We start from the raw sequence: 57,671 nt of genomic DNA, 5'->3' as shown, positions 1-57,671 counted from the left end.
TACCCTACTGGATGCGCTGGCGTGAGCAGATTCAACGGGTGGATGTGGTCAATGCCGAGGGGCTAGTGCATTTACTCCGAGCCTTTGGCGCGAAGGAAACGCGGCTGTTACTGGCCTTTCGCCATCCCAGCCCGCTCGATTCTTACTGTTTGGCCCATTTGATGTGGTACGCGGTGCCCCAACGAGCGAGGGAACTGGGGATTTATCTCAACCGCCCGGTGCATGCTCACTTTATCTACGATCGCGGTATTCCGCTCTGGGCGGGCGACTGGGTCGGGTGGATCTACAGTCGCCTAGGGGGCACTCCAATTCAGCGGGGTAAAGTCGATCGCCAGGGGTTGCGATCGGCTCGTAACCTATTGGCCAATGCTGCTTTGCCCTTGGCCGCGGCCCCCGAGGGGGGGAATAACGGCCACACCGAGATTGTTAGCCCCCTAGAGCCAGGGGTGGCCCAGATGGGGTTTTGGTGCGTGGAAGACATACTCAACCAAGGGCGTCAGGAGCGAATGGCGATCGCGCCCTTGGGCATTACCTACCGCTATATCACGCCGCCCTGGAAAGCCCTCGATCGCTGGCTAGATCGCCTAGAAGCCGATCACAATCTGGCGGCCCCCGCCCCTGGTTACGCCCCCGGCGATACCTCGGAGGTGACGATGGAGCAACGCTATCGCCGACTCTACAGCCTGGGTGAGCACCTGTTGACCCTGATGGAGGGCTACTACAACCGGGTCTACGGAGCGGCGCTGGCTGAGTCTACCCTGAGCGATGATCGGGGGCTTTCGACCAATGCCCTAGGCGATCGCCTGGCCGCCTTGATGGATGCTGCGCTTCAGGTGGCCGAAACCTACTTTAAGCTGCCGCCCAAGGGCAGCACTATTGACCGCTGCCGCCGCATTGAGCAGGCGGGGTGGGAGCGCATCTTTCGCCAAGACCTGGCCGCCGCTCAACCCCTCTCTGCCGTCGGGCGGGGCCTAGCCGACCGCGAGGCCGAAGAAGCCTCCCTGCGGATGTGGCACATGCGCCTAGTGGAGAGTTTTGTCGCTGTTACCGGGCAGTACGTGCGCCAGCGCCCCTCTGCCGAACGCTTTGCCGAAACGGTAATGATTTTGCGCGATACGGTGTGTTTGATTCAGGGGCAGAACCCGTTTCCGCGACCTAAGCTCGGGCGACAGCAGGCACAGGTCACCGTAGGAGAGCCGATCTGGGTGAGCGATCGCTGGCCTGACTACAAAGCCAACCGCAAGCAGGCCGTGGCCCAGCTGACCGCCGATCTGCAAACGGCCCTCGAAGCGATGATTATCCCTACGCCACCATTACCGGAGTCACCCCAGGCAGATGCGCCAAAATAGCCTCGACTTGCTGCTGGTACTCTGCCTCTGTTAGCGCGGGGGTACTGTTTTCTACTCCTACCTCCTGGCCAACCTCAACCCAAGAGCGGCAGCCACTGTAGCCCTTGTGGCGCGGCAGTAGCAGTGGCGGCTGCAAGCGATAGGCCCGCAGCAGCAGACCGTAGAGGGGGCGATCGGGTTGCCAGTTCAGCCGTTCGGCCACAAATTGATCGTTCCACACCAGGTAAGGCCGCAGGGGCTCTACTTCGGTCTGGGCGTTGAGGGGCAGGGCGTGGGTAATGGTGGCCCAGCCCTCAACGCGCACCTGGTCAGGGTCAGGAGCTGTTTCCGCCGCCGCCAATGACTGAAACTCATCCTTTAGCAGGGTGAGTTTTTGATGCTCTTGAGTGGGTAGCAACAGCACCTCGCGCGCCGCCAGCGAAAACTGGCCCTTAGCTTCGCGAATGCCGCCCTTGCGCAGCAGCAAGATAGTTTCCCCTTGCAGCAAAGCCGCGATCGCCGCCTGCCATTCTTTTAAAGCCCAAGCCACCATAGCTCTTGCCCTCCGTTGCGCTATGTCAAGGCATTGTAAGCGGTTTAAACTCTGGAGAACTTGACCTCACTACTACTAAATCATCCCAACTGCCCAGTATCAGGCTGGCCCCCGGCACCGGCGATCGCCCCCAGGGTTCTGAGACTGACACAAACCCTGCTGCCCCGGCCTGTTCTGCCAGGGCACAGTCGGCCCAACTGTCGCCCACGACCAGGGTGTGGCGCACGGCAACCTGGAGGCGATCGCAGACCTCAACCAACAACGTTGGATCTGGCTTAGGCGGCTCCCCTGGCCCCGTACCCCGCCACTCGTGTACCCAGGGCATCAGGTCGTAGTAGCTGAGAAATTCTTTGACGTAGGCGGGGCTGTCTGACGATAGCACCCCAATTTTGACGGGGCTGTTATAGAGCCGCTCCAGCATGGCCACTGTGCCCGCAAAGGGGGGCGTGTCGGCAGCCTTGCTGTTGCGCTGGGCATTCACTGCCGCAAAACACTCGGCCACTAGCGGCTTAGCCCGATCAGCCGGATACCCCGCCTGGGTTAACACCGCTACCGCGCCCTGTCTATTGGCCTCGCGGGTGCCCGCAGCCATCAGGCCATCGGGGTCAATGCCTTGGGCAGACACCCCAAAGCAATCTAGCAGGGCTTGAATGAGCCCGTCGCCTGCCCCTACGGCGGCAGCACAGGCCTCTGCCCGCGCCAGGGCTGTGCGCTGCAACAGCCCCCGAGAGTCGGCCAGGGTGCCGTCTTTGTCAAAGACGATCGCCTCTACATCGGCAACGAGATGCTGCCCGCAGCGGATCTGCACCATAAAAAATAAATACTCAACAACGATAGGAATTCTGCCGTACCAACTTCGATTTCCCCAGGCTCATGCTGTCTCAGACTCATCAGGTACCCCCCTTTGCAGGTGGGGGCAGGGGGGATCCCTCGCCTGTCGACACACACCACACTACTACTCGCAGGGCACTATTCCCTGACAAACGGCATCGGGATCGCGGCTCTCAAAATTTTCGTTTCAAGCTCAGCCACTATCCTAGATAATGGGAAGGTTTTGAAAAATAAGCTAAGTTCACTATGCGCACCCACTACTGCGGCACCCTGCGGGCCAGCGACATTGGCAGCACCGTTACCCTGTTCGGCTGGGTCGATCGCCGCCGCGACCATGGGGGCGTGATTTTTATTGACCTGCGCGATCGCACCGGCGTGGTGCAAATCGTCAGCGACCCCGAGCGCACCCCGGCATCCTATCCCCAGGCCGACCCGCTGCGCAACGAGTACGTCGTCAAAATCGAGGGCCGGGTGAGCCAGCGCCTGGAGGGTTCCCTCAACCCCAAGCTGCCGACGGGCGAGATCGAGATCTACGCCGACACCATTGAGCTGCTAAACGCGGTACGTAAGCCCCTGCCCTTTCAGGTCTCTACCGCCGACTCAGAAACCGTGCGCGAAGATCTGCGCCTGCGCTATCGGTATTTAGATCTGCGGCGAGAGCGGATGGCCAACAACATGCGTATTCGCCATGAGGTGATTAAAGCAATCCGCCGATTCCTGGAAGATCAAGAGGGGTTCTACGAGGTCGAAACCCCCATTCTCACCCGCTCTACCCCCGAGGGCGCACGTGATTACCTGGTGCCGTCGCGGGTCAACCCCGGTGAGTTTTATGCCCTGCCCCAGTCGCCCCAGCTCTTCAAGCAACTGCTGATGGTGTCAGGGCTAGACCGCTACTACCAGATCGCCCGCTGCTTTCGCGACGAAGACCTGCGGGCCGATCGCCAGCCAGAATTTACCCAGCTAGACATGGAAATGAGTTTCATGACCCAGGACGAGATTCTGGCGCTCAACGAAGCTCTAGTGGCCCATATCTTTAAAGCGGTCAAGGGCATTGACATTCCCCGCCCCTTCCCCCGGCTGACCTACGCCGAGGCGATGGATCGCTATGGCTGCGATAAGCCTGACACCCGCTACGGCCTAGAGCTGGTGGATGTGTCTGACTTAGTAAAAGACTGCGGCTTCAAAGTATTCTCGGGCGCGGTGGCCGACGGCGGCATCGTCAAGGTGCTGCCCATCCCCAACGGCAACGACCAGATCTCCAATGTGCGGATCAAGCCCGGCGGCGATGTGTTTAAGATTGCTGCCGAAGCCGGAGCCAAGGGCCTGGCCTACGTGCGGGTGCGGGCCGACGGCGCGGTAGACACCATCGGGGCGATTAAAGATAACCTCGGCCCCGAGCAAATGGCGGAACTGCTGCGCCGTACCAACGCCACCGAGGGCACCCTGCTGCTGTTTGGGGCGGGGCCAACCCCAATTGTGAATGCCACGCTGGATCGGGTGCGCCAGGCGATCGCCCGCGAAATGAATTTGATCCCCCCCGACAGCCTAAATCTGCTGTGGGTGACCGACTTCCCCATGTTTGAGTGGAACGCCGACGAGCAGCGGCTTGAGGCCTTGCACCACCCCTTTACCGCCCCCCACCCCGAGGATGTGGCCGACCTCAAAACCGCCCGCGCCGTGGCCTACGATATTGTGCTCAACGGCTACGAAATTGGCGGCGGCAGCCTGCGCATCTATCAGCCCGAGGTGCAGAGCCAGGTGTTTTCTACCATCGGCCTGTCTGAACAAGAGGCCCGCGATAAGTTTGGCTTCTTGCTCGAAGCCTTTGAGTACGGCACCCCGCCCCACGGCGGCATCGCCTACGGCATCGACCGCATTGTGATGCTGATGGCGGGCGAAGAGTCGATTCGAGATGCGATCGCCTTCCCCAAAACCCAGCAGGCTCGCTGTTTGCTCACCCAGGCTCCCTCTTCGGTTGACCCAGCCCAGCTCACCGAGCTGCATGTGGCCTCAACCTATGAACCCGAGGATGAGGACTAGAGTCGGTAACGCAGCAATTTTCATCTTCTGTGGGAAGGAAAACTTGCACCATTGGTGATAATTCATGCCAACCTATGGGGTTACATAGACTAACCGCTTGGGAGACACGCTGTGACCATACTGCAAACTGAGGGCAAGTCCCTCTCCCCTCTGCTACACCCCTTGGGCAAACCAGGCGGTCGATGGCGTTACGTGCCCTGGGTCAGCCTAGGTAGTCTGGCGATCTTTTGCCCCGCTGCCCTAGCCCAGAGTGCCAATGGGGCCGATCTACAAGTGGCCCTCGATACGCTATGGGTGCTGGTGGCCGGGTTCTTGGTGTTCTTTATGAATGCCGGGTTCTGCATGCTCGAAACTGGGTTTTGCCGCAGCAAAAACGCTGTCAACCTACTGGCCAAAAATCTGATTGTCTTTGGCCTCTCGACGTTGGCCTTTTGGGTGGTGGGCTTTGGCCTCATGTTTGGCGATGGCAACCCTCTGTTTGGCTTCTCTGGGTTTTTGCTGCAAGGGGCCGACAACAGCCCTGCCACCAATGAAAACTATCGAGGCACCTTCAGTGCCCTGAGTTGGGCCGGGGTGCCTCTAAACGCCAAATTTTTCTTTCAGCTAGCCTTTGCGGGTACTGCTGCCACCATCGTGTCGGGGGCCGTCGCTGAGCGCATTAAGTTCTTGGCCTTTTTCATCTTTAGCCTGCTGTTGGTAGGGCTGTCATACCCGATCACTGGCCACTGGATCTGGGGTGGTGGCATGCTGGCTGGGTTGGGTTTCTATGACTTTGCCGGGTCTACGGTGGTGCATTCGGTCGGTGGTTGGGCGGCGCTGATTGGCGCAATTTTGCTAGGGCCACGCCGGGGGCGATTTCAGGCCCGTCCGGTGGCAATGCCGGGGCACAACCTGAGTATTTCGGCCCTGGGCTGCTTGATTTTGTGGCTGGGCTGGTTTGGCTTTAACCCTGGCTCGACTATGGCTGCCGACCCCTTTGCCATTAGTCACATTGTCGTGACCACCAACATTGCGGCCGCCTTAGGCGGTCTGGCTGCTACGGTCACGTCTTGGATTTACCTCAGTAAGCCTGACCTATCAATGATTATCAACGGTGTGCTGGCGGGGCTAGTGTCGGTGACCGCTTCCTGTGCCTACATCACCCTGGGCAGCGCTGCACTGATCGGCGTGGTAGCTGGGGTAATTGTGGTCTTTTCGGTCACTCTGCTCGACGCTCTCAAAATTGATGATCCGGTGGGGGCGATCTCGGTACACCTGGTGTGTGGTCTATGGGGCACCCTGGCCCTGGGGCTGTTTAGTGTTGTCCCCGGCAGCTACCCCTGGTATGACGAAACCTCTGGCCCCTTGGCGGGATTGTTGATGGGGGGCGGTATTCAGCAGCTGCTGGTGCAGCTGGTAGGAATTTTGGCCGTGGGGACGTTTACGGTCACCTTTAGCCTGGTGTGTTGGCTGGTGCTACGGGCTACAGTGGGTATTCGCGTGGCCGAAGCGGAAGAGCTTCAAGGGCTTGACCTGGGAGAACATGCCATGGAGGCCTACCCCGAATTTCAGGTGGGGCCGTAAAAGAAGTTAGGGCGTGGGGAGTAGGGAAATAGTCTAGACAAAGTGGTAGGGGGGCAGGGGTTCGCTGAGCATGATGCTCCAGTGGACAGTCTGCGATCGCAGCGTTTCAACCTGGGCTGGTAAGGTCTGGTCATCTCGATTGACCAACAGGTATAGGCGGGCTTCTCCGGCTGGGCTTTCGGCCTCTAGGTAGTCTGGGTAAAGGCTGTAGAGGTGGTCAAGCACCTGGGCGAGTTCTGTCTGCTGCTGCTCTTGGGCGGCGGCTTGGTCTTCGATGCGCTGTTTCTTAGCCAAAAAATAGTCGCGTCCGGTAAGGCCGACGGTCAAAGGCGGCATCTCAACCTCCTGGGCGATCAGCTTGATCTGATATTCGACTTTGGGAGCCAAAATGTTGAGCTTGGCTCTATAGTCTGCTCCCTGGCTAACCAAATGTGCCTTGAGATGTTCGAGGGAGGCAACCTGGGTGCCAAACCGCAGCGGCAGCAGCGGTGTGTGCTGAAACAGCTCACAGATGACGCGATCGTGGCTGAGAACAGCGTTGAGTAGTCGGGGTTCATCGGTTTGAAGGGCCGCTAGATCAACTCCGGTTTCGACCACGGCGGCCACGCCGTCAACGGCAATCAGTTGGGTGGGCTCGGCCCAACCCAACGGGAGAGCGAGGGGTTGGGAAGGTTCGGGGCAAATGCTATAGAGGTAAATCGGCCCTGAAGTCAGCTCTGGAGACACAATATCAAACGCCCTTTGGATGCGCCAAGGTTCAATTTCACTCTAGGCGATCTGCTCCCCGCTGCGAAGTGAGGGGTTATAAATGCCCCAGATCGCCATAAAACTTAGACCTTATACCAAATCCAAATTACATAACCCCGACTCCCAAACGGCCAAACTGTAGTGCCCATGGCATGCGCCCTGCTGCGGGGGTAGCCAAGTCGAATTTGGTATTAGCCCGACAGTATTGGCCCCAGGACAGTATTGCTCCCAGGGTAGAGGGGGATTCTCTAGGCCGGAGGGTCAGTCTTTAGAAGTTGGTTTGTAGGGTAAAACACCAGTCTAGGGTGAGCTGCCCTGGCTGGCAGCCTGCTTCGGCGTCGAGCCGGTGTAGGTGAATGGGGGTGCCCTGGCGCAGGGCGGCTAGGGCTGGGGTGTAGGCGGTTAAGGCTTGATCAACGAGCGTGGTGAGCTCGGCTATGGTGAGGGGTGCAACCCAAGGGGCATCAGCAATATCTACGGCGGCTTCTGGGGATAGGGCCTGGGGGCTGGTGGGCAGCAGACGCCCCCGGCTAAGGTCAACTAGCCAGCTGTGGTGGGAGGTGGAGAGCCGCATCAGTGGTCGCAGGTAAAGGCTGCCCTGTTGCCAACTGAGGCCAGGGGGCAAGACCTGGGCCGGCACACCGCCCATTAGCTGCATCACCCGTTCTGAACTTTGGGCCAGGTACCAGCGCAGTCGGGGCCACAGGTCGGCGACTAGCACTGGCTCGTGCACAAACGTATGTTTGAATAGCCCGTTGCTTCCCTGCACTAGGTCGGTAGCGACGTAGGTGATACGATTGCAGGCCACTTCGCCTAGGCGCAGGCGATCTGAGGTGGGCTCGATTTCTTTATCTGGAGTTGGCAGTAGCTGGGCCAAGTGCTGAGTTAACACCTGCTGGGCACAGGTGCTGAGGAATGTTTGAATCCAAGCCTCGTCGGTAAAGGTGAGCCAGTCGCCCAAAACCCCAGTGGTGGCGTCGTCGGGGCCTTCGATGAGGGTGCTGGCAAAGTCATCCAGGGTAAACCCAGTGGCGGTGCCCCCCGCGCTCTGCTGCCCCCCGGGCGGTAGGTACAAGGCATTGGGGATAGCGTCACCAGGGTCGTGGTAGGGCTGGGGATGCCCCTGGGGTTCCATTTCTGCCAGGTGCAGGTGCAGGCGCAATGTGCCCCGCTGCCAGGGCTGAAATGGGCGCAGAGCTTCGATCGCACAGCCTTCCTCCAAGAGAGTGGCCAAGCCTGGCTGGGTGTAGGTTAGCAGTTCAGCCACTTGCCCCAGCAGGTCGCTACAAAGCATCGGCTGGCTATCGAGATCATTCTCTAACAGGCGAATTTCAGTGGCCTGGGGCAGGTACAGAGGCGGCCCAGGGTCGGTTTGTGTGACCAGGTCGAGGGCATAGCTGGCTGCCTCCACCGTGAGGGTGAGCACCGGCACGAGGCGCACAATGTGAACTGATCCCTTTGCCTCGGGGCTGTAGATGCGGGCCTGTACCCCTTCAATCAGCCGCATAATTTCGTAGCCACCGCTGGCCAACATCCACAGCAGGTGTGGCACCAAGTCGGGGATGGCCACCAAAATGCAGGGGGCAGTGGCAGTGGCAGAGGCGGCGGCTGTATCTAAGGCGTTGAGTAAATCCCAGGTTTCTTCGCTGAGGTAAGGCGCTAGGTTCTCTGGAGTTTGGAGTAGGTCGGCGGGCCAGCCACCCGTGGGCGATCGCAGGGTCATACTCTGCCCCACCAACTGCCTCACGGCGGCGGCTACGGCTGGCACTTGCCCGAGGGCAGAACGCTCAATGGCCAAAGGAGCCATGCGGCACAGGGTGCTGCCTAGGGTTGAAGCCGTTGCGCCCGGCAGCCCGGCGGAGCCTGGTTGCAACCAGGGGGTGAGAGAACGCACAGCGGATGAAACCATAGCAAAAGCCCGCGCAAGGAACCTCCTTAGAGAATGCCTATTTTTGCGGCAAAAGCCACAGGGCGTTGCAAATTTGTGGGGATCTAGCTGTGGCGATTAATGTTTGGCAATCAATCAGCGTTGGGCTGAGTTGGGTTGAGCTGGCGCAAAGCTGGCGTTGCGTCTACCAGGTGATGTAGGGCAACTGCGCCGCTGTCGCGCGAATGGCGTCGGCATTGGCCACCAGCTGACCGCAGGCATCCCAGGTGCCCGCTAGGAAAGCCTGACGAACGCCCTCGGGCATCGTCACCGCAAACGATTCACCGTCAACGGTAACCTGCTGAGCGGTCAGATCGAGAGTGATCTCAGCCTTGGGGTTAGCCGCTAGCACCGCTTGGGCACGATTGACCACCTCAGTAGTCGCTGTCAGACAGGGGATGCCGATGGCGACACAATTGCCAAAGAAAATTTCTGCAAAGCTCTCCCCTAGCACCGCTCGAACCCCCCAACGACCGATCGCCTGGGGGGCGTGCTCGCGCGATGATCCACAGCCAAAGTTGCGGTTGACGACTAAAATCGTCGCCCCTTGGTATTGGGGTTGATCAAAGGGGTGGGCTCCTTCTAGGGCAGCCCGGTCGTCGGCAAATACCTGTTCGCCTAGGCCGTCGAAGGTGACGCACTTCAGAAACCGCGCCGGAATGATGCGATCGGTATCAATGTCGTTTCCAACGATCGGAATGCCGGTACCGGTAATCTGTTCTATCTGCGTCACTGCGATCGCTCCTTATCCTTGACGAGTAGGCTATCCCTGGGGAAGCCGCTGATGCTGATTACTTGTGCTCATTTATAGTACCGCTTGACCGGCTCCTCACCTAACGTCCCTAGCTCCTGCTCAAAGTACGCTTCAGCGGTAAATCCTGCCCGGCCGTCAGCCGCAGCACGGCTTACCCAAATCCCCTTTTTCCACCGCCGTGAGAGTGGTTGTTAACCTAATCATAAACTTTGGTATCATCCCTAGCCAATGGCAAACGAGGGGAGTATCTTAATAGATAAGGAAGTGAATCACCTAACACAAAAAACGATTTCTTCCCCAGCAGATCGAATAGTTCAGTCCTGTTAAATAGGAGGTACGTTATCGATTTAACGTCTGAATCTATCTCGTCAAATACCAGCAGCACTTTACTCGGTTGTTGATATTTCCTCTCTGTAACTGGTAGAGAGCTCTGTGAGAAATGCCCAGAGACGCTATAAACCCCATGCGATGGTTTCTTTACGACGGCATTTAAACATCTCTATTTAATCGGAACTTGCTTGAGGAAAACTCTCAAGTTAATCAGTCAAAGTGCTGCTGTCTCCGCATCGTTTTCACGGCATATTGTCTAGCAAGACTCGCTCTAAGGCAATCTGTCTCTTACAGGCAAAAAAGTTAAGTTTAGAAACCCCCGACAGATGGACTGCCGGGGGTTTCCCATTAGGCCGTTTGGGCCTGAGTTCTTGAGCGAGTCTATCTTTCCTCCGGCCTTATCCCTCGACGCGATCGCTCCCTGGGCCATGGATGAGTTCTGAAAGCTCGGGCATGACTGTCTCTGCACTGGCCGTGGGGTTTTGCCCGAGCGCTGAAACCGGTTCTTCGATGGGGGCCGGAGCCATCATGTCGTCGGGTAAAAAGATGCGGGCACTTACCGCTAGCATTGCCACCGCAAAGATGAGCACGATGATCAGGGGCGCGATGTAAGACCGAAAGAAGGACATAGGGCCAAGGCGTGTGAAGGGATGTAACCGATACTCTCATCTTACATGGAAGCGAGGGTGCCAGGGGTTAGGCCTTGAGGCAGTCTTGCCCCTGATGCGCCTCAATCATCTAACTCGGGTCTCGACAGTGGTAACCCGGTCTTACCCAGGCGTCGTAGACAGACCCAGCCCACCACGGCTACCACCAGCCAAAACCACCCGGTGAGGGGTTGATAAAGCAAAAAACCGCCGACGCCGAGCATGGCCCCGAGCAAGAGCAGCAGAGCCGATCCGGCTCTGAGCAAATCATGGCCCAGGTCTTGCACAGGCCCCAGACCAGTACGCTGGCGCTGGCGAACCCACCCGGGGCCACCGGGGCGCACCTTGCGGTAGAAGATGTCGAGAGTGTCATCGCTCTCGGGAGGCGTGAGCAGCATCGCCAGTACCCAGATCACGGTAGTAATCGCGGTGGTGACCAGCAGTCGCAGACCAAAGTCAGCGATCGTCAGAATCGGCACGACACTGGTAACTAGCCCCACCACGAACCCGGCTAGCATTGAGGCCAGCTCGGCAGCGGCGTTGATGCGCCACCAGAACCAGCGCAGGATCAGCACCAGCCCCGGCCCGGTGCCGATCGCAATCACCAGGCGAAAGACCGTCGTTACATCCTGGGAGTAGAAGGCCGCGATCGCCCCTAACCCCGTCACTACCACCGAGGCCAGTCGCCCCGCCAGTACTAGCTCGGCCTCGGTAGCACCGGGCCGCATAAAGCGAGCGTATAGGTCATTCGTCAGGTACGATGCCCCCCAGTTGATCAGGGTTGACACTGTGCTCATAAAGGCAGCAATCAGCGACGCGACCACCAGCCCTAGCAGCACTGGTGGCAAAAAGTCGAGCATGAGCATGGGGTAGCCCAGCTCTCGATCGTCTAAGTTGGGATAGATGACGACTGCGGCTAGGGCCACCACAACCCAGGGCCAGGTGCGAATCACGTAGTGCAAGATATTGAAAAACCAGGCCGCTTTCTCGGCCTCAGCCTCGTCTTTAGAGGCCGCCAGCCGCTGAATAAACTCGCCGCCGCCGTCGCTGCGCCGAAAGGCCCACCACTGTAAGGTCACATAGGCCAAAAAGGTGCTGACGGTAATGCCTGCGGTCTCACTCCACTGGTACCAGCCGCCCGGCGATCGCTCCAGGGGCACAAAGGCCAGCAAATCGGTGCCGCCCGTGGCCTTGACCTGCTCGACTAAGCTGCCCATGCCGCCCAGGTTGATTACCGCCGCCGCCGCGACGATGATCGCCCCCAGCAGCGCTAAAAAGAACTGAAAGAAATCGGTGGCTACCACCCCCCACAGGCCCGAAAAACCCGCGTAGAGCAGCACTAGCCCGCTGACCCCAATCACGCTGAGCAACTTTAGGCTTTCCCCAGGTTCAATGCCAAACGATTGCCACAGCCCCAGGGCATCGATCACCTTCACCATGGCCAGCATGGCGTAGCCAATGCCAATGCAGTTGATCGGCACCGCAAATAGAAAGGCTTTGATGCCCCGTAGCCAGGCGGCAGTGGCCCCGCCGTAGCGGAGTTCGGTCAGCTCAGCATCGGTAATAATTTCCGATCGCCGCCACAGCCGAGCAAATACATAGATCATCACCACGTGGGCAATGCCAAAGCTCCACCATTCCCAGTTGCCAGCAATGCCTCGGGTGCCCACTACCCCAGCAATGTATAGCGGGGTGTCAATGGAAAAAGTGGTGGCGGCCATACTGGTGCCCGCTAACCACCAGGGCAGCGATCGCCCCGACACAAAAAACTCTACCAGCCCGCCCGAGGCCCGGCGCGATAGATAGAGGCCCAGGGCCAGGGTAAAGACCAGGTAGACCGCCACAATGGCCCAGTCAATCCAAATCACAGAGGGTACCGTCAGACATCGATGCTATCTTGCCACAATCACTCCAGCTATCCCACAGACCAGCTATCTCACAGAATCGAATCCTTCGTCTTCGGAGATGTGCTGAACCCATAGATACCCACTTTAGAGATCGTCATTTGCAACCCACAAAAGCTGACCTATCATTAGCCCCAAGGGCGCAGTTGGGTATGCTGTCAGAACTAGGGAGCGAAACAGCACCAATCTGCTCAATCTGCAAACACTGTCGGTGGAGGGGAAGCTATGAAATTGCGCTATGTAAGTCTGCTATTGGGGCTAGGGCTGGTGATCGGTACGGTCCCTATGAGGGTTTATGCTCAAACATCTCCAGTTGAGCCCGCTGTCTTAGAGACTGAAGGCATTGAGTCTGAGATCATCGAGCTGCCCGATGCTGTGGCTGACCCCGAAGTTCCCGCTAGTGAAGCGGCTACACCGGGTCTGTCGCCCACTGCGGCCTACAATCTGGGCGTAGAGCGCTACAACAGTGGTAATTACACCGCCGCCCTTGAAGCCTTTGACTTGGCGATCGAAGCAGACCCCGGCTTTGCCAATGCCTATCTCTATCGAGGTTTAATCTACGCCGACCAGGCCGACTACAGCCGGGCCTTAGCCGATCTAAATCGAGCCATTAGCCTTGACCCCAGTAGCGCCAACGCCCTGTTTGCCCGAGGCAGTGTCTACTATCGCCAGGGCGATACAGAGCAAGCCCAAGCAGATTTCAATGCGGCGTTAGAGGTCAACCCTGACTCGGTTGGGGCCTATCTCTATCGTGGGTTAATCGACACCCAGCAGGGTCGCCATGAGCTTGCGATCGAAGACTTTTCGACGGCTATTGAGCTGAACCCCAACAACCCTTCGGCCTATGTGCTGCGTGGTTTCTCCCTGGAGCGGGTGAATAACTACAGCGATGCCATCGCTGACTTTAGCCGTGCCATTGAGCTAAATGGCGATCTGCCCAGGGCCTATATGGGCAGAGGCGTGGCTTACTATCACCTGGGTCTGTTTGATGCTGCCCTCAGCGACCTCAATGAGGCTGTTCGCCGTGACCCTACGTTGTCTAGAGCTTATCTCAATCGTAGCCACGTTTACTTTCGGCAGGGCAGACCCAATCGTGCGCTGCAAGACCTTACCCGCGCCATTGAACTCAGCCCTAATCTGGTTGAAGCGTACATGAGTCGGGGCACCATTCGTGCCAACCAGGGTGATTTGCGCGGGGCCGAGCAAGACTTTGCCCGAGTGCTACAGATTAACCCTGACTCGGCGGTGGCTTATAAGCTCAAAGGCGATGCTCGACTGCAAGCTGGTGACCCCCTAGCGGCTATCAATGACTACAGCGAAGCCGTATTTATCGATCCTAACTACGCTGAAGCCTTCCAGGCAAGAGGCGATGCCCGGATGGCGATGGGTGATATCTTTGGAGCGATCGATGACTATAGCCAGGCTTTGACCATACGCCCGAGCTACCTAGAAGCTTTCTCGGCCAGGGGGGCCGCTTACCTGCAAGCTAACCAGGCGCAAAATGCCTATCAAGACCTGACGCGGGCGATTCAAAGTGCCCCTAACACCCGTAACCCTCAGTTGTTCTACAATCGAGGCGTTGTGCGTGCCCGCCTAGGCGACGATGCTGGTGCCCGTCGTGATTTTGAGCAAGCTGCTCAGCTTTATTTGCAGCAGGGCGAAGCGGCAGGCTATCGGCAGACGCTGAATCAGATGAGTCAGCTCTAAGAAGTCGCGAGAGATAATGGGGAGGTGGCGATCGCCACCTCCCTATTGTTTTGTCTTCATCACCTTCATGCACCACCTCTGGCGCGGTCTTCGGCTTCTACTTTTAGCGATCGTTTTGGCCTGCCTGTTGATGTTGGCCTTGGCTCAGCCAGCCCTGGCGTCTGTACACACCTATCACGAACGGCCAGGGCAAACGACCTATCGCTCTCGCCAGAGCCTGCGCGATCAGACTGATTTGGCTTGGCAGGCTACCGTATTTAAGCGCTACACCGATGGCGGTTTTCAGGGCCTCTATCTGCGGTTGGTGGGGTTTCCGGGGCAGGCGACCATCGACCCTAAGGCCGATCTGGCGATCGCAACCGGTACCACGGCCCAGTGGCAAGTTCATCCCCAACTAGATGAGCAAACCCAAGCGCTGCCAGACAACGTTGCTCAGTACAACATCACTTCTGTGTTAGCCGATCTTCGGGGGCCAATTCCGCTGACGCTGCGGGTTCCCCTACAAGGCGGCAGCACGGCTCGGCTAGTGGCGGCCCCTTACGTGGTCGAGGAATGGCTACAGGTTTATACTATGGCCGAACATCAGCGCCCAGGAGACATCTAAGTCTGTTTTGGTAAAGTGAGGTCGCCTAACCGCTTGCTGGTGGTTTTAAAGAATAAAAAGCCAGGTAAGGCGCTATCACTGAGGAGCGAACCTCCACAATGTCCTGTGGCCCTACCCGGTCTTAGCTTTGGAGCACACGCGAGTCTACAGGATGTCTAAATAATCGGTCATAGGCCAGAAAACGCCAATACATGAAAGTTCTGAAAAGTTCAGGACCTTGTTCAGGTGATGGGGAAACTGGGTCATTTTGGTCGAAAACTAAGGCAAAAGACGTTCTTTTTGGGCGTCGCTCGATCAATTGTTAGAATCTGATTCGCATTCGGGAACTTTCTTTCCGTTTGTTTCGTCGGCTTTGAGACTTCGTTTGAAGCCTGGTTTCACCAGTATTGTATTTACTCTACCCACTTAGGTCTCTTGACCCCTCATGGATGCTAGTCATCGCGGCACGGCTGAGTCACTTCGTTGCGGATTTTCAGGTGCTATAGCCAGAGTCACCTGGGTTAGCACATCCAGAAACCTAAGCACGTTCGAGCGTGCTTAGGGGAAATGTCTTAACCAAACTGGCTACAGCTATATGTCTAGAGGCTAAGCAGACTCCGGCCACAACCCCTAGAGCGCAAACTCCCTGGGGCGCTTTTTTGTAGCCAGTGTTGCGAAAGACTAAGTAACACTACGGTACGTACCAATCCGCAGTGGCGGTGGGCGGGTTGGCTAATTCAGCGAGTTAGGATACTTTTGCTAGTTTCATAATCCAGCAGGTTCATGCTCATTATCTTTTTGATTTTCGTTGTCGGGCTTACTCCAGCCATCATTTCGGCGTGGATGAGTGTTCGGGCTGACCAAAACGAAAAATGCAATGAGCCCTCCATGCTGCCAACGGGGCTGGGGCAGAGCATGTTCAAGCTGCTAGATGGCAATGGTGACATGCACTATGTTGATGGCATGGGCTACATGATTGGCGACATTACCTGCGATCTAAATGCGCGATCGCCCTATTTGCGCTGTGCGATGAATCCCATGGGTCCTTGCGATGGATGTAGCGCCTATGCTCCCAAAGTATTTGACCGACAGGTTTAGGATGTTTGCTCGGTGGCTCTAAGGTCAGGCGATGACCAGACGACAAACGTGAACTAAAGCACCTGGGGCATTTCCCTGGGTGTTTTGGTTTTTGGCACCCCGGGCTCAGGGGCTAAGGCTCGGCTCCTGAGGGGGCGATCGCCCACAGCTCTGGGGGGCTGCGATACAATCATTAAGATAATCCTCTAAACTCCGACCGGAATACCGGGGTTTATGGGAAAATAGCGTGAGTGAATCCTGAGCAACGCTGTTTGCAACCTGTCAAGACGAGATCAAACGGAGATTAGATATGGCGCTTCAACTTGGTGATCAAGTACCTAACTTCACCCAGCAAACCAGCGAGGGTGAGATCGATTTTTACAGCTGGGCTGGCGATAGCTGGGTGGTGCTGTTTTCTCACCCCGCCGACTATACCCCGGTTTGCACCACTGAGCTGGGTAGTGTGGCTCGGCTTAAGCCCGAGTTCGAAAAGCGCAACGCTAAAGTGATTGCCCTCAGCGTAGATAGTGCTGATTCTCACCAGGGCTGGATTGGTGACATCAATGAGACCCAGGGTGTGACCGTCAACTACCCAATCATTGCTGACGACGACAAAAAGGTCTCTGACCTCTATGGCATGATTCACCCCAATGCCAACGCTAAAGTCACCGTGCGCAGTGTGTTTGTGATTGATCCCAGCAAAAAGCTGCGGTTGACCATCACCTATCCGCCGAGCACCGGACGCAACTTTGCCGAGATTCTGCGGGTGATTGATTCGCTGCAGCTGACCGATAACTACAGCGTAGCTACCCCCGTAGATTGGAAAGATGGTGACGATGTGGTCGTAGCCCCCACCATTCCGACCGAAGAAGCTAAGCAGCGCTTTCCTAAGGGTGTGACCGAAATTAAACCCTACCTGCGCATGACTCCTCAGCCCAACAAGTAGGTCTGAGCGGTTACCCACCACACTAGGCGCACTACGGTGCGCCTTTTTTCTGCCCAATTGAGTAGAAAAAAGGCGCGATCGCTGTATTACACTGCCTCTAGAGACGCATTCTAAGTAGGTATATTGTGCTAGACGAACAAGCTAAAAAGACGCTGTTGCGCAAAATTCCCCACGGTCTCTATATCTGTGGCGTCAAGGATGGCGATGACCTCAATGGCTTCACGGCTAGCTGGGTCATGCAGGCATCGTTTCAGCCGCCCCTGGTCGTAAACTGCGTCAAAAATGACTCCGCTTCCCACGCGATGGTCAAAGCTAGCGGGGTGTTTGCCCTCAGCTTTTTAGAGGCTGGGCAGAAAGAGCTGGCCCAAAACTTTTTTAAGCCCCTGCGTCGGGTCGGCAACAAGTTTGAAGACATTGAGTTTTACCCTGGTCCTGAAACGGGTTGCCCCGTGATTAAAGACACCCTAGGCTATGTGGAATGCCGGGTGGTGGGTGCTGTAGAACATGGTGACCACACGGTCTTTGTGGGCGAAGTGGTCGGTGCCGCTATCCACCGCGATGGCGAACCGCTGTTGCTCGAAAGCACTGGGTGGAACTACGGTGGCTAAGGCTGAACTGAACTGAACGACGAACTGCACCACCCGGTATGATGCTGGCTAAAAGAACCCGCTTATCTCGGTTGAGGGAGGGTATGGCCGTGCCTCTACTATTGGTGCTGCTCGGCACTACGGCCTGGGCTCTGCTGACCTCTTACTACGGTTGGCCCATCTATCTGGAGCTGTTTTCCCACTTTCAGCTGCAATATTTTGTCGCTAGCCTAGGATTGCTGGGGCTGTTGTTGCTAACCGGTCGCCAATGGCTAGCCTGGATAGGGCTGGGCTGTTGCGCCATTCTGGCCGTAGTGCAAATCTTGCCCTGGTATTGGCCGGTGGCCACGTTGAGTTCTCAGCCTCAGCCAGCGCTGCGAGTGTTGATGCTGAACCTGCACGTTATGAACGAGCAGGTTGACGAGGTTGTGGCCCTAGTTCGTCAAGAACAGCCCGATGTGGCCTTCTTTATGGAGGTGACCGATACCTGGGCCGATCGGCTAACTGTTCTACAGGATCGGTTGCCCTATAGCTCCAGGGGGGCAAGGGTCGAAAATTCTGAGCTTTTGTTGCTTAGCCGCTTGGAGCTGAACGATCTGGAGGTTGTGCAGTTTTCTCGCTATGCGGCCCCTAGTCTAATCACGACTCTTGATGTGGCGGGGCGATCGCTGACGCTGTTGGCCACCCACCTTAAGGTTCCTGTGCGTCGTCAGTCGTTTCAGTGGCGCAACCAGCAGCTAGAGGCTATGGCTACCTACCTTCAAACGGTCTCCTCACCGGTCTTGACCATTGGTGACTTTAATCTTTCTATGTGGTCGCCCTACTACAGACGGTTTGTGCAACACACGGGGCTGATCAACGCCCGCCGAGGATTTGGGATTTTGCCCTCTTGGCCGACTCCGGGGCCTTACCCTCAACGGCCCAAGGCAGCGGCCCTGCTGCTGGCAATTCCGATCGATCAGTGTTTGGTGAGCCCAGGGGTGCAGACGGTCAATATCCGCACTGGCCCTGCGGTGGGCTCAGATCATCGTCCGGTGGTGGTCGATTTAGCCTTGGAGCAGGCAGCAAACCCCTAAAATAGGGTTGGTGCCTTTTGACGCTGCGATCGCTATGCCCCTGCTTAAAATTCAAACCTCTATACCTTCCCCCGATCCTGCCCAGGTAGAAGGGCTGTTGAAAGAACTGTCCGCCAGCCTCGCCAGCCATCTGGGTAAGCCCGAATCTTACGTGATGACGGCGTTTGAGGCCAATGTGCCCATGACTTTTGGCGGCACCACCGACCCCGTGTGTTATGTCGAAATCAAAAGTGTTGGCACCATGGGTGAGGCTAAGACCCGCGCCATGAGCCAAGCGTTTTGTGCTCAGCTCGAAACTGCTCTCGGAGTGCCCAAAAACCGTATTTATATTGAGTTTGCCGATGCCGCCGGGGCGATGTGGGGCTGGAACGGCGGTACCTTTGGCTAATGGTCTTTCAGATCGGCTGCTGTCAGTCCTTAGGGCCGCCCCTTAAAAGGGAACATCCCGATCAGGATGAGATGGCTGTTTAGCGGCTGCATCGGAAGGTTTTAGCGGAATCTTGTCTATACCTAAGCTGGGATCATCGTCTACATCAACGACCTGGCCATTGAAAAAATGGGCAAAGTTTTTCACAGCTCGGTCAAAATCGCTGGCGATCGCGGGTAGACCAGACGGCTCGGCTGGAGCAGGCGGCGGCGGGCTGATCGGCACGACTGAATCCGTTTCCAACGGTTTAGGGGTAGGGCTGACAACTGATGGCGCGATCGGCGGTGCGATCGGTGGCGGGGCAGGGCGATACTCGGTAACCTGGCTCGTTGCCTGGGAAATATTTGGGGCTGGTGCCTCAGGCTTTGGGTCGGGCAGTACCTCTAGCGAGACCTGCACTTTCTGCCCTAGCACTTGCTGAAAGGCCGCTTCAATGTTTTCGACGCGGCCCTGGGCCATCTTAAATAAGGGTTTAGAACTAATGCCCACGCGGGCTACCACCCCGTCAAAAAACAGCAAACTGCCCTGTTGCTGCATCAGGGCGCGCGTGCCAAGGGGCTCTAGGGTGGCAATCACCCGCAACCAAAGACCGGCCAAATCACCAGCATCTGGAGGAGCGAGTTCGCTGGGTGGCGGCGGTGCTGGAGGTTCTGCTGGGGTGGGGGGAACCCCATGGCTAGCTGGAGATGAGGGTTGATCGACCGGCGGGGCCGCCGATGGTGGTGGTTGGGGAATTCCCTGGGGCGGCGGGGCTGTTGGGGGGGCTGGTTGAGGCAGAATTTGGGAGAGGGGGGCCGGAGCGATCGCCCCGGCTTGCCCTGCTAAGGTTGAAGGCAACAACCCTAGCAGCGTTACCTCTAGCCACAGCCGGGGCTGAGTGGTGTTTTTGACCTGTACCTCGGCACTACGCAGGTGCTGCTGCCCCAACAGCAAAATTTTGGTCTCTAGGCTCGCCACTAGGGTTTGCATCTCGGCCCAGGTGGGGGGCGTAATGGCGACTAAATCGTGGCGATCGCCTGCCATTTGGGCAATCAGCAGATCCCGATAAAACCCCGCCAAATTTTGCAGCACAATCAGCGGCTCTCGGCCCCGATCCATCAGCTTGCGGGCTACATCCAGCACCGCCGTGCTGTTGTCGCTGAGAATGGCTTGTACCAAGGCCAGCAGATCGCGCTCGGGCACCGCCCCCACCAGATCCCATACGGCGTCAGCGGCAATGGGTGGTTCCAGCAAACTGAGCTGATCGAGCAAACTCTGGGCATCGCGCAGCCCCCCCTGGGAAACCTGGGCTACTAACCGCAGAGCTTCGTCATTGATGGCGATCGCTTCTTTGTCAGCAATGGTTCGCAGATGGGCAATCATCGGCTCTAGGGGAATGCGCCGATAGTCAAATTTTTGGCAGCGAGAAATAATCGTCGGCAGCACCCGCTGGGGGTCGGTGGTGGCGAGGATGAACACCACATTGCTGGGCGGCTCCTCCAAAGTTTTTAGCAGCGCATTAAAGGCCGCAGTGCTCAACATGTGGCACTCGTCGATCACGTAGACTTTGTACCGGCACTGCACTGGGGCAAACTGAGCGCGTTCGATCAACTCGCGAATGTTATCGACGCCCGTGTTGCTGGCGGCGTCGATTTCAATAAAGTCGAGGGCCGAACCGTTAGTAATCGAGCGACAGGTCTCGCAGATGCCGCAAGGTTCTGGGGTGGGATGATCTTGGGCAATGCAGTTGAGCGACTTGGCCAAAATGCGGGCGCTAGACGTTTTGCCCGTACCCCGAGGGCCACAGAACAGGTAGGCGGGGGCAATGCGCCGCTGGGTGAGGGCATTGGCCAGGGTAGTGGCGATCGCCGCTTGCCCCACCAGAGCGCTAAAGGTCTGGGGGCGATACTTGTGGTGCAAGGGTTCGTAGGCCATAGTACTAAGATACCGCGCCCAAACCCCTCTCTGGTCCTCTGCTCGGGTCTTCTTCTCAGGTCGCCTAGGAGATGACTCACCTCTAGGTCATCCCCAGGTCAGGTCAACTGGCGGGGTGCCAGTGCTCTGGAAAATCAATGATGAGGGTTTCCCTCTCAGAGATAGGGCATTGGGCCGTTTTGCCGCGATTCGGACACAGGGTGGCCTGGCTTTTCTGGGCTAGTACCTTGACCTGGTCGATAGCCGTTGCAATATCCTGGCGGCGCTGGCGATCGCTGCGGGGATAAGGGAGCTGAGGCGGCACGCAGTTTAACAACTCTGGCTCGTCCAGGTCTGGATGGGGGGAATATCCCTGAAAATAAGCCATTGCCAGCTGTCGAAAGAGCCCCTTCAAGTGCTGGGGCAACTCTTGTTCGACCTGGGTTGGTTTCTCAAGTAAGTCGACGAGTTGCCCCATAGCGTGGGCAATCAGCCGGTTGTCTTGACTGCTCGTGGGGTAAATATCTTTAAGATCTAGCCAACAGGCCTCAAAGGCTTTCAGTTCTCGTAGCATCATGGGGTTAACTCACCGTTAGGGTAGCCGTGACGACGAGTAGGTGCACCCTGCCCATGACCATATCTATAACGTCCGTAGAGGACAGTCTGGTCTTATGGTTAGAATGCCCCCTTGGAGCAATAAACCCTCCATGGCTAAATCCGCGCTTTAAAGGATTTCTCACAGTAAATGGCAATCATCGAAAAAATTTACACCGATGGCGCTTGCTCCGGTAACCCTGGCCCTGGAGGTTGGGGAACGGTGCTTTACCTGACCGATGGCACCGTGCACGAACTGGGCGGCGGCGAGGCCCAGACCACCAACAACCGTATGGAAATGCAGGCGGCGATCGCCGGGCTTACCCTACTGCGCGATCGCGGCCAAACCGAAGCAGTCACCATTCATACCGATAGTGAATACGTTCTGAAGGGCATTACCCAATGGATTGCCGGTTGGAAGCGTCGAGGCTGGGTCAATTCAGCTAAAAAGCCGGTACTCAACCGCGATCTGTGGGAAGCGCTAGACGCCGTTACCACCGAGGTCAACCAGAGTCTCGATCGGCCCTTAAAGTGGGTGTACGTGCGCGGCCATTCTGGCGATGTGGGCAACGAGCGCTGTGACACTATTGCCCGAGCCTTTGCAGCGAAACGGGCGATCGCTCTGGCGACGGCGTTACCCTAACGACCAGTCTCCCCCATGCCTTTTAGCCGCTGGGGGCACAGGTCGATAGTATGAGTACAGAATTGATTGACTCAATATATATAGAGTGCTGTCTTCAGCGAGGAATGCCGTGCTGCTGTCCAAAGGGTTTGAAATTGAGATCTATACCGGCACTCCGGCAGGAGAGATTATTGGTCTCTCCGATCGCATTGTGGCCGACTTAAATGGCTTTGTGCGTGAGCCCGACAGCCGTAACGTCGAATACACCACCCCGCCCCTGTGCCAGTACGAGAAACTCCTGTGCGAACTGGTGCGCCCGCGCCATGCCCTGCGTCAATATCTGAAGGGGCTGGGCGACTATACCCTAATCCCCGGCAGCACCTTAGCCCTAGGCGAAACCGATCGCTTCTTTCGCTCGGATCCCAGTAACCCCTACCACACCTACATCGAACAGACCTACGGCACCACCGTGGTCACCGCCAGCGTACATATCAACATTGGCATTTCAGACCCAGAGTTGCTGATGCGAGCCTGCCGTCTAGTGCGGGTCGAAGCCCCTCTGTACCTAGCGCTGACCGCCGCCTCGCCGTTTTTGGGTGGTCACATCACCGGTTCCCATTCCAGTCGTTGGCAGGTGTTTCCCAAAACCCCCGCCTACGTTCCCCTATTTGCCAGCCATGCCCACCACATTCAGTGGATGGAAGAGCAGCTAGCGACCGGCACCATGCAAAATGTGCGCCACCTGTGGTCGTCGGTACGGCCCAACGGCGATCGTCGTCCCTACAATCTCAATCGTCTAGAGTTGCGCATCTGTGATCTGATCAGCGACCCGGTGGCGCTGCTTGCCGTCACCGCTCTGCTCGAAGCCCGGCTGATTCAACTCATCCAAAACCCAGATCTCGATCCCCTGATTCTGAGCGATTTTCCGACCAACAGCCGAAACCACGATCTGGCGGCCCTGAGCGATGCTAACGAAAGTGCGGTGGCCAAACACAGCCTCGATGCCGAACTGCACCACTGGCAAGACAATCGCTCTATCTTGGCGCGAGAATGGATCCAACAGCTCTATGATGAGGTATGGCCCTACGCCAAAGCTAACGGCCTGAGCTGCTTTCTTAGCCCCGTCAAAAAGATTTTACGGGAAGGCAACGAGGCCCAGCGCTGGCTGCGTCAGTACGAAGCCGGGCAATCGGTGCAGCAGGTGGTCGAGAAGGCGATCGCAGAGGTCGCTGCTAGCGAGGCCATACTCACCCGTGAGCTGTGCGAACCCTGTGCTGCTTAGGCCAATTTAGCCGGCTGCTCAGGGCCAAGATGGTACGTTTTTTCTTATAGGGGCAATAAGAAAAGCTTCTTGTATAAGCCGTGATTTCCGCTCTACGATTATTTTTTGTCGAGGGTAGAACTACGGAAGGAAGTATTAATAAAATCTATATCCCCTAGACATTTCTGCCATTGTTCCGGATCGGTGTTGTAGCACCCCCGCTGAGTCCACTGTTCTGACCCTGATTCCTATGCCTGCTATTGTTCTTGTCAATCCCCAAATCCCTCCCAATACGGGGAATATAGCTCGTACCTGTGCCGCCACGGCAACCCCTCTGCACCTGGTTGCCCCGATAGGGTTTGACCTCAGCGATCGCGCCCTGAAGCGGGCTGGTTTAGACTACTGGCCCCATGTTGATCTCACCCTGCACCCCGATTGGGAAACTTTTCACCACCAGCAGCGTCTAAGCGGTGGGCGCACCATCGGCTTTAGTACCTCTGGGCGATGTAGCTATACAGATTTGACCTATCACCCCAATGATTGGCTACTGTTTGGCAGCGAAACCGAGGGGTTACCCAAAGCCGTGCTTGCGGCCTGTGATGAAACGGCTTATATCCCCATGAATCGCACTGTTGTTCGCAGTCTCAATCTTTCTGTGAGTGCTGCCATTGGGCTGTTTGAGGCCCTACGTCAACTGGGTACACTCAACTAGCCATAACCTCCAAGGCTTAAGCCAAACGGGCTAGGCACATTTTATGGCGATGGAGTAATGGGTTCACCTACCTGAGCCTCCTCAGATTGTCCTGCTGCCCGGGGTGTAGTCTCCTAGATGTCTGTATTGAAATCGTGAAATTTAGTCTGATCCAGAGAATATTTAGCTAGAAAAGTCCGCATTCAAAATAAGTAGTTGTCGAGGATACAAAATTTAGTCAGACCCGATAAGAAATTCATATGGCATTACCTAAAGTCTCCATCCTAGGGTCTTAGCTGCCATCAAGGGGCTTAATTGAGACCCGCTGCTAAAGCCGCGATCGAGTTGATAGAGAAAGGTTTTGCGGCTATTCGAAGCTCAGATTTCTACCTTCGGCCGCAGGTTGATGCACATCCTAGGGGGCTAGACGAGATGAAAGTTATACGCTTGCCAAATACTTTTTTTTAAGGTTAAACGTTTATGTTGTGCTCACTTAGTTCCCGACCACGAGCCTAGTGTTCAGGGAAGTGACAGAGAACCGCTAAGTATTGCTTTCCGTGTTAACTCATGTAAACTTGCTTAGGTTGCCAAAGCGGGGTATTGTTACCTAGCCAAGGCGTGATTCTGTCGATCCGTTGTTGTTCTGTTGCTGACAGCTTGCTCTACGGCTTTAGTGAACTGGTTTTGATATCCGCTCCTAGTGGTATCGCCAGGGCTTGAGTCCAAAGAGATTTTCATGTTGTTAAGCGCTGGTTTACAGGAGGTCGTTCCTTGAAACGCGTAGTTCCCAAAGAGTCTGAAGTTGATTGCCAAGTTTCTGATTTGAATGGCTCTCAGCCTGAGACTTCAGGAGGTTATCGTCGAGTTCAAACCTCGGCAGCCATGTTGGGTCTAGCCCTAACATTTGGTGCTTCCGCTCCATTGCTCACTGAGCCCGAGCTTGCCCTCGCTGCCGATGGCTCTACCCTGACTGTTTTGCCCGCCGCAAGCCGTAAAGAGGCTGACACCCTAAAAACAGCACCCTCTCCAGCTGTTGGCTCGTCTGCTTACCACACCGTTGAGCCGGGTGAGAGTCTTTGGCAAATTGCCGCTCAGCACGAAGCCGATGTTCAAGCGATTAAAGCTGCCAACGGTATTGCTAGCGATGAAGTTTTACGGGCAGGTCAGGTAATTCGGGTGCCTGCAGTGGGCCTGGCTAACCTGGTTATTGAGTCTGATAGTCCTCGATTGGCGCTCAAGGGTACTGCGACTGGCGGAGTTGGCGGTGATATGGTGGCAGCCGCTGGCTTGCTGCCCAACCGAGGATTTCGATCTGTTGATGATCTCAAAGCAATTGGTGAATTGGAGGCTCCGCTTACTGCTGAGGAGCTGGAAGCGCTAGCTGAGGCTGAACTGGCTGAGGCCGAACTGGCTGAGGCTGAATTGGCCGAAGCGGCGTCCGAGAGCTTGGACATTGAGGCGAATGCGGTGACTGGGGCTGAGGTTCAGCCTGCCGTAACTCAACTGGCTGCTGTGCCAACGACTAAGGTCTCTGACCCGGTAGATTGGTCAGTTTCTGAGGTCGAGAACGCCAAAGTTGACACTCAAGCGGTTGCTCGGACTCAGGATGAGGTAGCTGCCACCGCTCCGGCATCGGAAGCATCTGTTGTTCTCGCCAATAGTTTGCCTCTACACACCGAAAGAGAGCGTCCTGTGGCGGCAGTGGTTCCAACCCCGGTGCCTGCGGTAGACTCGCCCGCAGCAGAGATTTCTCCGGTAGAAGCCACTGAAACCTCTAGCAGTAAAAAAGATTTGGTAGCAGCGGCCTTACCCCTGCGGCCAGTTACTCCCAGCACCAGCCTTGAAGCAGAGATGGTCACGTCTTATCAGGTCAAGCCTGGTGACACCCTCTGGTCCATCGCTTCTCGCAATGGCGTAACTCTAGAAGACCTACTCAGCCACAATGGCGGTGTGACCCGGCCTGAGTCTCTAGCGGTGGGCGATCGCCTAGCTTTGCCGGTAGCTTCAGCAGCAGTCGATGTCTCTGAAGTGAGTGAGCCAACCGCGTTGCCCACAAGCAGCTTGGCTACGGCTTCCCCAACTCGAGAAGAGGTGATTCAAAACCATCTGGCCCGCATTCGTGAATCTAACAGCGCCTTAGTCGATCGCGAGCAACTCAATGCCCGGATTCGAGAAGCGCGGCTTGAACTCGAGCGCAGCCGGAATGGTGAGGCTGGTGAGTCGGTGGATGCTGCTCCAGTGTCTTTGGAGTACTACACCCCTGAGCCGCCTGAATTGGCAACTACTGGTCTAGGTGGTTCTGAACCTACTAGCGAAACTGCACTTATGGTACGGGAAGGAGCTCAGACTGCCACCACCCAGTGGACAGTTACTGATGCGGCACCCGTCGCTGAATTGGCCCAGAGTGAGCCTCAGCAGGTGGCGACGCTGAATTCTGAAGCTGAACGGGCGGCTGAGGCGTCGGCACAGCTAGAAACAGTAACGCCTTCAAGTCAGCTGTTAGCTGCGGCTCCGTTAGGAGCTGATGCCTACCAGGTGTTACCCAATTTGCCTGTGGGGCAGACCGTCTCTCCCAACATGCCGATGCTACCGGGAGCGAACGAGTTCCTACCCGAAGCGCCGACTCTGTCGAATGGCTTTATTTGGCCTACTCAAGGTACGTTTACATCGGGTTATGGATGGCGCTGGGGCCGCATGCACCGAGGTATTGATATTGCTGGTCCGGTGGGTACGCCCATCGTGGCATCGGCCGCTGGTACCGTGGTGCGTTCTGGCTGGAACTCCGGCGGCTACGGTAACCTAGTGGATATTCGCCACCCCGATGGCAGCATGACCCGCTACGCTCACAACAGCCGTCTACTGGTGCGCCAGGGCGAACAGGTGCGCCAAGGTCAGCAAATTGCTGAGATGGGCAGCACGGGCTACAGCACCGGCCCCCACCTACACTTTGAGGTACACCTGCCCAGCAGTGGCACCGTCAACCCCATGGCCTTCCTGCCTGGGCGCTAGGCGCTGTTCATGAGTTAGCAAGGTGATGAGTTAGCTTAGGAAGGCGACCACTTGGTCGCCTTCTTTGTTTTGCCGTCTCGCGTTTGCGGTGTCTAGCCTGGTTGGGGTTAACGCTGCTGGAGAAAGCTTTAATTTATTGTTTCTGACTTGGTATGTGCTCGGTTCTGTGATAAATTTATTAACCGTTGGTTGATTGATCAAGCACTGATTTGTCTGCCAATATTTACCTGTGGCTCAGTAGCTCAGTGGTAGAGCAGGGGACTCATAAGCCCTTGGTCGCGTGTTCAAATCACGCCTGAGCCATTTTTAATCGCTTTGGATTGTGGGTGACTCATCGCAGGCTTAGGCTGTGATGTTGATTCTGTTGAAGCGATCGCATCCTCATCCCCGGTCGAACCTAGGTACTATGATGGTATTGCGCGCCATGGGGCAAATCCTTGAGGGAGTAAGGGCATGACTGATACGAGGGAAGGCTGTTTACGGGTAGGCCAAAATGCCCCTGACTTTAGCGCTACCGCCGTTGTCGATCAAAACTTCAAAATCGTTAAGCTATCGGACTACCGGGGAAAGTATGTAGTCCTATTTTTTTATCCCCTCGATTTCACGTTTGTTTGCCCGACTGAGATTGCCGCTTTTAGCGATCGCTACAGTGAGTTCGAAGCTCTCAATGCTGAGATCCTTGGCATTTCGGTAGACAGTGAGTTTGCCCACCTAGCCTGGATTCAAACCGAGCGTAAGCTGGGCGGGGTGGGGGATCTGAACTATCCCCTGGTATCGGATATTAAAAAAGACATCAGCGCTGCCTACAATGTGCTTGATCCTGAAAGCGGCGTAGCCCTGCGTGGGTTGTTTATCATTGACCGTGATGGGGTGTTGCAACACGCCACGATCAACAACCTAGCCTTTGGTCGCAAGGTTGATGAGACCTTGAGGGTGCTGCAGGCTATTCAGCATGTGCAAGAAAACCCTGATGAGGTTTGCCCGGTAGACTGGCAGCCCGGCAGTAAAACCATGACCCCCGACCCAGTCAAAGCGCGGGAATTCTTTGCCCAGGTTTAGGCTGCCTGGGGGCCTCTGTAAATAGACGTTGCTCAGCCTTCGCTTTGCTCCCCGATGACCTTGACTTCCCCACCGCTGCCCCCTGCTCCCTACTGGCGCTATTGGGTGCCTCGACCACCGCGCTTTGCCCTGCCCCTAGGGCAGATTCCCCCTGACTTTGCCCTGTGGGATGTCACCCACCAGCGAACGGTGCGTCTGGCTAACTGGCGCGGCAAGCAGCCTGTAGTTCTGATTTTTGGTCGCATCCTAGCTGAGCTAGCCTATAGCCCTCAGCGCTACTTAGATCTGGTGGCCATCAACCAGGCCTACCCTCAGTTCCGCAACGCTGGAGCCGAGGTCTTGGTGATTACCGCCACGGTCCGACGCCAAGGCCAGGCCGTCGTTGATGATCTAAAGCTGACCCTACCCCTGCTGAGCAACGAGACTGGGGCAACCTTTCGCGCTTACCACACGGGCCAGGCTCTTGGGGCACCGCTACCCGCTCAGTTTGTGATCGATGCCCAGGGCCGTCTGCGTTACAGCCATCTCTGCTCGCTGCTGCATCCCAATGCCTCGCCAGAACGATTGCTGACGGTCTTAGAGACGCTCTAGGGTTTAGTCTAACTATGGGCTGTGGCCGGGGCAGGCAGGGGCTGCTCGACGGCGATCCGGGGTAGACGATGTTTAAAGCCACAGAGAATTTCCCAGCTGATGGTGTGAGCCATGGCGGCCCAGTCATCGGGGCTAATGGTGTGTTGGCCATCGTGGCCCAGTAGAGTCACCACATCTCCCTCCTGGAGGTTGGGGATATGGGTGACATCGAGCATGAGCTGATCCATGGTGATGGTGCCGATTTGGGGAGCGAGTTGGCCCTTCACGATGACCTGAAGTTGGTTGGAGAGCACGCGCGGTACGCCGTCGGCATAGCCAATGCCCACTACGGCTAAACGCAGGGGGCGATCGCAGCGATACTGGTGGCCGTAGCTGACCCCGGTGCCCGCTGGCACCTGCTTGAGGTGGGTAATGCGAGCTTTGATTTGCATGGCGGGCTGGAGGTTGACCCGATGCCGCAGGTGGGGGGCAGGGTAGAGCCCGTAGATACCCAGGCCCACTCGCACTAGGTCGTAGTGCAGGGCCGGGTTGGCTAAGGTGGCGGCAGTATTAGCCAGGTGCAGCCGGGGGGGGAGCAGGTGTTGCTGGCGTAGATTGGCGATCGCGGTGGTGAAGCGCTGGTGCTGCTGCGCCATGATCGTCGTGTCTGGCTCGTCAGCGGTGGCCAGGTGCGAGTAAAGGCTGTCGATTTTGAGGTGGGGAAGCTGGTGTACAAAGCGAACAAAGTCTACCGCCTCAGCCCAGGGAAACCCCAGTCGAGCCATACCGGTGTCCAGCTTGAGGTGTACGCCGACGGGGCGGGCATCTAACTGGGCCAGGGTTTCAGAAAAGACCAGGGCCTGCTTAGGGTTCACCAGGGTGGGTTGGAGTCGCCAGTGGGCGATCGCCTGCATTTCTTCGGGGCTGTTAACCGCTCCCATCACCAAAATGGGGGCTTGAACGCCCGCCGCCCGCAGCTCAATGCCTTCAGGCACAGTGGCCACCCCTAGCCAGGTCGCTCCGGCATGAAGGGCAGCCTGGGCCACGATCACGGCTCCGTGACCGTAGGCATCGGCTTTGACCACGGCCATGAGCTGGGTGGAGGCGGGCAAAATGCCCTTGAACTGCTGCACGTTGTGGCGCAGGGCCGCCAGATTAATTTCGACCCAGGCGCGGCAACAGCGCATTGGCTCTAGACTCGGAGTTTGTTCCCAACTGAGCATGGTTTTCGTCCTCCTTACACCGGGTTGTAGCCCCTGGGGGCTAGCGACTCATCATAGCGCCAGAGCTAGCCGAGGCCTACAGGGCACTGGTTTCAGGGCAGTGTACCAGGGGCCAAAACCCTCAATTTAGCTTCTGTGCTACCATCGGGCTAATATTCTTTAGCCACACAGAGGAATGAGTAAGGTTCTGGTGCTTAATGCCTCCTATGAACCGCTCAACATCACGAGCTGGCGTCGGGCTGTCGTCCTCATCATCAAGGGTAAGGCAGAGCGGGTTGAGCACAACGGCAAGTTTGTCTATGCCGACTTTCCGTTGCCGTCGGTAATTCGTCTGCGTCACTATGTGCGGGTGCCCTACAAAGATATTCCCCTCACTCGGCGCAACCTGCTACAGCGAGACAATCACACCTGTCAGTATTGCCGCTACAGCGGTGATGGGTTAACCCTTGACCATGTGTTGCCGCGATCGCGCGGCGGCGGCGATACATGGGAAAATATGGTTGCGGCCTGTGTACGCTGCAACGTTAAAAAAGGTAACCGCACCCCGCGCGAGGCCAATATGCCGCTGTCTAGTCAGCCTCGTAAGCCCCACAGCAGTCTTTACTTTGAAGTTACTCGGCAAATTCATAGCGGCTTGCACCAAGAGTGGAAGAAGTATGTGATTGGTATTTCCTGACGTTTTTATCCCATCCGATGGATTTTTCTAACGGGCCTGTGGCAATTTGCAATAATAGGTAAGCAGGGTATATGGCGTGTAGCTGGTGGCCTGTGTGCCCCCTTAGATAGCGCTCAACAGTGCCCCCTCGTGTAGCAATCTAAGGGTCCGAATAGCTGAGCTAAGTAGCCCCTGTACAGTGGTTCTCCTCTGCCTAGGGGCCACCCTCAGCGCTCAACGTTTGGTTAAGCCGGTTAAACACACAGTCGCAGAAAGAAGAACATTAATGATGACGTTTAACTCAGGCTCTGAAGCCCTCGAAGCCTCCTCCGCCAACGGCAAAGGGGTTATCTCTCTGGTGCCCAACTCTACTGACCATAGCGACGCTGACGACCCTGTTCAATCCGTACGTCAACTGCTAGAGGCCCACCGCAACGATAAACAGCTGGTGCTGCTGCAAGATTTTCCTGATCCCGACGCGCTGTCGGCGGCTTGGGCCTACAAGTTAATTGCGGCAAACTACAAAATCGAGTGCGATATTGTCTATGCTGGCACCCTTAGCCACCAAGAAAATATTGCCCTAGTGCGGCTGACGGGGTTGCCGGCTCGCCGCTGGCTCAATGCAGCCGATGCGTCTCATGTGGCCGATTATCAGGGGTTGGTGCTAATCGACAACCAGGGCACCACGAGCCAGCTCTATGAGCAATTGAGGGGAGCTGGGTTGCCCCTGACGTTAGTGATTGACCACCATGCCCCCCAGTCTAAGCTCGATGCCGAGTATGTTGACCTGCGGCCTCACATTCGGGCTACGGCCACCATTCTCACGCAGTATCTACAGCAGGGGTTGCTCGATCTCGATCGCAACAACAGCAAGCACACCAAATGCGCTACAGCCTTAATGCACGGCCTGCGGGCTGATACCAATCAGCTGATGCACGCCGGAGCCAGCGACTTTATGGCGGCAGCTTACCTGAGCCAGTTTTATGATGGCCAGCTACTGAGTGCGGTGCTGCAAGCCTCGCGCTCTAAGCGGGTGATGGATGTGATTGAGCGATCGCTGCGCAACCGCAAGGTGCAAAACAACGTGTCGATCGCGGGCGTAGGCTACCTGCGCTACGACGATCGCGACGCCATTCCCCAGGCTGCCGATTTTCTCGTCACCGAAGACAATGTGCACACCGCCGTGGTCTACGGCATTGTGCATGACGAAGACGAAGAGCGGGAAGTGGTGATTGGCTCGCTGCGCACCAGCAAAATTACCCTTGACCCCGACGAATTTATCAAAGAAGCCTTTGGCCAGGACAGCGAGGGCCGCTTCTTTGGCGGGGGGCGATCGATGGCGGGGGGCTTCGAAATTCCGGTCGGGTTTTTGTCGGGCTTCTACGAAAACTCTGAGTACAATCGCCTTAAGTGGGACGTGTTTGATATCCAGATTAAGCAAAAGCTTTGGCGGCTAGTGGATCCTGAGGAGGGCATTATCAACACCGATTGATAGGCCGCTTTGGGTGCTCCAGCCCTAGTAGTCTGCTAAGCCAAAGACAACAAGTTCGTGAGGGTTCAAGGTTCAAGGTTCACGACCAGCCTTAACCCTTGAACCTCTAGCCCCAGGCCATTGAGCCTGTCACAAACCAGATTATTGACATCCTCCCCGACCTAAAGGCACGGAGATTCGCCGGACATGGCATCAAGCCACACCCGGACAGGTAGACGGTTCATCAGGGTGGGCACTGCCCACCATTAGGGAGAAAGTTTTCCAGAAGTCGCCTAATATCAACTCCGCTTCAATGCTCCTAATCTGTCGTTCCCACGGCAGTAGGAATCCATTATGGATAAGTTACTCCAGGGTGGGTTCTTGCAGAGGCGGAAATGACAGTCAAGCCGTTGTCTGTTGGTCAATGAACCGGACTTCATGTAAGTCATGCCTGGAGGAGACGCTTTGCCACGTCAAGGCTGGCTATGGTGAGCTTAGGCAGGCTGGTGGTGCTCATGCCAGTGGCGAGCGATATCGACCCGGCGGCACACCCAGACGCGATCGTGTCCCTGGATGTAATCTAGAAACCGCGCCAGTGCTGCCGTACGACCGGGCTTGCCCGCCAGGCGGCAGTGCAGACCAATGCTCATCATTTTAGGGGCCTCATCGCCCTCGGCGTAGAGGGTGTCAAAGGCATCGCGCAGGTAGGCAAAAAACTGATCCCCTGAATTAAACCCAGCGTAGGTAGCGAAACGCATGTCGTTGTTGTCAAGGGTGTAGGGGATGATCAAATGAGGTTTACCGTACTCGAAGCTCCAGTAGGGTAGGTCGTCGGCATAGCTGTCAGCATCGTAGAGAAAGCCGCCTTCCTCAACCACCAGGGCACGGGTATTGGGGCTGTTACGGCCCTGGTAGAAACCCAGGGGGCGGCTGCCTGCCACCTGCGTGTGAATCTCTACGGCCTGGCGAATATGCTCGCGCTCGGCGTCTAGGCCAAAGTACTGATAGTCAATCCAGCGGTAGCCGTGGCTGGCAATCTCCCAATTGGCCTCGGTCATAGCGGCAACGGCCTCGGGGTGACGCGCCATGGCCATGGCCACGGCATAGACCGTCAGGGGCAGACCCCGGCTGGTAAACAGTCGGTGCAGCCGCCAAAACCCGGCTCGGCTGCCGTATTCGTACATCGACTCCATATTCATATTGCGCACCCCAGCCAGAGGCGCAGCCCCTACGCTTTCTGACAGAAAGGCTTCTGAGGCCGCGTCGCCGTGGAGAATGCAATTCTCACCGCCTTCTTCATAGTTAATTACAAACTGCACTGCAATTCTGGCGTTGTCAGGCCACTGGGCGTGGGGCGGCGTGCGGCCATAGCCAACCAGGTCACGGGGGTATGAGGAGGGTGCTGCCATAGGAATTGTGCAGATTATGGGAATTTATCAGCGGATATCGATGAATTCTAAGAGGAAACAGCGGCTTGGTCTACCTACTGCAAAAGACTCAAGCGGTAAGACGGATCCACTAAAGTCGGTTTTCCGCAAAAAACCGTCCTTTGACCACAAAATAGTTGATTAACTGTCGTTTATGATCAGTTAGATAGGCTAATGTCGAAAGGTAATCTGGGGTTAACCAGCGTCAATTTGGCTGAGTTATTTAAGGGTGCGGCAGCAAACCTTGTATCCTGAAGACTTCACTGACGACTTAGCTTGGCTAACACTATAACCACCACAGACTTGTGGCATTGGAGCTACAACTTTGTTGAACGGAAGGAGTAAACCCATGTCAGATGCCGCGCTCTTGCCGAGCAAGATGCAGGCCGCCCCCGTTCTGGACTTAAACGCCATTAACCGGGAGTGGGAAGATGCTGACGCCACCAGTTTGGTGCAGTGGGGCCACGACACCTTTAAGGATGGCTTAGTGATGAGTACCAGTTTTGGTATTCAGTCGGCGGTGATGCTGCATTTAGTCACCCAGGTAGTGCCCGCAATTCCGGTCATTTGGGTCGATACGGGCTACTTGCCGGTAGAAACCTACCGCTTTGCCGATGAGTTATCGCAGCGCCTCAACCTCAATCTTCAGGTCTACCAGTCGCCTCTGAGCCCTGCCCGCATGGAGGCGCTCCACGGTCGCCTGTGGGAACAGCATGACGTAGACGCGCTCAATCGTTACGACAAGATTCGTAAGGTAGAGCCTATGCAGCGGGCGTTAGCCGATCTAAAGGCTACCGCTTGGCTAACGGGTTTGCGCTCTGACCAGACCGACCACCGTAAGTCGTTGGGTCGGGTGGGGCAGCAGGGAGGGCGTTACAAGCTGCTGCCGATTCTCAAATGGACGTCTAAAGACATCTACCAGTACCTGGTGGCCCATGACCTGCCCTACCACCCCCTATTTGACAAGGGCTATGTGACGGTGGGGGACTGGCACTCTAGTCGCCCGATCACCGATGCTGATGCCAATGAGCGCGATACTCGCTTTAGAGGGCTCAAGCAAGAGTGCGGGCTGCACTTGCCTCAATCGCCTGAGGAGGCGGCCAGTCTTGACTCTAGCTCGCTGTAGCAGGGTTGGAGGACGGAGTTGATGTATAGCCCTCGCCCACAGACGGCGGTAAAGAATGCCCTGGCCCTGGGGGCGATCGCTCTGTAGGCCGGGCTGGTTAGTGGGTGTTGCCGAATTGAAGCATGAATTTGGGTAGGGGCAAACGACCGTTTGCCCCTACGAGGAACGTTGCAGTGTGAAGGTGAGCTTGGGGCGGCTAAGGGGTTTCTGGTGGCGGAACTTCGAAGCGGGCATTTTTGGCAATCAGTTCTAAGAACTTGGCGGTGCTGCGATCGGGTTCATAGACGCCGTTTTCCCATTCGCTGACGGTTTGGCGGCGCACGCCCATTTGTTCAGCAAATTCCATTTGGGTGAGGCTCATGTGTTTGCGCAGGGCTCGAATAGCGTCTTGCTGCCAAATGATGCGGCCGTCTCTGATCTCGATGTTGTACTGAGCCTCAAATTTACGGAAAGTCACGGTTTTAGCATCTATATCGATCGCGTGGACGTGGTAACCGGCCCCGACCCAGGCCCCGGCCTGAAGGGCGGCGGGAGTGTCGCGGTTGCTCCACCAATTTTTGCGCTCAACGGCTGAGGTCGGTAGGGGGCTACCGAGTAAGGTCTCGATGTCGGCGAAGGCTAGCACGACCTCGGCCTGGCCAGAGGTCTGAAGGTGGTTGAACAGTGGATAGTATTTGCTGCCGGGTTTCATGGGTAGGCGCGATCGCGACGCAATCTCAGCGATAAACCATATGACTCTCTAATAATGACGCAAAAACCTGACTTGATGACCGCAAAAGTTGACAAGACCTGTGGAATCTTGCCCGCAGCAGTCAGCCTTGTTCTCAAACAGCCTGGCTAGAGTGGTCGAAACAGAGGGGCGATCGCTAGCCCCTATTACCCCATCAAGGCTGCCGACGGTGGCAACGCTAGGGCTGAGCCTAGGCCCCCCACAGTGGCCCACCGCCTGGGCACGAAGATCTAGGCATAACGCCCATACCCCCGTAGACTGAGGACAGCCAATTGAACCAACGGCAGGGCGATATGAAAATTCTTTTTGTGGCAGCAGAAGCAGCACCCCTCGCTAAAGTTGGCGGCATGGGCGATGTGGTGGGGTCACTCCCTAAGGTGCTGCGCAGTCTGGGGCACGATGTGCGCATTTTTATGCCCTACTACGGCTTTTTGCCCGATAAGGTAGATATTCCCGAGGAGCCAGTGTGGCAGGGCACTGCCATGTTTAACGACTTTGCGGTGTACGAAACCACGCTGCCCGAGTCTGACGTGCCGGTATATTTATTTGGCCACCCCGCCTTTGACCCTCGCAAGGTCTACGGCGGCGACGACGAAGCCTGGCGCTTCACCTTTTTTGCTAACGGTGCTGCCGAGTTTGCCTGGAACTACTGGAAGCCCCAGATCATCCATTGCCATGACTGGCACACAGGCATGATTCCGGTGTGGATGCAGCAGTCGCCCGACATTGGTACGGTGTTTACTATTCATAACCTGGCCTATCAGGGGCCGTGGCGGTGGGAGCTAGAGCGCATTACCTGGTGCCCATGGTACATGCAGGGGCACAACACCATGGCGGCGGCGGTGCAGGCTGCCGATCGCGTCAATACGGTGTCTCCCACCTATGCCCAGCAGATTCAAACCCCCGCCTATGGTGAAGAGTTAGAGGGGCTGCTGTCGTTTATTAGCGGTAAGCTGGGCGGCATTCTCAATGGCATTGATGGCGACTCTTATAACCCGGCTACCGACAAATATATTGCCAAGAACTTTACCGCCGACAGCCTCGAAAACCGCCGCGTCAACAAGGTGACCATTCAAGAGGAACTGGGGCTAGAGGTCAACTCGAAGGCCTTTTTGGTGGGCTTAGTCGGTCGTCTGGTGGAGCAGAAAGGGCTAGATTTGATTCTGCAAATTTTGGATCGGTTTTTGTCGTATACCGATGCCCAATTTATTTTGCTGGGTACGGGCGATCGCTACTATGAGACCCAGCTGTGGCAGATGGCCAGCCGCTACCGGGGCCGAATGGCCACCTACCTGCTCTACAGCGAGGGTCTGGGCCGCCGCATCTACGCCGGGGCCGATGCCTTCCTAATGCCCTCGCGGTTTGAGCCCTGCGGCATCAGCCAGATGATTGCGATGCGCTACGGCTGCATTCCGGTGGTGCGGCGCACGGGCGGGCTGGTAGATACGGTGCAGCACAACGACCCTGAAAACCATGCGGGTACCGGCTACTGCTTTGATCGCTACGAGCCGTTAGACCTGTTTACCTGTCTGATTCGCGCCTGGGAGGGGTACCGCCACAAAGACGCTTGGCGGGCGCTGCAACAGCGGGCTATGGGCCAAGACTTTAGCTGGGACAAATCGGCGGTTGATTACGTCAAGCTCTACAGCGAAATGCTCGGGCTAGACTATCAAGACCAGCTGCCCCAGCTCCAGTTGGCCAATTCTCCCGCCCAGACAGACGCTTCCCTTCCTCAGACGCCGTTGATTAAATAGATTTAGATCAACCGAGCATCCGGGAGGTTACCCTGGTCTTAGCCAATCGGCGATCGCAGTGCTGGGGGTAGGGCTGTCTGTCACCCGTGAGCTTTTCGGGGTTGGCGTCTGTGGCAAATTAGTTGTTTCTGTGACACGAGGCACCTATGAGCGACGGTAACGGTTCGGCGACGGGCAACCTGGTGCCGCCCGATCCCCTGGGTCAGGCTGAGTTATTGGCCGAGATCGATCCTGTGGCTAAGCCCGAAACGCCTAAGCGCCGCCACATCCTCCTGACTTCTCACCCTAGTCGCAGCGGGCTCAAGGGTAGCCCGGTGCAGTGGGGCCACGGTGACCCGCAGGTTCGGGGTGCGATCGTGGCCACCGTCACCGACCCCAACCATCGCAATGCGATCGGCACCCATTCGGGGTCCTACGCGGTGTATCGCGCTCTGGCAGTAGCTAGCGGGGTGCTCGACCCCGACCACAAGCCCGACTTCACCAATACAGCTCCCACCATTGCCATTGGCCCCCACCCCAGCTGGGCCGACCCTGAAAAAATTGTTTCTCTAGATCCCTTTGGGGCGCTGGTAGGCGAGGTGTACGGGCCTCTCTTGCAGGAGGGCATTGACATTCGCCCCACGATCGCCGTCACCCGCGCCCACATTCAAATGCCTGAGCTGCTCGATGCGGTGCGCCAGGGGCGTATTAAAGAAGACGGCAAAATTGTAAAACCCGGCGGTGATTTGGTGGTCACTAAGGCGGCGGTGGAGCCGGTGTGGTACTTGCCGGGGGTAGCCCAGCGCCTGGGTGTTAGCGAAGACGACCTGCGCTACGCCCTGTTTGAGCAAACTGGCGGCATGTTCCCTGAACTGGTGACCCGGTTTGATGTCAAGGTGTTTTTGCCCCCCATTGGTGGCATTACGGTGTACGTCGTTGGTGATCTAGACGCAGTTACAGACCCAAGCCGACCGCTGACAGTGCGGGTGCATGACGAGTGCAATGGCTCTGATGTGTTTGGCTCAGATATTTGCACCTGTCGCCCCTACCTGGTACACGGCCTGGAAGAATGCATCGCCACGGCCCAGCAGGGCGGGGCTGGCCTGATTGTCTATTTCCGCAAGGAGGGGCGCGCCCTGGGAGAAGTGACCAAGTTTTTGGTTTACAACGCCCGCAAGCGGCAGGAGGGGGGCGATCGCGCTGATGCCTACTTTGCCCGCACCGAGTGCGTCGCTGGGGTGCAGGATGTGCGCTTTCAAGAACTGATGCCCGATGTGCTGCACTGGCTAGGGGTGACCCGCATCGATCGCTTTGTGTCGATGAGCGACATGAAGTATAACGCCATTGTGCGATCGGGCATTGAGATTGTCGAGCGGGTGCCGATTCCCGATGATCTGGTGCCGCCCGATGCGCGGGTGGAGATCGAGGCGAAGAAGGCGGCGGGGTATTACACCGAGACGGTGGCTCCGACGGAGGAGGATTTGGCCCAGATCAAGGGGCGGGGGTTGGAGTAGCGATGGTGTTTTTAGGCGGGGATGGGGTGGTGGGCGGTGCCCACCCTACGGCGGAGGCCGCGATCGATTACCTGCAAAGTCCGCAAGCCATTCGCGATCGCACCCGTGCCCTCTTCACGTTGGCTCAGCAAGATCAGCTCCACCATTTTCGCTACCAACCCGAGGCTTTGCCCGCCACCGCCGCCTACGTTTTGGATGTGATGGGGCAGCAGTATTCCACTAGCGAGATTCCCTTTCATTCGCGGTGGCGGCACTTTGAGGTGGCGGGGCGATCGCGCCTAGAGCTTCTAGAACCAGATTTGTCGCGGCTGGATTCGCTAGAGCAGGCCCGGCTCAAAGTCGATCTGGCGATTACCAGCGTGCTGCTGGATGCGGGGGCAGGCAGTCGGTGGCGATACGTGGAGCCAGGAACGGGAATTGAGTTTTCGAGGTCGGAGGGGTTGGCGATCGCCAGCTTCTACAGTTTCACGGCTGGTCTGTTCTCTAGCCAGCTTGACCAGCCCTGGCAGGCCGATGCGATCGGACTAGCGGCACTCACCGCCAATTCCCTGGCCCAAGCCTTCCAAGTCAATGACGACAATCCACTACTGGGCCTTGAAGGTCGTGTCACTCTGCTGCAAACGCTCGGCCACGCCCTGCACCAGCAGCCCCAGCTCTTTGGCCCCGATGCCCCCCGACCCGGCAATTTGGTGGATTACTGGCTCCAACGGTCAATGGATAACCAGCTGTCAGCCACCACCATTCTGCACACCATCCTGCTTGGCCTCGGCCCGATTTGGCCGGGGCGAGTCGAGTTGGCAGGCGTCAACCTGGGCGACGTGTGGCCCCACCCTCAACTGCCCGACACCGGGCCTGGCAGCAACCTGGTGCCCTTCCACAAACTCTCCCAGTGGCTTACCTATTCGCTACTCGAACCCCTGCAAGACCTGGGTTTGATCATTATTGATCTCGACCAGCTCACCGGCCTAGCCGAATACCGCAACGGCGGCCTCTTCATCGACTGCGGCGTGCTCAGCCTTAAGGATCCTGCTGCCATCGATCAGGCCCACCCTCCTGACTCTCCCCTAATTGTTGAATGGCGCGCCCTTACCCTCTGTCTGCTCGATGACCTTGCTACCCACATTCGCCAAACCCTGGGGGTGGATGCGGCCGCCCTGCCCCTGGCCAAAATTCTTCAGGGCGGCACCTGGACGGCGGGGCGACAAATTGCGGCGGAAAAACGGGACGGCGGGGGGCCGCCGATACAGCTAGCCAGCGACGGCACGGTGTTTTGATCGTTGTCCCCTCCTGGGAGGGGTGCCCGCAGGGCAGGGTGGGTCATAGATCCTGGGCTACCCACCCCTACCCCTCCCAGGAGGGGATGCTGCTACAGTTGCCTTTGAATCTGAGTTCTCTCCACCTAGCCCAAATGCCCGAACTTCACCTGATCGACCACCCGTTGATTCAGCACAAGCTCACTCTGATGCGCCGAGCCGAGACCAGCACCGCGAAATTTCGCACCCTGCTGAAGGAGATCAGCCTGCTAATGGCCTATGAGGTGACGCGGGATCTGCCCCTCAGGCTCGAAACTATTCAAACTCCCATGGCGACGATGGCGGCGCCGGTCCTAGCTCCCGAGAAGAAGCTGGTGGTGGTTTCAATCATGCGGGCAGGGCAGGGCATTCTCGACGGTATTTTAGAACTGATGCCCTCCGCTCGGGTCGGGCACATTGGTCTCTACCGCGACCCACAAACCCTGCGGGTGATTGAGTATTTCTTTAAGGTGCCAGAGGATCTAGGCGATCGCGATGTTTTGGTCGTTGACCCCATGATCGCTACGGGCAATACGGCAGTGGCGGCGCTGTACCCGCTCAAGCAAGCCCAGCCGCGATCGCTCCGGTTTCTCTGCTTGCTAGCCGCTCCCGAAGGTGTGGCCCACTTTCACCAAGAGCACCCCGACGTGCCCCTCTACGCCGCCGCCGTCGATGAAAAGCTAGACGATCGCGGCTACATTTTGCCGGGGCTGGGAGATGCGGGCGATCGCCTATTTGGCACCAAGTAACCACCACTGCAACGACCGCCTTTGACCCCAGCAAGATTGATCTCAGAATTGAGGTCGTCTATAGGACGTTGCTACAGACAGTTTGGGTACATTCACTGGTTTCTTTGCCCCTGTAACGTTAAGGGTAAAGGCTCGATTTTCAACCAGCCTTTACCTGTCATCATTTAACATTTATTATTGAGAACTGATGACATAGCTAGTTACTCTCTTCTTCAAGTTTAAGTCGCTTTGTCAAAAAATACTTAAGATAATCTAAGCAGACTATTTAGCAAGACCTATCTTCCCCCATGAGCAGTTGCTCACCTATGTAAAGCCATTTCTTGTGACATTTACGATTCTTCATTAAGCTTTAGACATATTTGAAATGCCCTTGATAAAAGGGCTTTGGCCTAAAGTCTCGACAAAATCTATCTCTCGATGCACTAATTAACGTAAGTTAATAGTTCTAAACGACCATCTCATAATGTCGTCCTTAACATTTTCTTTAGACCAGAATATTTGCTTGCCTGGTGGCGTTTCTGGGCATTCTAGTGTGTTTCTGTTTGGGTTGGATAGCCCGATTTATAGGCTTGCTGGGGTTGATTGAGTTGCGCTTTTTCGGGCGCAGTACGGCGACCTGTTAGTTTGATGACAGAGTTTTATTCGCGGCCAGTTAAAATAGGTGTCAATCTCATTCAGGGATGGGTCAAGGTTTTGGCTCAGCTTTAGTGGGTAAACTAATCCAGGTTTGGATTTGTTGGTATACGGGTCTCCAAGGTATTGGGGATTAGGTTGTCAACGTGAATGGCTTCAGTTTGCTCTGAGGTGGGGCGATCGCCCCCTAGGGGCAGGTTTATGATCATCGCGGCATCTGTTTCGGCCTATGGGCTGCCAGCGAATTCTTGTGTGGTTACTTATTAAGGGTTCTTATGGCTAAGCAATCTATTCGTCTGCCCGAATCAAGTGCAACGACAGAAGTTCCACTGTCGCTTGATCGCGCAGTTGCTGCGCTCGACACTGAGGCGCAGGTGAGCCAAATTCAGCATGCGTTGGTAAACAACCTGTACTGGGTACAGGGTAAAGATGAACAGTTTGCCAACGCCCATGACTACTATATGGCGCTGGCCCACAGCGTCCGCAACCAGCTTTTGCAAAAGCGTATTCGCACCGCCAAAACCTACTCCCAAGTTAAGGCTAAGACGGTCTATTACATGTCCGCCGAGTTTTTGATGGGGCGTCAGCTCGGTAACGGTCTGATTAACCTGGGCCTCTACGACACGATGCGCCATGCTCTGTCTGACTGCGGCCTCGACCTCGATGAGCTGCTAGAGCGCGAGGCCGAGCCCGGCCTGGGCAATGGCGGCCTGGGTCGCCTGGCGGCCTGTTTTATGGACTCGCTTACCACCCTCAATCTGCCAGCGATCGGTTACGGCATTCGCTACGAGTTCGGCATTTTCACCCAACTCATTCGCCAAGGGCACCAGGTAGAAGCCCCCGACAAGTGGCTGAGCTACGGCAACCCCTGGGAAATTGCCCGCCCCGACTACCGGGTCGAAATCAAGTTTGGTGGCCACACAGAGGTCTACAAAGACGGCGACGATGACTATCAGGTGCGCTGGGTGCCCAGCCAGACCGTGATTGGCATCCCCCACGATGTGCCTGTCCCTGGCTATGGCACCGAAAACGTCAACCTGCTGCGGCTGTGGAAAGCAGAGGCTGGAGAAGCCTTTGACCTAGACGCCTTCAACGCTGGCGATTATTTTGGGGCTGTAGCCAACAAGATGATCTCAGAAAACATCACCAAGGTGCTCTACCCCAACGACGAGACCCGTCAGGGCAAGGAGTTGCGCTTGCAGCAGCAGTATTTCTTTGTGGCTTGTTCGTTGCAAGACATCATTCGCCTGCACCTACGCGACCACGCCAGCCTCAACGACCTGGCCGAGTTTGCGGCGATTCAGCTCAACGACACCCACCCAGCCATCGGCGTTGCCGAACTCATGCGCCTGCTGATCGACGAGTATCACTTTGAGTGGGAAGCCGCCTGGGTGATTACCCAGCGCACCTTTGGCTACACCAACCACACCCTGATGCCCGAGGCGCTGGAGAAGTGGTCGGTGGACTTGTTTGGCAAGCTGCTGCCCCGCCATCTCGAAATCATCTACGAAATCAACCATCGCTTCTTGGATCAGGTAAAGCTGCGCTACCCCAACGACCCCGATCGCCTAGAGCGCCTCTCCCTGATCGAAGAAGGTTCTGAGCGTCGGGTGCGGATGGCCAACCTGGCCTGTGTCGGCAGCCACGCCATCAATGGGGTTGCTGCCCTGCACACCGAGCTGCTTAAGCAAGAGGTGCTGCAAGACTTTTACGCCCTGTGGCCCGACAAATTTAGCAACAAGACCAACGGCATTACCCCCCGCCGCTGGCTGTTGCAGTGCAACCCCCGACTGGCCCAGCTGATTTCTGAAACCATCGGCGACAGCTGGATCACCAACCTCGACCACCTCAGGCAGCTAGAGGCTCATATCGACAACGATGGTTTTCGCCATGCCTGGCAGGCCATCAAGCAAGAAAACAAGTGGAACCTAGCCCGCTACATTCAAGACATTCTGGGTGTGGAAATCAACCCTGAATCCATGTTTGATGTGCAGATTAAGCGCATCCACGAGTATAAGCGGCAGCTGATGAGCGTGCTGCACGTGGTCACCCTATACAACCGCATGCTTCAAAATCCTGGAGATCATGTGGTGCCGCGCACGGTCATCTTTGGCGGCAAGGCTGCCCCCGGCTATGCCATGGCCAAGTTGGTCGTGAAGCTGATTAACGCCGTGGCCGATGTGGTCAACAACGACCCCATTGTGGCAGGGCGGCTGAAGGTGGTGTTTTTGCCCAACTACAACGTGTCGTCGGCCCAGCGCATCTTCCCCGCTTCTGACCTGTCGGAGCAAATCTCGACCGCTGGCATGGAAGCGTCGGGTACTGGCAACATGAAGTTTGCCCTCAACGGTGCCCTCACCATTGGCACCCTCGATGGCGCTAACGTCGAGATTCGCGAAGAGGTAGGGGCCGATAACTTCTTCCTATTTGGTCTCACCGCCGAACAGGTGGCAGCCTGCAAGGCCGTAGGCCACAACCCCTGGTTCTACTACGACACCAACCCTGAGCTGAAGCGGGTGCTCGATGTGATCGCTTCGGGCCTGTTCTCCCCTGAGAACCCTGACCTATTCTTGCCCATTCTCGATTCGCTGCTAGTCGACGACCCCTATATGGTGATGGCCGACTACGCTGCCTATGTACAGTGCCAAGAACATGTCAGCCGCACCTACGAAGACCGCGATCGCTGGGTACGCATGGCCATTCTCAACACCGCTCGCATTGGCAAATTCTCCGCCGATCGCACGATCGCCGACTATGCCCGCGAGATCTGGAAGGTGAAAGCAGTGCCGGTTGGGGAGTAGGAGCGTGGATGGGTAGATGGGTGGATGAGCACTTATGCATCTACTCTCCTACCCATCCACCCCCTACCCCTCACCCATTTACTCACTTGGGCGGCTCCCTCAGGGCCGCCACCAGCAGGCAGACAATGCCGATGTTGATGCACACGTCGGCCACATTAAAAATGGGGAAGCGAATCAGGCGAAAGTCGAGAAAATCAATCACCTCGCCAAACAGCAGGCGATCGATGCCGTTGCCTAGCGCCCCACTCAAAATTAGCCCATAGCCCAGCTGCTCCCAGCGGTTGGGCAATCTGGCTTTGAGCCCCAGGGCAATCAGACCCAAACTCACCGCCATCGACAGCCACTTGAGCCATTCGCCATTGTTGCTAAACAGGCTAAAGGCCGCGCCGCTGTTGGTCACGTAGGTAAAGTAAAACACCCCTGGCCAGATCGGCATTGAATCGGGGGGCGTAGTGAGTTCAAAAGCTTGAGCGACCCAAAACTTAGTCAGCTGATCGAGCGTCAGCCCTACCCCAGCAGCTATCCAAAACCAACGATTGCGTACTCTCATGGGCCTAGTAAAACAACAGCTGCCGTAGCACCAGCGACAGCACCGCTACCGCGCACACAACTACCAGGTGTCCCGGCATCGGCAAAATAGAATATCCCAGCAGCAGCTCCCAGTAGGAGGCTGATACGGTCTGCAACCAGCCTAGCAGGGAAGCCAGAGTGAGGTAAATAATACCCAGCCCATGAATGATGCCCAGACCACTAAGACTGCTGAGCGCCAGGGTCTCTAGCTTAGGTGGGTTGCGAAAGGCTAGATAGCCGCATACCCAACCGGCGGGCACAAAGCCAATTAAGTAGCCAAAGCCGGGCTCACGTACGTAGCTCAGCCCGCCCCCCTGGGTAAACACCGGAAATTCAAATACCCGAAACAGCGCCAGCCCCAGGACCAAGTAGGCAATCTGGGACAGTGCTGCTGCGTTTTTGCCCCCCACGCAACCGGTGAGCAACACAGCCCCCACCTGGAAGCTTACCCCTAGCGATAAGATTGCCATGCCAGACTGTCCCCAGCTCCAGGGGGCAGTGAGGGTAAATGTCTCCATCCAGGTGGCTACAATAGTGAGAACCAACCCGATTAAGGCCCACAGTAGTTCAAAGGGTGCTAGCACGAGCGCTGTCTTCACCTGTTGGCAGCAGAATTTAGACAATCACATTAGCAGGGTTTGCCAGCCTGGGCACGGGTCAAAGTAAAGAATTTTCCGCGTTTTGTAAGGCTATGGGTGATCGGGCAAACCCCTTTAGAGGCTAGAGGGTACAGACACTTCGCACAGCCTAAGTCGTACGCCTGGAGCGTTGTCGCAGCGTCTTTGCCTAGACGAGAATGCGCTATCTCTGGCTAAAGAGACTAAGCCTCATTGTAACAATTTATGTCTAAAGGCAGTTTAAAAAGCAGGAGCCTTAGCAGCACATTAAAAAGAAAAAGGTGTGTTCTATGGCTAACTCGATCGAGTTCGAGCTGTTTGCCCCTTACAACAAGGGTGTAGTTTTGACTGGCTCCTTTAGCGAGGGGAAAGACATCCCCATGGAGAAAGGAGACGATGGCTATTTTCGTACCCATGTCGAACTAGATGATGGTCAGTACGATTACAAATTTCGAGTTCAGTCGAGAAGTTTTTTTCTAGAACCCGATGAATGGATCGACGTGATCGATCCTAAGGCCATGCATGTCGACGAGAGCCATCAAACTGCTGTTATGCAGATTAAAGATGGTATGCCCATTGTCGATGATTATGTTTGGTGCCACGACGACAAATGGCTGCCGCAGAATGACGAGCTGATCATTTACGAAATTCTAGTCAGTGACTTTTCCGGTGGCGAAGACGATCCCTACGCGCGAGGGCAATTTAAGCACATTACCGAAAAACTTGATTACCTTTGTGAATTAGGGGTCAACGCCATTGAGCTTATGCCCATTCATGAGTTTCCGGGTGAGCAGAGTTGGGGATATAACACCCACCACTACTTTGCTCCGGAAGCGGCCTACGGCAGCAGCAAAGATCTGAAACGATTGATAGACGAGTGCCATGCTCGAGGTATTCGCGTCATTTTAGACATTATTCTCAACCACTCTGGCTCTGAGGCTCCACTGACCAAAATTGATTACACCTACTGGTACCACCGCGAGCCTAAAGACACTGAGCAAAACTGGGGGCCAGAATTTAACTACGACCACTATGACGAAAAGCTAGAGCTATGTCCTGCTCGGGAATTTGTCAAAGATGTCCTTCAATTTTGGATTGCGGAATACCACATTGATGGCTTTAGATTTGATGCCGTTAGCCAGATGGGTCACTTTGACTTTTTGGGCCAGCTAGCCGACGAAAATCGCCAACAAGCTCAGCCCAAGCCGTTCTACAACATTGGTGAGCTAATTCCTGAATCGCCTGATGCTACCAACTTTGATGGCCCCCTTGATGGCTGTTGGCGCGATGGCTTTTTGCATCAGATTCGGCCCCTGCTGTGGGGAGATGAGACCGATATAGAAACGGTTAAAGAACTGATTGATGCGAAGCGGGCAGGCTATTTAGGGGCGGTTAATGCTATCAACTACCTGAGTAACCACGACCACGATCGCCTCATGGTTCAGTTGGCCAACCATGAGATCTTTGACGAAGCGGCCTTTAAACGGGTCAAGCTAGGTGCCGTCTTGGTGATGACGGCGATGGGTGTGCCGTTAATTTGGATGGGGGAAGAATTTGGAGACTACCATCCCAAAACGTTGGAATCGGCCAAGATTGATTGGTCACTGTTAAGTAATGATCCTAACCATGACCTGTTAGAACACTATCGAGGGCTCATTCATCTGCGCAAAGACAATCATGCCCTGCGCACAGAAAATGTGGATTTCTTCTATGAGGACGTAGAGTCTAAGGTGCTGGCCTACATTCGTTGGAATGATGAAGGCTCTCGGATTGTCGTGGTGATCAATTTTTCTGGGCAATACCTGGCTGACTATAACGTTCGAAATTTTCCCCAAAATGGCACCTGGCATGAATGGACAAATGATTACGATGTCGAGGTTAACGATGGGGTTTTGACGACCGATTTACCAGAGTACGAAGCTAAGGTGCTGGTGGTTTAACGGCTGCTTTTCGCCTGTCCAGGTGCGCAGGCGTAGCCAAGCCATAGGCGTTACGGTTCGTCTTTACAGAGCATCCAGCCGTTACAAGTTGTTTATCCACGATCCATGTGGGTACAGTCGGGTTTTTTCTAGAGATTTTTTTCATGCAACTTAAGCCAATTAACCAACAGGTGGTCGTCGTCGTAGGAGCCTCTAGCGGCATTGGTCGCGATGCGGCCTTGGCGTTGACCCAGCGGGGTGCTCAGGTGGTTGTCGCCGCGCGCAATCAGGCTGGGTTGGAGTCGTTAGTGGAGCAGATTCGACGGGCGGGGGGTGAGGCGATCGCCGTTGTGGCCGATGTCGCTGAGTTTGAGCAGGTCAATGCGATCGCTGAGGCTGCGATCGCCACCTTTGGCCGCATTGACACCTGGGTGCACTGCGCGGCGATTGGCATGCTGGCTCCCTTTGAGGCCATGACCATCGAAGAATTTCGGCGGATCATCGATGTCACCCTGATGGGCCAGGTGTATGGGGCTAAGGTGGCCCTGCCTCACCTCAAGCAAGCGGGACAGGGCTCGCTCATTGCCATTTCGTCGATGGAGGGACGACGGGCGCTACCTTTGCAGAGTGCCTACTCCACGGCCAAGCATGGGCTAGAGGGCTTTCTGGAATCGCTGCGGGTAGAGCTAGAGCACGAGGGGCAAGCTATCAACATCACCAGCATCAAGCCAGCGGTGATCAATACCCCTTTCTACAACCACATGCGTACCAAGGTCGGCGTTAAGCCCACGGGCATTCCCCCCTACTACGACCCACGCTTAGTCACGACTGCGATTCTCTACGCCGCCGAGCACCCGATTCGCGACTACATTGTGGGTGATGTGGGCCGCCTGCTCGATGTCACCCAGCGGTTGTCGCCAGAGGTGGTCGACTTTGCCCTGGCCCACATTGGCTTTCGGGGTCAGCGTACCGATCAGCCCAAAACCTCCCAGGCCCCAGACGGCTTGTTTGAACCGATGGCTGGCTATGAGCAAGTGAAGGGAGATTTTACCCATCTCACGGTGCCGAGTTTGTCAGATTGGCTGGTGAAGCTGGTGTTGGGGCACTAATGGGGCACTGATGGGGCATTGGTGAGTATCTGCACGTTTTAACGGGAGCATGGAATGAAATATCGGCAGTTGGGAGACAGCGATCTGACCGTTTCAGAAATTGCGCTGGGGTCATGGTTAACCTATGGCGGCGGGGTGGAGCGACAGCAGGCCGAAGCCTGTGTGCACAAAGCCTTTGAGGTCGGCATCAACTTCATCGACACGGCCAATGTCTATGGGCGGGGAGCCGCCGAGTCATTTTTGGGGGAGGTGCTGCGGGGGCGCGATCGCAGTTCTTACGTGTTGGCCACCAAGGTGTTTTTCCCCATGTCGCCTAGCGATCAAGGGCTGTCAGCCGCGCAAATCTACAAGCAGATCGATGCCTCATTACAGCGTCTGGGTACCGATTATGTCGATCTCTACCAATGCCACCGCTTCGATCCAAAAACTCCCCTAGAAGAAACCATGGCCGCGCTGAGTGATATCGTGCACCAGGGCAAAGCGCGCTACATCGGCTTTAGCGAATGGCAGCCGACTCAGATTCAAGCGGCTCTAGACCTGGCCAATACCGAAAAATTTGTCTCCAGCCAGCCGCAGTATTCGATGCTGTGGCGACAGCCCCAGGCCGAGGTGTTTCCCCTCTGTGCCGCCAACGGCATTGGCCAAATCGTCTGGTCACCCCTGGCCCAGGGGGTGCTCACCGGCAAATACAAGCCCGGTGCCTCACCCCCTGCCGACTCCCGCGCCGCCAATGACCAGATGAATGGGTTTATGGATGAGGTAAGGCGCGATCGCGTCCTCAGTGCCGTTCAAAACCTCCAGCCCATAGCCCAGCGACTCAACCTCTCTATGGCCCAACTGGCTCTCGCCTGGATTTTGCAGGACGAGCGGGTCACCGCCGCCATTGTTGGGGCTAGTCGCCCTGAGCAGTTGACCGACAATGCGGCGGCTTCTGGAGTGCATCTAAGTCCTGAGGTGCTTCAGGAAATCGATCAAGTCCTATCCCCAGCTCTACCTCAGCCGACGGAGCGGTAATCTGCGATCGCCACTCATCCCCACGCCCGCCGCCGACAGGCGGTAAACCTGAAACAGTTTTGAACCCCCATTGGCACGTACGCCTCCGGGCAACTGTTAGAGCTAAACCCCAACGCTAGCTAAATGGGTGGCCGGGGTTTCTTTCGACTATTCCCGCACGTTGCCGCGCTGAGATTTGATTTGCCCTCGCTTGGTTTTGCTGTCGAGGCGTTTTTGCTTAGCGCTGTTTGAAGGTTTGGTGGGCTTGCGTTTTTTGGGGGTGAGAGTGACGCTTTGGATCAGGGCTTTAAGGCGATCGAGGGCATCAGCTTTGTTTTGTTCTTGAGTGCGGTGCTGCTGAGCTTTGATGATCACAATGCCGTCTTTGGTAATGCGGCTGTCGCTTAGGTTAAGCAGGCGCTCTTTGTATAGAGGCGACAGGGATGAGGCGTTGATATCAAAGCGCAGATGAATGGCGGTGGCGACTTTGTTGACGTTTTGGCCTCCCGCCCCCTGGGAGCGAACGGCGCTCAGCTCAATCTCGCTGAGGGGAATAGCGGTGCGTTTGGTAATTTGCAGCATGGCGCTCAGGGGAGGCTATCTATACCATAACCAAATTGAACAGGGGGTACAGCGTTGAAGCCCTCTACATGACAGGCTTTTGTCACTATATCGTTATCTCTATATTCTGGTTGATTACCGAGCCGGTAGGTTTATCTACTTTGAAGCTAGAGGATTAACCCGCAAGGGTCTTTCTCCTTTAAAGCAAGCGCTTGAGACGGGTGCATCTAGAGACTGAGCATCAGCCAACCGTTGCATACGCCCGTTTGAGACTTTCCTCCTAAAGAAATTGGGTCAATCAGGCAAACTTCCTCGTTTTGCCTGTTGGAGTAAAACTCCAGATCGAGATTTAGCGGAATACTCTCAACCAAGAAAAACAAAATCAACCCTTCAAAGGAGATTAACGATGATGAGCGAACGCAATTGTGCACTAGCCTTAGGTCTTTTATTTACAGTCTTGGGCCTAGCCGGATTTATTCCAGCGCTGGTGTCTCTTCCCTCGCCGGAGGTCGCTGGTGCGGCACCCTTGCCGATTGATCTAAGCGACACTTACACCCAGGGCTTTGGCTATCTCTTTGGCCTTTTCCCGATCAATCTAATGCATAATCTGGTTCACCTGGCAGTTGGCATCTTTGGTCTTTCGGCCTCTACCACCGTAGGCGGTGCCCGTCTGTTTAACCGATTCTTTGCAATTTCTTATCTGTTGATTGCCGTTATGGGTCTGGTGCCTGTGGCTCACACCGTGTTTGGCCGAATGCCGATTTTTGGCAATAATGTTTGGTTTAACGCTTTAACGGCTTTGATCGCAGGTTATTTTGGGTTTCTTGTACCCGAGAAAAAAGCCAGCATCAGTGTTTAGTTGGCATCATAAAACTTAATTGTAAGGAAAGCGCAGTTAGAAGAGACTAACTGCGCTTTTTTGGTAGAGAAAAATAGGTTAAGCCCTTTGACCGATGAGGATGGCCCTGAAAAGGTAAAGCATGGAGAAAAGCGTTACTGAAACAGCCTTTAATAGAGCTGACTAGGAGACATCATGACAGAGCAATATACCCATAGAGGCATCGGTTTTTTCCCTGAGGAAGAACAGGCGGAACAAGCCGTTCGAGCATTAGAATCATCTGGCTTTCCCATGGGTCAGATTTCAATTTTGGCCAAGCAGTTGGCAGAGGATGTGGTGGCGGGGGGCGCTAAGACAGGTTCTGAGGTCAAAGGGCAAGATATTAATGACTCTAAACGACTGCCGGAGAATGCTTTGACATTGGCATTCTGGGGCGGTTTGCTAGGCGGCCTGGGCGGGTTGGCAATTCCTGGGGTAGGCGCAGTGATAGCGGCGGGCTCCGTGGGTGCGGCTTTTGCTACGGTGGCTGCAGGGCAAGGGGCAGGGGCCTTAGCGACGTCACATCTCAAAGATGGGTTGCGTTCCCTGGGCGTTCCCCAAGAGCGGGCGGGGGCTTTTAGCGATCGCTTAATTGGCGAAGATTTTATGGTAATCGTCGATGGCAGCCAGGCAGAAGTGAGCCAGGCTGAGTCAGTTTTAGCGAGCCACAGCATTCAAGTTTGGGATGTCTATCCGATGCCGCAGTCTTAAGTCGGTTCTGACCCACAGAGGCGGGAATCCATCCTGGAGTAACTTATTCACAATGGATTCCCACGGAAGTGGGAATGACAGATTGGGAGCATTTAAGCGAACCCGACATCAAGATCGCAAGAGGAATTTATTCAGAGTCTTGGTGATCGACTTGACCCATGCCTACGCCGTCGTTGCGGCGATCGTCGAGCATTTGAGGGGCGACAGCGGGATTCTCAACAATTTCTCGGGGATCTTTGTCGTAGCCGCCCTTGTTAACTAAGTCACGAGGATCGAACGTTTCCTCATCAATAGTCTTATCAACGGATTGAGGATTGTCGAGATTTTTACCTTGATTCTCAGTCATAAAACCAATTCTTTTGCGTTACGTCAGCGCTTAAAAAGCATGTTTTTACTAGGCTAACGAGTAACAGCGGTCGTTTCATCTCTCATCCGCTATACATTGGAGGTGCCAATCGGATGAATTGAGCGGGCTGTGGCATTGATTTTGCTTCACCTAAAAGAAGCGGTTAATTATAGCTGTCTTCCCAATGGTTAGGACGTTTTTGATGGCAACCTGTTGATGAGGCTATACACCAGGCCACTGCCCAGTTTTGCGGTTGGTAATTGCGGCTATGGGTGGAATAGTCATACACTGAGGTGTGTTTAAAATCTGCCATTGCTAGGCATGCTGATCGCCCCTCAATTGCAGGTGCCCCCCAATTACAGGTTTACAGCAAAACCACACCGGTCTTAATGGATGAAGGACAATGCCCCATGGATATAACTCGCAGCAGCAAAATACCGGAGATCCTGAAAATTCATGAGGCAGAACTGCTGTCGGAGTGGAATCAAGAACTGATTGCGACCAACACTCGCAAAGGGTTAATTAAAGAGGTAGAGCTACAGGTCGAGTGCCGAGAATTTCTCAAGCTGCTCCGCGTCGCGGCTCAATCGGGTAACTTGAGCAATGTTCAAGCAACGGAATGGCGAGAGGTGCGGGACATGCTGACTAGCATTTCGCGATCGCGCTCCCAAAAAGGCTTTACCCCCACTGAAACGGCTACCTTTGTCTTTTCATTCAAGCGACCGCTGTTTGACCGCCTGCGGCAGCAGCTGCACGACCCTGTTGAGCTAGGCGAAGAGGTGTGGCAAGCCACCGACCTGCTCGATCGCCTCGGGCTGCTGGTAATAGAAGCCTACCAAAAATCGCGAGAAGAAGTGATTTTGCGGCAGCAGGAAGAAATGATGGAACTGTCTACCCCAGTGGTCAAACTCTGGGAAGGCATTTTGGCACTGCCGATTATTGGCACCCTCGACAGTGCCCGGACTCAGGTGGTGATGGAGTCACTGTTGCAAAAGATTGTTGAAACCGGCTCAGAAGTCGCGATTATTGACATTACCGGAGTGCCAACCGTCGATACGCTGACCGCTCAACATTTGCTCAAAACGGTGACCGCCGCTCGCCTGATGGGGGCCGACTGTATCATCAGCGGCATTCGACCGCAAATTGCCCAAACGATTGTGTATCTCGGCATCGATTTAACCGATGTAACTACCAAAGCAACCTTAGCCGATGCCTTTCTGATGGCATTAAAGCGCATGGGAACCACGATCGCCCGTAAGTAGGCCCGCAAGCAGGGTAAAGGAAGTACTGATGGAACGGATTCCCATCCTTCAAATGGGCGAATTTTTGCTCGTCACCATTCAGGTTGACATGCACGATCGCCTGGCAATGACATTACAAGACGACCTGACCAACCGGATTAGCCAAACCAATGCAAACGGGGTCTTAATCGACATTTCTGCCCTAGAGATTGTTGATTCTTTTATTGGCAGAATTTTGGGTAACATTGCCAAAATGTCGCGGGTTATGGATGCTGAAACGGTAGTCGTCGGCATGCAGCCTGCCGTCGCCATTACCCTGGTGGAGCTAGGGCTTTCCCTCACCGGCATTCGCACCGCCTTGAATGTGGAAAAGGGGATGGCCCTATTGCGAGCGTCGGTCGGCAAATCCGCCAATGTTCAGGTCATGGCGACGGAGTGGGATGTAGAGGACGATGCAGAAGATTGAGGAGATGGTCATTCAATCTTCTGCGGACGTGGTTTTGGTGCGCCAAGCCGTGCGCCAGTTTGCCATTGAGCTTGGCTTTGGGTTAGTCGATCAAACCAAAATTGTCACCGCTGCCAGCGAGCTGGCTCGCAATACCCTAGATTATGGCGGCGGCGGAACCGTCAGGTTAGAAACGCTGCAAGAAGGCATTCGGCGCGGTCTCAGGCTCACCTTTGACGATCAGGGGCCGGGCATTCCCGATATTGAAATGGCGCTCAGGGATGGCTTCACCACCGGTGGCGGCTTGGGAATGGGGCTGGGGGGCGCAAAACGTTTGTCCAACGACTTTGAAATTGAGTCTGTGGTGGGAGAGGGAACGCGGGTAATCGTCGTACGCTGGAAATAATCTGAGGGCATCAATTGAATGAATCTACGGCCATCGCGATTACAGAGCAGAGTCAAGCTGGAGAAGCACGGCGAACCTCTTTAGCCCTGGCCACCCGGCTTGGCTTTGACGAAACTGAACGGGGCAAGGTGGGCCTTTTGGTCACAGAGGTGGCGAACAATCTGATTCGGCACGCAGGCTGCGGCGTGATTGTGCTGCGGGCGATCGCCCAGGATGACCTCATCGGTATCGAAGTGTTGGGGTTAGATCAGGGGTCTGGCATGGTGGATGTGGAGGAATGCCTGCAAGATGGCTTTTCTACCGCCGGCACAGCGGGCAACGGGCTAGGTGCCATTCGCCGCCTCTCTGACTTCTTTGACATTTACTCCCAGCCCAACCAAGGCACGGCACTGCTGGCCCATATCTGGGCAAAAACGTCTGTTCATTCGCCCCCCAAAATTATTGAAATTGGTGTAGTCGCTTTACCTAAGCTGGGAGAGGAGGTGTCTGGAGATGCCTGGGCTTGGCAAGGCGATGCTCACCGCAGCCTGTTTCTAGTGGTCGATGGGTTGGGGCATGGTCCGGCGGCGGCCAGTGCGGCGTCAGCGGCTATCCGAGTGTTTCACGATCATCATCATCAGTCACCCCAAGGCATTGTCGAAGCGGCCCATGCGGCACTGCGCAGTACCCGAGGGGCAGCCCTGGCGATCGCCGAAATCAACGTTGAGCAGCAAACCGTTTGCTTTGCGGGCATTGGCAATATTTCGGCCAGCATTTCTTCGGCGACCGAGCATCACAACCTGGTGTCTTACAACGGCACTGTGGGGCATGAAGTGCGTAAAATCAAAGAATTCACCTACCCCTGGTACGCCAACGGGCTGCTGACGATGCACTCCGATGGCATCAGTACCCAGTGGAAGCTCGATCGCTACCCCGGCCTCAACCAAAAACACCCCAGCTTGATTGCCGGTGTGCTCCACCGCGATTTTCATCGTGAGCGCGATGACGTAACCATGTTGGTGGCGAAAGGAACGGGCGCATGACCACCCTCTTCACCCTGCAAATTCACTACGAACAGGATGTCGTGCAGGCGCGGCAGCGCACCCGCGAGCTGGCCGAGCAGCTAGGGTTTGACGGGCAAGATCAGGTGCGGCTGGCCACGGCGGTTTCAGAAATTGCCCGCAATGCGTTTCAGTACGCCCAGGGTGGAAGAGTGCAGTTTGACCTGGAGGAAAGCTCCCAAAGCCTTCTCATTCAGGTGCAGGATCAAGGCGGTGGCATTCCGCATCTGAGCGATGTCTTAGCAGGAGGCTATCAGTCGTCTACAGGCATGGGGCTGGGCATTGTGGGCACGCGCCGCCTGATGGATTCCTTTGAAATCGAATCGAGCGAGCAGGGAACCACGGTGAGAATCGGCAAAGCTCTACCGAAGCGTTGGCGCAGCCTCTCTGAAAGAGAATCGCCCCTTTTCACCGACTCCCAGCTACAGCAGATTGGGGAGGCCGTTTTGGGGCGATCGCCCCAAAACCCTTACGACGAAATTCAGCGGCAAAACCAGGAATTGCTGCGGGCGATGGCCGAACTTCGCAAGCGAGAAGAAGAGTTAACTTACCTCAACCGGGAGCTAGAAGACACCAATCGCGGTGTGATTGCCCTCTATGCGGAGCTGGACGAAAAAGCCAGCTCCCTGCAACAGGCCAACGAGCTAAAAACGCGCTTTCTGTCTAACATGAGCCACGAGTTTCGCACGCCGCTGAACTCGATTTTGAGTCTCTCTCGAATGCTGCTGGCTCGCATAGATGGGGAGCTGTCCTTAGAGCAAGAAAAGCAGGTAACGTTCATTCAAAAAGCGGCGGATGGGTTGTCAGAGCTGGTCAATGATCTGCTGGATTTGGCCAAGGTAGAAGCGGGCAAAACCGAGGTGCATCCCAGTTCCTTTGCCGTGAGTGACCTGTTTGCCACCCTGCGCGGCATGCTGCGGCCGCTGCTGGTGCAGGGTTCCTCGGTGTCGCTCGTGTTTGACGAACCCGACGAACTGCCCTCGCTTTACAGCGATGAGAGCAAAATTGCTCAAATCCTCAGAAACTTTATCTCAAACGCGCTCAAATTTACGGAGCGGGGAGAGGTGCGCGTCACCGCAGAGCACGTTGGTCAGATGATTCGGCTCTCGGTGTCTGACACCGGCATCGGCATTGCCGCCGATGACCAGGAGCGCGTCTTTGAGGATTTTATGCAAATTGAGTCTCACCTGCAAAAGCAGGTGAAAGGGACAGGGCTGGGCTTGCCGCTATCGCGTAAGCTAGCCGAGCTGATGGGGGGCAGTGTTGCCGTGCAGAGTGAACCGGGTCAAGGGTCTACCTTTTCGGTCTGCATTCCGATTGTTTACCCCAAAGCCGCAGACCTGCCCGACTCACTGCAACCGATTACCGCTCTGAACCTGGCCCGCCTGCCCATTTTGGCGATTGAAGATCACACTGAAACGCTCTTTATCTACGAGAAACACCTGCAAGCGTCTAGATATCAGTTGATCGCTACCCGCACCCTGGCTCAGGCCAGACAGGCCTTACAACAACTTCAACCAGCGGCGATCGTGCTGGACATTTTGCTCGAAGGGCAAAACGGCTGGACGTTCCTGCGAGAGCTTAAAAGTGATGAAACAACTCGTAATATTCCTGTCTTAGTGATTACAGTCGTGGATAACGAGAAACAGGCGATCGCATTAGGTGCCGATGGATTCCTAATTAAGCCTGTAGAGCAATTACCTTTGCTCACCAAACTCAATACTCTAATTGGTCAGGGCAATACTCAAAAACTCTTACTTATTGATGATGACCCAGCTTGGCGATATGTAGTAAAGCAGTTATTGACGGGTATTTCGCTACAGGTTTTAGAAGCTGAAAGAGGACAGGAAGGATTGGTAATGGCAGAAAATGAACAACCTACTGCAATTCTGCTTGATCTTGAAATGCCAGAGTTAAGTGGATTTGCTGCGCTTGAACAGCTTCGGCATAATCCCATTACTCAATCTATTCCTGTTATCATCTACTCATCAACCCAGTTGGATTTAGAAACCCAGAGCCGTCTAGCTCAACAAGGTGTCGCTATCCTGTCTAAGGAAAAAACATCACAAGCAGAAGCAGTCTCTCACCTTCGAGCAGCACTCGCCAAAGCCGGACTTGTTTTAGGTGCTTGAGGACGTGTCATGTTTGTGCCCAGCGAAACCATTCTGCATATTGATGACAACGAGGCCAATCGTTACATCGTCAGGCGAATTTTGCAAAATGCAGGGTTTGCCGTCGTAGAAGCGGCAACGGCAACCGCAGGGTTAGAGGCGATCGTCCTGCATGAACCAGCGCTGGTGATTCTAGACGTAAAACTGCCTGATCTGAACGGCTTTGAAGTCTGTCGTCAGATCAAGTCTGACCCAAAAACTCGCTTTATTCCGGTACTACATCTCTCAGCCAGCTTTGTTAAAAGTCAAGATAAGGCCGAAGGACTAGACAGCGGTGCTGACGGTTATCTGGCCCAGCCAGTTGAACCGATTGAACTCTTGGCGACGGTGCGATCGCTATTTAGAATTCGCCAGGCAGAGGAACTAGCGCTCATTTCAGCCCGGGAGTGGCAAACCACCTTTGATGCCATCAACGATAGCGTCTGTCTGCTCGATCAGCAGGGTAAAATTTTGCGTTGTAATCGAGCCATGATGGGGCTTTTTGGTAAGCCTGCTGAAGACATTTTGGGATGCGTCCACTATGAATTGATGAAGGCCACCTTGGGGGTAGGAGACGGCACTTGTTTCTACCACGCTAAAGAAACG

51 protein-coding genes and 1 tRNA gene (2 of these 52 cut by a window edge) are annotated in these 57,671 nt (G+C 55.8%); 36 read left to right on the top strand and 16 right to left on the bottom strand.

Annotation, left to right across the window (positions count from 1 at the left end):
- Nucleotides 1-1,349, top strand: the 3' portion of a protein-coding gene (locus RRF56_RS14300; protein WP_317038316.1) for a 1-acyl-sn-glycerol-3-phosphate acyltransferase. 91 nt of this gene lie to the left of the window's left edge; only the last 1,349 of its 1,440 coding nucleotides appear in the window; its start codon lies off the left edge, out of view; its stop codon occupies nt 1,347-1,349.
- Here the strand turns inward: RRF56_RS14300 and RRF56_RS14295 are convergent.
- Both RRF56_RS14295 and RRF56_RS14290 read right to left on the bottom strand, forming a co-directional pair.
- Nucleotides 1,303-1,881, bottom strand: coding sequence for a DUF1802 family protein (locus tag RRF56_RS14295; RefSeq protein ID WP_317038315.1), 579 nt, complete (start codon nt 1,879-1,881; stop codon nt 1,303-1,305). The genes RRF56_RS14300 and RRF56_RS14295 overlap by 47 nt on opposite strands.
- Nucleotides 1,882-1,906: 25 nt before the next feature.
- Complete coding sequence (locus RRF56_RS14290; RefSeq protein WP_317038314.1) at nt 1,907-2,692, bottom strand: HAD-IA family hydrolase; 786 nt, start codon at nt 2,690-2,692, stop codon at nt 1,907-1,909.
- Nucleotides 2,693-2,958: 266 nt separating this feature from the next.
- Between RRF56_RS14290 and aspS the strand changes: the two genes are divergently transcribed.
- Together aspS and RRF56_RS14280 are read left to right on the top strand one after the other, a co-directional pair.
- Entirely contained in the window at nt 2,959-4,752 is a 1,794-nt protein-coding gene (gene aspS, locus RRF56_RS14285) for an aspartate--tRNA ligase (RefSeq protein WP_317038313.1), read from the top strand.
- A gap of 111 nt (nt 4,753-4,863) precedes the next feature.
- Nucleotides 4,864-6,315 carry an ammonium transporter gene (locus tag RRF56_RS14280; RefSeq protein ID WP_317038312.1) on the top strand — a complete coding sequence of 484 codons (1,452 nt, stop codon included), beginning with the start codon at nt 4,864-4,866 and terminating at the stop codon, nt 6,313-6,315.
- A 33-nt stretch (nt 6,316-6,348) separates the two neighbouring features.
- On the opposite strand, the gene RRF56_RS14275 is transcribed toward RRF56_RS14280, so the two are convergent.
- From RRF56_RS14275 to RRF56_RS14255, 5 genes are all read right to left on the bottom strand, one after another.
- On the bottom strand, nt 6,349-7,041 hold the full coding sequence (locus RRF56_RS14275; RefSeq protein ID WP_317038311.1) for a GvpL/GvpF family gas vesicle protein: 693 nt from the start codon (nt 7,039-7,041) through the stop codon (nt 6,349-6,351).
- A gap of 289 nt (nt 7,042-7,330) precedes the next feature.
- Nucleotides 7,331-8,971: a hypothetical protein gene (locus RRF56_RS14270; RefSeq protein WP_317038310.1), complete on the bottom strand. Its 1,641-nt coding sequence runs from the start codon at nt 8,969-8,971 to the stop codon at nt 7,331-7,333.
- A gap of 163 nt (nt 8,972-9,134) precedes the next feature.
- Complete coding sequence (leuD, locus tag RRF56_RS14265; RefSeq protein ID WP_317038309.1) at nt 9,135-9,722, bottom strand: 3-isopropylmalate dehydratase small subunit; 588 nt, start codon at nt 9,720-9,722, stop codon at nt 9,135-9,137.
- Between the two features lie 749 nt (nt 9,723-10,471).
- Nucleotides 10,472-10,702 (bottom strand): hypothetical protein, encoded by a 231-nt coding sequence (locus RRF56_RS14260; RefSeq protein WP_317038308.1) that lies wholly within the window; start codon nt 10,700-10,702, stop codon nt 10,472-10,474.
- A gap of 101 nt (nt 10,703-10,803) precedes the next feature.
- The gene (locus RRF56_RS14255; protein ID WP_317038307.1) at nt 10,804-12,588 is read right to left on the bottom strand and encodes a sodium:solute symporter family protein; all 1,785 of its coding nucleotides are present in this window, start codon (nt 12,586-12,588) and stop codon (nt 10,804-10,806) included.
- Nucleotides 12,589-12,849: 261 nt separating this feature from the next.
- Here RRF56_RS14255 and RRF56_RS14250 point away from each other — a divergent pair, with 261 nt between their 5' ends.
- From RRF56_RS14250 to RRF56_RS14220, 7 genes are all read left to right on the top strand, one after another.
- Nucleotides 12,850-14,331, top strand: coding sequence for a tetratricopeptide repeat protein (locus tag RRF56_RS14250; protein WP_317038306.1), 1,482 nt, complete (start codon nt 12,850-12,852; stop codon nt 14,329-14,331).
- 67 nt (nt 14,332-14,398) lie between these two features.
- A complete protein-coding gene (locus RRF56_RS14245) occupies nt 14,399-14,935 on the top strand; it encodes a DUF3122 domain-containing protein (RefSeq protein ID WP_317038305.1) in 537 nt (178 codons plus the stop codon).
- A 762-nt stretch (nt 14,936-15,697) separates the two neighbouring features.
- Nucleotides 15,698-16,012 (top strand): DUF6464 family protein, encoded by a 315-nt coding sequence (locus RRF56_RS14240; protein WP_317038304.1) that lies wholly within the window; start codon nt 15,698-15,700, stop codon nt 16,010-16,012.
- Between the two features lie 289 nt (nt 16,013-16,301).
- Nucleotides 16,302-16,937, top strand: coding sequence for a peroxiredoxin (locus RRF56_RS14235; RefSeq protein WP_317038303.1), 636 nt, complete (start codon nt 16,302-16,304; stop codon nt 16,935-16,937).
- A 125-nt stretch (nt 16,938-17,062) separates the two neighbouring features.
- A complete protein-coding gene (locus tag RRF56_RS14230; protein WP_317038302.1) occupies nt 17,063-17,545 on the top strand; it encodes a flavin reductase family protein in 483 nt (160 codons plus the stop codon).
- A gap of 89 nt (nt 17,546-17,634) precedes the next feature.
- Complete coding sequence (locus RRF56_RS14225; RefSeq protein ID WP_317038301.1) at nt 17,635-18,600, top strand: endonuclease/exonuclease/phosphatase family protein; 966 nt, start codon at nt 17,635-17,637, stop codon at nt 18,598-18,600.
- Nucleotides 18,601-18,634: 34 nt separating this feature from the next.
- Nucleotides 18,635-18,988, top strand: a complete 354-nt coding sequence (locus tag RRF56_RS14220; RefSeq protein ID WP_410510609.1) for a phenylpyruvate tautomerase MIF-related protein — start codon at nt 18,635-18,637, stop codon at nt 18,986-18,988.
- A 42-nt stretch (nt 18,989-19,030) separates the two neighbouring features.
- Here the strand turns inward: RRF56_RS14220 and RRF56_RS14215 are convergent, their stop codons facing one another.
- Both RRF56_RS14215 and RRF56_RS14210 read right to left on the bottom strand, forming a co-directional pair.
- The gene (locus RRF56_RS14215) at nt 19,031-20,941 is read right to left on the bottom strand and encodes a DNA polymerase III subunit gamma/tau (RefSeq protein ID WP_317038299.1); all 1,911 of its coding nucleotides are present in this window, start codon (nt 20,939-20,941) and stop codon (nt 19,031-19,033) included.
- A 103-nt stretch (nt 20,942-21,044) separates the two neighbouring features.
- On the bottom strand, nt 21,045-21,497 hold the full coding sequence (locus tag RRF56_RS14210; protein ID WP_317038298.1) for a hypothetical protein: 453 nt from the start codon (nt 21,495-21,497) through the stop codon (nt 21,045-21,047).
- A 168-nt stretch (nt 21,498-21,665) separates the two neighbouring features.
- Between RRF56_RS14210 and rnhA the strand changes: the two genes are divergently transcribed.
- The 7 genes from rnhA (at nt 21,666) to RRF56_RS14175 (ending at nt 28,747) form a co-directional block, all read left to right on the top strand.
- Complete coding sequence (gene rnhA, locus RRF56_RS14205) at nt 21,666-22,157, top strand: ribonuclease HI (RefSeq protein WP_317038297.1); 492 nt, start codon at nt 21,666-21,668, stop codon at nt 22,155-22,157.
- 109 nt (nt 22,158-22,266) lie between these two features.
- Nucleotides 22,267-23,418 (top strand): glutamate--cysteine ligase, encoded by a 1,152-nt coding sequence (gshA, locus tag RRF56_RS14200; RefSeq protein WP_317038296.1) that lies wholly within the window; start codon nt 22,267-22,269, stop codon nt 23,416-23,418.
- Between the two features lie 229 nt (nt 23,419-23,647).
- Complete coding sequence (locus RRF56_RS14195) at nt 23,648-24,109, top strand: tRNA (cytidine(34)-2'-O)-methyltransferase (RefSeq protein ID WP_317038295.1); 462 nt, start codon at nt 23,648-23,650, stop codon at nt 24,107-24,109.
- Nucleotides 24,110-25,009: 900 nt separating this feature from the next.
- Entirely contained in the window at nt 25,010-27,097 is a 2,088-nt protein-coding gene (locus RRF56_RS14190; RefSeq protein WP_317038294.1) for a peptidoglycan DD-metalloendopeptidase family protein, read from the top strand.
- A 231-nt stretch (nt 27,098-27,328) separates the two neighbouring features.
- Nucleotides 27,329-27,400, top strand: a tRNA-Met gene (locus RRF56_RS14185).
- A 150-nt stretch (nt 27,401-27,550) separates the two neighbouring features.
- A complete protein-coding gene (locus RRF56_RS14180; RefSeq protein WP_317038293.1) occupies nt 27,551-28,156 on the top strand; it encodes a peroxiredoxin in 606 nt (201 codons plus the stop codon).
- Between the two features lie 54 nt (nt 28,157-28,210).
- The gene (locus RRF56_RS14175; protein WP_317038292.1) at nt 28,211-28,747 is read left to right on the top strand and encodes a peroxiredoxin family protein; all 537 of its coding nucleotides are present in this window, start codon (nt 28,211-28,213) and stop codon (nt 28,745-28,747) included.
- An 8-nt stretch (nt 28,748-28,755) separates the two neighbouring features.
- Here RRF56_RS14175 and alr read toward each other — a convergent pair whose 3' ends face one another.
- On the bottom strand, nt 28,756-29,949 hold the full coding sequence (gene alr / locus RRF56_RS14170; RefSeq protein ID WP_317038291.1) for an alanine racemase: 1,194 nt from the start codon (nt 29,947-29,949) through the stop codon (nt 28,756-28,758).
- A 175-nt stretch (nt 29,950-30,124) separates the two neighbouring features.
- Between alr and RRF56_RS14165 the strand changes: the two genes are divergently transcribed.
- Both RRF56_RS14165 and RRF56_RS14160 read left to right on the top strand, forming a co-directional pair.
- Entirely contained in the window at nt 30,125-30,625 is a 501-nt protein-coding gene (locus tag RRF56_RS14165; protein ID WP_317038290.1) for an HNH endonuclease, read from the top strand.
- 268 nt (nt 30,626-30,893) lie between these two features.
- Nucleotides 30,894-32,096, top strand: a complete 1,203-nt coding sequence (locus RRF56_RS14160) for a DHH family phosphoesterase (RefSeq protein ID WP_410510608.1) — start codon at nt 30,894-30,896, stop codon at nt 32,094-32,096.
- 473 nt (nt 32,097-32,569) lie between these two features.
- Here RRF56_RS14160 and puuE read toward each other — a convergent pair whose 3' ends face one another.
- Nucleotides 32,570-33,484: an allantoinase PuuE gene (gene puuE, locus RRF56_RS14155; protein WP_317038288.1), complete on the bottom strand. Its 915-nt coding sequence runs from the start codon at nt 33,482-33,484 to the stop codon at nt 32,570-32,572.
- Nucleotides 33,485-33,851: 367 nt separating this feature from the next.
- Between puuE and RRF56_RS14150 the strand changes: the two genes are divergently transcribed.
- The gene (locus RRF56_RS14150; RefSeq protein ID WP_317038287.1) at nt 33,852-34,628 is read left to right on the top strand and encodes a phosphoadenylyl-sulfate reductase; all 777 of its coding nucleotides are present in this window, start codon (nt 33,852-33,854) and stop codon (nt 34,626-34,628) included.
- A gap of 196 nt (nt 34,629-34,824) precedes the next feature.
- Here the strand turns inward: RRF56_RS14150 and RRF56_RS14145 are convergent, their stop codons facing one another.
- On the bottom strand, nt 34,825-35,319 hold the full coding sequence (locus RRF56_RS14145; protein ID WP_317038286.1) for a helix-turn-helix transcriptional regulator: 495 nt from the start codon (nt 35,317-35,319) through the stop codon (nt 34,825-34,827).
- A 332-nt stretch (nt 35,320-35,651) separates the two neighbouring features.
- Here RRF56_RS14145 and glgA point away from each other — a divergent pair, with 332 nt between their 5' ends.
- The 5 genes from glgA (at nt 35,652) to RRF56_RS14120 (ending at nt 44,080) form a co-directional block, all read left to right on the top strand.
- Nucleotides 35,652-37,112 (top strand): glycogen synthase GlgA, encoded by a 1,461-nt coding sequence (glgA, locus tag RRF56_RS14140; RefSeq protein ID WP_317038285.1) that lies wholly within the window; start codon nt 35,652-35,654, stop codon nt 37,110-37,112.
- A 146-nt stretch (nt 37,113-37,258) separates the two neighbouring features.
- Nucleotides 37,259-38,605 carry a GTP cyclohydrolase II gene (locus RRF56_RS14135; protein ID WP_317038284.1) on the top strand — a complete coding sequence of 449 codons (1,347 nt, stop codon included), beginning with the start codon at nt 37,259-37,261 and terminating at the stop codon, nt 38,603-38,605.
- Nucleotides 38,606-38,607: 2 nt separating this feature from the next.
- On the top strand, nt 38,608-39,879 hold the full coding sequence (locus RRF56_RS14130; RefSeq protein ID WP_317038283.1) for a URC4/urg3 family protein: 1,272 nt from the start codon (nt 38,608-38,610) through the stop codon (nt 39,877-39,879).
- A 134-nt stretch (nt 39,880-40,013) separates the two neighbouring features.
- A complete protein-coding gene (gene upp, locus RRF56_RS14125) occupies nt 40,014-40,646 on the top strand; it encodes a uracil phosphoribosyltransferase (protein WP_317038282.1) in 633 nt (210 codons plus the stop codon).
- 908 nt (nt 40,647-41,554) lie between these two features.
- Entirely contained in the window at nt 41,555-44,080 is a 2,526-nt protein-coding gene (locus tag RRF56_RS14120; protein ID WP_317038281.1) for a glycogen/starch/alpha-glucan phosphorylase, read from the top strand.
- An 82-nt stretch (nt 44,081-44,162) separates the two neighbouring features.
- On the opposite strand, the gene lspA is transcribed toward RRF56_RS14120, so the two are convergent.
- Both lspA and RRF56_RS14110 read right to left on the bottom strand, forming a co-directional pair.
- Nucleotides 44,163-44,630 carry a signal peptidase II gene (gene lspA / locus RRF56_RS14115; RefSeq protein WP_317038280.1) on the bottom strand — a complete coding sequence of 156 codons (468 nt, stop codon included), beginning with the start codon at nt 44,628-44,630 and terminating at the stop codon, nt 44,163-44,165.
- A 4-nt stretch (nt 44,631-44,634) separates the two neighbouring features.
- A complete protein-coding gene (locus RRF56_RS14110) occupies nt 44,635-45,120 on the bottom strand; it encodes a biotin transporter BioY (protein WP_317038279.1) in 486 nt (161 codons plus the stop codon).
- Between the two features lie 437 nt (nt 45,121-45,557).
- On the opposite strand from RRF56_RS14110, the gene RRF56_RS14105 reads away from it, so the two are divergent.
- From RRF56_RS14105 to RRF56_RS14095, 3 genes are all read left to right on the top strand, one after another.
- Nucleotides 45,558-47,207 (top strand): alpha-amylase family glycosyl hydrolase, encoded by a 1,650-nt coding sequence (locus tag RRF56_RS14105; protein WP_317038278.1) that lies wholly within the window; start codon nt 45,558-45,560, stop codon nt 47,205-47,207.
- A 143-nt stretch (nt 47,208-47,350) separates the two neighbouring features.
- Nucleotides 47,351-48,295 carry an SDR family oxidoreductase gene (locus RRF56_RS14100; protein ID WP_317038277.1) on the top strand — a complete coding sequence of 315 codons (945 nt, stop codon included), beginning with the start codon at nt 47,351-47,353 and terminating at the stop codon, nt 48,293-48,295.
- Between the two features lie 54 nt (nt 48,296-48,349).
- Nucleotides 48,350-49,309: an aldo/keto reductase family protein gene (locus RRF56_RS14095; protein WP_317038276.1), complete on the top strand. Its 960-nt coding sequence runs from the start codon at nt 48,350-48,352 to the stop codon at nt 49,307-49,309.
- Nucleotides 49,310-49,456: 147 nt separating this feature from the next.
- Here RRF56_RS14095 and arfB read toward each other — a convergent pair whose 3' ends face one another.
- Nucleotides 49,457-49,870, bottom strand: a complete 414-nt coding sequence (arfB, locus tag RRF56_RS14090; RefSeq protein WP_317038275.1) for an alternative ribosome rescue aminoacyl-tRNA hydrolase ArfB — start codon at nt 49,868-49,870, stop codon at nt 49,457-49,459.
- Nucleotides 49,871-50,138: 268 nt separating this feature from the next.
- Here arfB and RRF56_RS14085 point away from each other — a divergent pair, with 268 nt between their 5' ends.
- Both RRF56_RS14085 and RRF56_RS14080 read left to right on the top strand, forming a co-directional pair.
- On the top strand, nt 50,139-50,708 hold the full coding sequence (locus RRF56_RS14085; protein ID WP_317038274.1) for a DUF4383 domain-containing protein: 570 nt from the start codon (nt 50,139-50,141) through the stop codon (nt 50,706-50,708).
- 270 nt (nt 50,709-50,978) lie between these two features.
- Nucleotides 50,979-51,437 (top strand): hypothetical protein, encoded by a 459-nt coding sequence (locus RRF56_RS14080; RefSeq protein WP_317038273.1) that lies wholly within the window; start codon nt 50,979-50,981, stop codon nt 51,435-51,437.
- A 127-nt stretch (nt 51,438-51,564) separates the two neighbouring features.
- On the opposite strand, the gene RRF56_RS14075 is transcribed toward RRF56_RS14080, so the two are convergent.
- Nucleotides 51,565-51,783, bottom strand: a complete 219-nt coding sequence (locus RRF56_RS14075; RefSeq protein WP_317038272.1) for a hypothetical protein — start codon at nt 51,781-51,783, stop codon at nt 51,565-51,567.
- 410 nt (nt 51,784-52,193) lie between these two features.
- Between RRF56_RS14075 and RRF56_RS14070 the strand changes: the two genes are divergently transcribed.
- The 6 genes in view from RRF56_RS14070 to RRF56_RS14045 are tightly spaced (at most 28 nt apart) and all read left to right on the top strand, a layout consistent with a single transcriptional unit that may run on beyond the window.
- Nucleotides 52,194-53,045 (top strand): STAS domain-containing protein, encoded by an 852-nt coding sequence (locus RRF56_RS14070; protein ID WP_317038271.1) that lies wholly within the window; start codon nt 52,194-52,196, stop codon nt 53,043-53,045.
- Between the two features lie 28 nt (nt 53,046-53,073).
- Entirely contained in the window at nt 53,074-53,490 is a 417-nt protein-coding gene (locus RRF56_RS14065) for an STAS domain-containing protein (protein WP_317038270.1), read from the top strand.
- A gap of 4 nt (nt 53,491-53,494) precedes the next feature.
- The gene (locus tag RRF56_RS14060; protein WP_317038269.1) at nt 53,495-53,875 is read left to right on the top strand and encodes an anti-sigma regulatory factor; all 381 of its coding nucleotides are present in this window, start codon (nt 53,495-53,497) and stop codon (nt 53,873-53,875) included.
- Between the two features lie 14 nt (nt 53,876-53,889).
- Nucleotides 53,890-54,897, top strand: a complete 1,008-nt coding sequence (locus RRF56_RS14055; RefSeq protein WP_317038268.1) for an ATP-binding SpoIIE family protein phosphatase — start codon at nt 53,890-53,892, stop codon at nt 54,895-54,897.
- Nucleotides 54,894-57,047: an ATP-binding protein gene (locus RRF56_RS14050; protein WP_317038267.1), complete on the top strand. Its 2,154-nt coding sequence runs from the start codon at nt 54,894-54,896 to the stop codon at nt 57,045-57,047. Before RRF56_RS14055 ends, RRF56_RS14050 begins: the two co-directional genes overlap by 4 nt.
- Before the next feature lie 9 nt (nt 57,048-57,056).
- Nucleotides 57,057-57,671, top strand: the 5' portion of a protein-coding gene (locus tag RRF56_RS14045) for a response regulator (RefSeq protein ID WP_317038266.1). 1,398 nt of this gene lie beyond the right edge of the window; only the first 615 of its 2,013 coding nucleotides appear in the window; the start codon lies at nt 57,057-57,059; its stop codon lies off the right edge, out of view.

Origin of the sequence: Nodosilinea sp. E11 (assembly GCF_032813545.1) — a bacterium.
In the GTDB taxonomy this organism is placed as follows: Bacteria; Cyanobacteriota; Cyanobacteriia; order Phormidesmidales; family Phormidesmidaceae; genus Nodosilinea.
Note: the sequence above shows the minus strand (reverse complement) of the source record. Positions and strands in the feature narration are given on the sequence as shown.

Bases quoted from the DNA above. Each gene is read 5' to 3' on its own strand.
- upp (WP_317038282.1), top strand. From the start codon at position 40,014: ATGCCCGAACTTCACCTGATCGACCACCCGTTGATTCAGCACAAGCTC.
- RRF56_RS14075 (WP_317038272.1), bottom strand. From the start codon at position 51,783: ATGACTGAGAATCAAGGTAAAAATCTCGACAATCCTCAATCCGTTGAT.
- RRF56_RS14220 (WP_410510609.1), top strand. From the start codon at position 18,635: ATGCCCCTGCTTAAAATTCAAACCTCTATACCTTCCCCCGATCCTGCC.
- puuE (WP_317038288.1), bottom strand. From the start codon at position 33,484: ATGGCAGCACCCTCCTCATACCCCCGTGACCTGGTTGGCTATGGCCGC.
- aspS (WP_317038313.1), top strand. From the start codon at position 2,959: ATGCGCACCCACTACTGCGGCACCCTGCGGGCCAGCGACATTGGCAGC.
- RRF56_RS14250 (WP_317038306.1), top strand. From the start codon at position 12,850: ATGAAATTGCGCTATGTAAGTCTGCTATTGGGGCTAGGGCTGGTGATC.
- RRF56_RS14215 (WP_317038299.1), bottom strand. From the start codon at position 20,941: ATGGCCTACGAACCCTTGCACCACAAGTATCGCCCCCAGACCTTTAGC.
- arfB (WP_317038275.1), bottom strand. From the start codon at position 49,870: ATGCTGCAAATTACCAAACGCACCGCTATTCCCCTCAGCGAGATTGAG.
- RRF56_RS14180 (WP_317038293.1), top strand. From the start codon at position 27,551: ATGACTGATACGAGGGAAGGCTGTTTACGGGTAGGCCAAAATGCCCCT.
- RRF56_RS14260 (WP_317038308.1), bottom strand. From the start codon at position 10,702: ATGTCCTTCTTTCGGTCTTACATCGCGCCCCTGATCATCGTGCTCATC.
- rnhA (WP_317038297.1), top strand. From the start codon at position 21,666: ATGGCAATCATCGAAAAAATTTACACCGATGGCGCTTGCTCCGGTAAC.
- alr (WP_317038291.1), bottom strand. From the start codon at position 29,949: ATGCTCAGTTGGGAACAAACTCCGAGTCTAGAGCCAATGCGCTGTTGC.
- RRF56_RS14270 (WP_317038310.1), bottom strand. From the start codon at position 8,971: ATGGTTTCATCCGCTGTGCGTTCTCTCACCCCCTGGTTGCAACCAGGC.
- RRF56_RS14060 (WP_317038269.1), top strand. From the start codon at position 53,495: ATGGTCATTCAATCTTCTGCGGACGTGGTTTTGGTGCGCCAAGCCGTG.
- RRF56_RS14290 (WP_317038314.1), bottom strand. From the start codon at position 2,692: ATGGTGCAGATCCGCTGCGGGCAGCATCTCGTTGCCGATGTAGAGGCG.
- RRF56_RS14100 (WP_317038277.1), top strand. From the start codon at position 47,351: ATGCAACTTAAGCCAATTAACCAACAGGTGGTCGTCGTCGTAGGAGCC.
- RRF56_RS14295 (WP_317038315.1), bottom strand. From the start codon at position 1,881: ATGGTGGCTTGGGCTTTAAAAGAATGGCAGGCGGCGATCGCGGCTTTG.
- glgA (WP_317038285.1), top strand. From the start codon at position 35,652: ATGAAAATTCTTTTTGTGGCAGCAGAAGCAGCACCCCTCGCTAAAGTT.
- RRF56_RS14110 (WP_317038279.1), bottom strand. From the start codon at position 45,120: ATGGCAATCTTATCGCTAGGGGTAAGCTTCCAGGTGGGGGCTGTGTTG.
- RRF56_RS14150 (WP_317038287.1), top strand. From the start codon at position 33,852: ATGTCAGATGCCGCGCTCTTGCCGAGCAAGATGCAGGCCGCCCCCGTT.
- RRF56_RS14240 (WP_317038304.1), top strand. From the start codon at position 15,698: ATGCTCATTATCTTTTTGATTTTCGTTGTCGGGCTTACTCCAGCCATC.
- RRF56_RS14070 (WP_317038271.1), top strand. From the start codon at position 52,194: ATGGATATAACTCGCAGCAGCAAAATACCGGAGATCCTGAAAATTCAT.
- RRF56_RS14050 (WP_317038267.1), top strand. From the start codon at position 54,894: ATGACCACCCTCTTCACCCTGCAAATTCACTACGAACAGGATGTCGTG.
- RRF56_RS14120 (WP_317038281.1), top strand. From the start codon at position 41,555: ATGGCTAAGCAATCTATTCGTCTGCCCGAATCAAGTGCAACGACAGAA.
- RRF56_RS14145 (WP_317038286.1), bottom strand. From the start codon at position 35,319: ATGAAACCCGGCAGCAAATACTATCCACTGTTCAACCACCTTCAGACC.
- RRF56_RS14165 (WP_317038290.1), top strand. From the start codon at position 30,125: ATGAGTAAGGTTCTGGTGCTTAATGCCTCCTATGAACCGCTCAACATC.
- lspA (WP_317038280.1), bottom strand. From the start codon at position 44,630: ATGAGAGTACGCAATCGTTGGTTTTGGATAGCTGCTGGGGTAGGGCTG.
- RRF56_RS14210 (WP_317038298.1), bottom strand. From the start codon at position 21,497: ATGATGCTACGAGAACTGAAAGCCTTTGAGGCCTGTTGGCTAGATCTT.
- RRF56_RS14195 (WP_317038295.1), top strand. From the start codon at position 23,648: ATGCCTGCTATTGTTCTTGTCAATCCCCAAATCCCTCCCAATACGGGG.
- RRF56_RS14105 (WP_317038278.1), top strand. From the start codon at position 45,558: ATGGCTAACTCGATCGAGTTCGAGCTGTTTGCCCCTTACAACAAGGGT.
- RRF56_RS14080 (WP_317038273.1), top strand. From the start codon at position 50,979: ATGGGTCAGATTTCAATTTTGGCCAAGCAGTTGGCAGAGGATGTGGTG.
- RRF56_RS14135 (WP_317038284.1), top strand. From the start codon at position 37,259: ATGAGCGACGGTAACGGTTCGGCGACGGGCAACCTGGTGCCGCCCGAT.
- RRF56_RS14160 (WP_410510608.1), top strand. From the start codon at position 30,894: ATGACGTTTAACTCAGGCTCTGAAGCCCTCGAAGCCTCCTCCGCCAAC.
- RRF56_RS14175 (WP_317038292.1), top strand. From the start codon at position 28,211: ATGACCTTGACTTCCCCACCGCTGCCCCCTGCTCCCTACTGGCGCTAT.
- RRF56_RS14130 (WP_317038283.1), top strand. From the start codon at position 38,608: ATGGTGTTTTTAGGCGGGGATGGGGTGGTGGGCGGTGCCCACCCTACG.
- RRF56_RS14235 (WP_317038303.1), top strand. From the start codon at position 16,302: ATGGCGCTTCAACTTGGTGATCAAGTACCTAACTTCACCCAGCAAACC.
- RRF56_RS14065 (WP_317038270.1), top strand. From the start codon at position 53,074: ATGGAACGGATTCCCATCCTTCAAATGGGCGAATTTTTGCTCGTCACC.
- RRF56_RS14095 (WP_317038276.1), top strand. From the start codon at position 48,350: ATGAAATATCGGCAGTTGGGAGACAGCGATCTGACCGTTTCAGAAATT.
- RRF56_RS14245 (WP_317038305.1), top strand. From the start codon at position 14,399: ATGCACCACCTCTGGCGCGGTCTTCGGCTTCTACTTTTAGCGATCGTT.